Consider the following 54887-nt stretch of genomic DNA (forward strand, 5'->3'; position numbering starts at 1 on the left):
CGTGGAAGGAGAAACTGTTGTACTTGAAGGAGTTCTGCCAGTACTTGATGCCGAGGATCAGGTACTGGTCGGTGTCGAGGGCGTCGGCGGGCGCGTCCGGGCCGAGCGCGTCGCGGACCCGGCCGGTGACGTCGCCGACGAGGAGCCGTTGCAGGGCGTGCCGCTGGACGTCGTAGTGGTGCAGTCCCGGGGTGAGCGGGCCGGAGGGCCCCGACGCCCAGTGGACGGTGACCGGGTAGAGGCCGCCGCCGCCCGCCGTGCCGCGCGACCAGTTGGCGTGCGTGTAGAACGGCAGTCCGGCGAGGTCGGTGTTGGCCTGCACGCCGAGCCGGCGCCCGGTCAGGCCGTAGGAGTCCTTGAGCATCGCCGACAGCAGCGGCAGCCCGAACCCGGCGTCCTGGCCGCCTTGTTGCTCCGGGTGCTCCGGCCCGGTGCCCGGCAGCAGGCCCGGGGCGACCGGGACGTCGGGGAGGTCCTCGGTGCCGGGCAGGGCGAACGCCTCGGCGTCCGGGTAGAACTTGCCCTTGCGCGGGCCGTCGGCCCAGTTCACGACGTGGTCGGTGGGTTCCATCGGGACGCGGCCGCGGTGCAGGACGGCGTGCGCGTACTCATGGGCGTATCCCATGGGCTCCCCCTTTCCTCGGGGCCTCGGTTCCTCGGTGCGGTGGTCCTTCGGCGCGCTCGCGCCGGGTGCGTACGGGCGGCCGGTCACGGGAAGGGGTGCGGGCCGGGGTGGAGACCGGACTCGGTCAGGTCGTCCGGCCGCAGCCCGGCCTCGCGCAGCGCGGTACGGGTGCGGGGCAGGTGCCGGGCGCGCTGCCGGGTCCAGCCGAAGTCGAGCGGGAGCAGCCCCGGCACCAGCACCTTCACGGTGTGCAGGCCGAGGGCGCGCTGCTCGGGCGCGGTCTGGTCGACGACCACCACGTCGAACCCGGCGGACGTCACGGCGCCGACCGCGGCGAGCAGATCGTCGCGTACGTCGGGGCCGGAGCCGTCGGCGTCCGCCCAGCGCAGCTCGGCCACGCTCCTCGTGCCGGGTGGCGACGCGGGCCGGAGCAGGAAGTCGGCGTGGCGGCCCATCTCGGGCACCGCGTAGACCAGCGGGTGGTCGTGCAGGCTGGTGATCTTCTCGTGGTCCTCGGCCATGGCCCGGTAGGCGGCCTCGTCGCGCTCGAAGCGCTGGAGGAGCTGCACCGAGTCGGTGGCGATCTCGCACAGCGCGGCGGCGAGCGCGGCCTCCGGGTCGAGCGCCGCCCCCGCGCCGAAGCACATCCGCCCCGGCCCGCCGTCGAACCGCTCGGCGACCCCGGTGACCACGGGCACGGGGAAGGTGATCCGGGTGTCGAAGAACCGGGCCCGGTACCCGTACAGGGTCATCCGCTCGACCATGATCCGTGTGTGCGGGTCGGCGCTGGTCGCCGGGTCGATCTCCGGCAGCGGCTGCCGGCCGTGCCAGGCGAGCAGGAAGGCGTCCCGCTCCACCACCTCCATCAGCCCGCCGAGCACGGCCTCCTCCAGACTGCCCCCGGAGGCACAGCCGTTGGAGCTCTCCTGCACGAACCGGTGCTCGATGCCGGGCTTGTGGTAGTAGGCGAGGACCTCGGGCACGGGGCGGGGCCGCGCGTCGCGCAGCGACCATCCCCACACCCAGGGCACCGGCCGGTCCGGGGTGAACGGCGGCACCCACGGGTTGGCCCGGTGGAAGGCGTCGGTGTAGAGGCCGGTCTCGCGCGGGTCGACGGCGTCCGGTCCCAGCTCGTCCAGCGTGGCGGTGAGGGTGAGCCGGCGGCCCCGGGCGCGCATCCCGGCGAAGCGCTCCAGCCCCTCCAGGACACCGATCCGGGTGCTGTCGTGGTAGCTGTCGGCGTGCCCGCCCCAGAAGGTCTCCCGCAGGTAGTCGCCGGAGCGGCTGGAGAAGCAGCCGACCGTCGCCGAGGTGGTCGGCGAGGTCACGTCGCACACCACCGACGGGCCGACCGCGCCCCAGTGCGGGTTGGCGAAGGCGTCCACCGGCAGCCCGTACGCGTCCAGCGGCCGGACCCGGCTCACCCCGGGCCGGTACTTGGGCGCGGGGCCGAGGGCGAGGACGGCCGACTCGGCGGTCAACGGCTCCGGGGTGCCGCAGTTGGGACAGTCCGGCTCGGGCACCAGCGGATGATGACGGCTCGTCAGGTCGTCGAGGTCGATCAGCCATACGTCGGGGAAGGGGCCCGGGTCCGTACCGGGCCCGGCGCCGATCCGGGCGATCAGCGCGGCGACGGCCTGCGCGGCGAACGGCACCCCGTAGGGCCAGGGCCCCGACTCCCTCGTACCGCCGCGCAGTTCGAGCCCCTCTCGCAGACCGACCGAGCGCACGCCCTGCCAGCGCCGGCGCAGACAGGTGGCGCAGCCGGGGCGTTCACCGGTCGCCTCCCCGCCGGGCTCCCCGCCGGGCTTCCCGCCGGGCTCTCCGCCGGCTTCCCCAGGGGTCGTCCCGCCGGGCCACGGGCCGACCAGCGCGTGCCGCCCGTACAGGTGCACCGGGAGCGCCGAACGGTCCCCGACCGGGGGCTCGGTGAAGGCGTCCCGGACCCCGAGCGCCGCCACGGTGACCTCGGGCAGCGGGCGGTCCGGATCGCCGGGCAGCTCCGCCAGGGCGCGGCGGAGGTCCCGCGCGAAGCGGTCGCACGCCTCGTCCCGGGGCTCCGCGCCGACGACCGGCGTCTCGACGAGCTCAGCGGTCATCGCCGGCCGCCTCGGTGAGCAGCACCCGTACCGTGTGCAGACCGGCGGCGGGCAGGTCGGCCGCGTGCGTCGGCACCACGAAGGCGTCCCGTCCGGCGCCGGCCAGCCGGGCCAGCACGTCCGCCCAGCCCGTGACCGGCGGCCGTCCACCGGAGGCGTCCTCGGCGGTGAGGGGCGTCGGGGCCGGCGGGGCCTCGGCCGTGACCGGCATCAGGACCGGCGGCGCCTCGGCCGTGACCGGTATCAGGGCCGGGTCGAGGTCGGCCAGGAGCGGGTCGCCGGTGTCGGGGGCGCCCAGTACGCCCTCCGCGGCGAGCTGCACCTCCCCGAGCAGGTCCCGCAGGGCGTCCACGGCCGCCGCCGTCCGGTCCAGCGCGGCGCCCACCGCCCAGTCGCCCCGCCCCTCGGCCGGCCGCGTCCGGGCCAGCACCACGGACACGCCGCTGTGCTCCGCCTCCCCGAGGTCGAGCAGGTCCACGTCGAGTCCCAGGTGCCCGGCGGACCGCAGCAGGAAGGTCGTCTCCGGGTCGTCACCCAGGAGCGCCGGGGGCAGCACCGCCGTCCGCCCCGCCCCGCGTACCGCCCGCAGCAGCGCGTCGTGCGCGAGCGCGGAGAGCAGCCCGGCCGCCGCCGCACCCGGCAGACCCGCGCCCGCGCCCGCCCCGGCCCGGGTCGGCTCGAACCGGCGGTCCGGGTTGTCCGGGCCGAAGGGCCGCACCGCGCCCGCCGGCACCCGCACCCGCTCCTTCGTCAGCAGCGACACCCCCGCCGCCCAGGAGGCGACCGGCCCCTCCCCGGCCCCCGTGGCCGTGGTCAGCGCCTCCGGCTCCACCATGGGCGCCGCGTCCGCACCGGCCGCGGGCACCGCGGGCACCACGTGCTCGGCGTAGACCACGGCGGCGGCCTCCAGCGCCCGCAGCCGGGCACCCGCCGTGTGGTGCACGTCGAAGGCGACCACGGTCCGGGTGCCGGCCGCGCCGAGCGGGACCTCCACGGCACCGGCCTTCAGCGGGGTCTGGGTGACCGGCTCGTCCGCGTACCGGGTGAAGACACCGACCGACGGCCGGACGGCGAGCCCCCGCTCGTCGAGGACGGCGAGGGGACCCTCGGTCGCCCCGTCGTCCGGCGCGGCGGCCACCACCGGCCGGAAGGCGGGCCGCTCGGGGGCCTCGCCCAGGTCCACCGGCTCGACGGCACCGGCCGGGGTCCGGCAGTGCGGGCAGCGCGGATGCGGCAGCAGCCGCTCCGCCAGGACGTCGAAGGACGCCATGTCCTGGAGCAGCACCTGCCCCCGCGTCTCCGCCGGCAGCGCCTCGGTGACCAGCCGGAACACCTCGTACCCGAGCAGGTTGCCGAGCATCGCGGCGAGCGGCCCGCGCGGCACCTGCCCGGGGGAGTCCCCGAGGGCCTGCCCGCTCCACAGCTCCGCCGCGACCGCCGGGTCCCCGCTCGCGCCGAGCCGCAGCGCCGCACAGGCCGGGCAGCCCGCGACGCCGGGCGCGGCGACCGGCCCGACCACCGCCCGGCGGCCGAAGGTCCAGGCGGGCAGCAGGAGACGCCCCCGCGGGACGCCCTCGCCGAGCAGCGCGAGCGTGGTCCCGAACGCGTCACGGCCTCCCGCGGCGACCACCACGCCGTACCCCTCGTACGCGGCCCAGCCGCCCGCCCCGCCGGACGCCGCGCCCGGCAGCACCGCCACCTCGGCCGGGCTGCCCGCCGCTGCCAGCTCCTCCGCCTCCTGCCGTACGGGGGCGAACTCGCCGTCCCCGGCCGGGTGCTGGGCGAGGGCCGGGTCCACGCCGACGTGGGCGCAGCCGTTGCGCAGCAGGGACAGCGCGCACCAGCGGGCGACCGGACCGTCGCCGAGCACCGCCACGCGGGTGGTGCGGAAGGCGGCGAACCGGCGCTCGGCACCGTCGGCGTAGTGGTCGAGGTAGGCGATCTGCGGGCCGAAGCGTGCGGCGACCGCCGGGTCGAGCGCCGCGTCCGGTCCCGGTTCGGCGGGGTCCGGCACCGGCCGGGCGAAGCCGCGGGCGTAGAGCGCCTTGACCAGCCCGCCCACCATCGCCTTCTGCGGCTCCCGGAAGCCCTGGCAGATCTCCGCCACGGTCCGGCTCCCGTCCAGGTGCGGGACGAGCAGCGTGGCGAACCGGTAGGCGGACGGGGAGCTGAGCTGGAAGCCGCCGTCGGCGTTGTGGAAGACCACGCCGGTCGGCGTCTCGGTGTACAGCACGTCGCGGCGCACCCGTGGCCGGGTGTCCGCGGTCTCCTCGTACGGCGTCCTGGGCATGCGGGGTCACACCTCCGGGTCGGGGCCTGGGGGCCACTCGGGTGGTTCGGGGGGAAACGCGGTGGGTACGGGTGCGGGCCGGACCCGCGGGGGTGCGTCGGACGACGGCTCGTCCGGCGGCCGTCAGGTGGCTCCGGACGGCAACGCCCGCCGCTGGGGGACGGGGACGGCCGGCGGGAGCCCGCCGGTCCGGGCGGCCCGGTGCAGCGCGTGCGCGCGGAACAGGGGGTTCATGTGGAGCGCCCCCGGTTGCTCCTCGTCCAGGAGCCCCGCGTCGAGGAGCCGTTCGAGGACTTCCTCGGCCCGGGTCTCCGGGACGTGGAGGGCGCCGGCCGCGCCCGCCGGGGTGATCCGCCCGCCCAGCCGCGCCAGCCGCAGATGGGCTTCGGCCAGCGGGCCGGGCAACCGGTCCAGGGCCCCGTCCAGGGCCAGCGGTACGGACATCCGCGGATCGTCGGGCAGGGCGAGGCGGCCCGGCAGGTCCCGGCGCAGCCACGCCGTGTAGTCCGCCAGGCGCAGCTTCGGCCGGGTCAGCAGCCGGGCGGCGGCGATCCGCAGCGCCAGCGGCACGTGCCCGCAGGTGTCGGTGAGGGCGCGGGCTGCGGCGGCCTCGGCCGCGACCCGCTCGGCGCCCAGCACGGCGGTGAGCAGCGCGTGGGAGTCCCGGGACGGCAGCGCGCCCAGGCGCAGCACCGCCGGTCCGTGCGTGGCGACCAGCGCGGCCAGCCCCAGCCGGCTGGTGACCAGGACGGCACCGCGCCCGGTCAGGTCGAGCAGGCCGCGCACCTGGTCCGGGTGGACCACGTCGTCGAGGATCACCAGACACGGGCCGCGATCGGTGCCGGGGAGCGTGGCGCGCAGGGCCGCCGACGCCTCGTCGGCGCGGCGCGGCCGTCCGTCGGGCCCGGTCAGCGGCAGCAGGACGCCTCCCGCCGGGTACCGATCCGCCGCCAGCCGGGCGGCGTGCAGGGCCAGCGCGGTCTTGCCCATGCCGGGGCCGCCGGAGATCACCGCGAGGACGGGCGCGGCGTCGCGCTGTCCGTCCGCCGGGCCGCCGTCGAGGTGGGCGACGAGGTCGGCACTCTCGCGGGCGCGGCCGGTGAAGCCGGGGACGCGGGGGAGCGGGGGTCTGGGCGGGTGCGCCGGCTCCGGGCCGACGGCGGGGGTGGGCGCGGGCGCGGGCGCGGGCGCGGTGTCGGGCGGGGGCGGGAGGTCGAGCGGGGTGGCGTGGTGGTGGGCGTGGCGGTGGTCGTGGGCGTGTGGCGTGGCGGTGGTCTCGGCGGGGCCGACGGCGGGGGTGTCGTCCGGTGTGCGGGGCCGGGTGAGCGAGGCGGGGCCCTCGGCAGGGCGGTGGGGCTCCTCGCCGCGCAGGATGGCCAGTTCCAGCCCCCGCAGTTCCGCGCCGGGATCGACGCCGAGTTCGTCCCGCAGGTGGGAACGGATGCGCCCGTACTCGGCCAGCGCCTCCCGCTGACGGCCCGCCCGGTAGAGGGCGCGCATCAACTGTGCGGCGAATCCCTCGTGTTGGGGGTGGGTCCGGGTGGCCTCCCAGAGGTCCACCAGGACCTCCCGACATCGTCCCCGGGCCAACTGGATCTCGCAGACCCGCTCCAGGACGCGCAGGCGCTCCTCGACCAGCCGGGGCACCTCGTCCCGGTGCAGCAGCTCCGAGGGCACATTGGCGAGAAGCGGACCCCGCCACAGCCCCAGCGCCGTGCGCAGCAGGGGGAGTTCGGAGTCGCCGGCGCCGGCCGCCTCGGACACCAGACGGCGGAAGTGCAGCAGGTCCAGGGTGTCGCCGTCGGCCGAGAGCCGGTAGCCGCCGGCCACCGCGAGCACCGACCGCTCCTCGACGCCGTACTTCGAGAAGAGCCGGCGCAGCCGCAGCACGCAGCTCTGGAGGGCCGCCTTGGCCGCCGCGGGCTGCGCCTCGCCCCACACCGCCCTGCGCAGGCGGTCCGCCGGGACCACCTCGCCGGGCCGGACCAGCAGCGCCGCCAGCAGCGAGGTGGGCTTGGCCGGCGGGAGGACGGCCACGTCATGCCCGTCGGTGATGCTGAGCGGGCCGAGCAACTGAAAACGCACCGGGTCCCCCGTAGACGTCGAACACCTGCCGGGTCCGGCGCACCACGGCACCCTTCCGGGAAGCCGTGTCCTGCCGCCGAGGCCGCCCCTTGTGGGGGCGGTGGCTCACACAGGACCCCGGTCCTCCCGGTGTACGGGCGCACAGGGGACGGACGGAGCACGTGTGAAGTCGTTCCGCACGAAAACATTCGGTCTTGTGGCAGTGGTGAGTGTCTACCGGCGTAGATCGGGGGTCAAGAGGGGATTGTGAATTGCTTGACCGACGGAATCCAGCCACTGACGAGACGTCAAATGCGCCTGAAGTCAGCATCGTTACAGGTGACGGGCCTGTCGCCCGGCCCAGGCCGGAAGGGTGCGCTCCGAGGGCGGCGCCGGGGGGTGGTACGGCGTTCGCGCAAGGTTGCCGGGGTGTTCACTCGTGGAACGCCGGGACCGGCACGAGGCCGTGTCCGGATCGGTACGGGGTGACGTCCGGCCGTCCGGAGCGGGCACCCGCCGGCTGTTTCCGGGCACGCCGAACGCCCGGTCCGCGCCCGCCTCCTGGAAGGAGGGGGAGCCGGCCGGGCGCCGCGTCACCTCGTCCGGGTCAGGCGGAGCAGGAGGTGGTGCTGCACGTGGAGCTGGAGGTCGAGGTGGAACTGGTGCTGGTGCAGCCGGCCAGCACGACCTCGCTGGCGTCCGAGTAGTCCGAGATCTCGAAGGTCTCGGCCTCCAGTTCGAGGATCTCGTCCGCGAGGGTGCTCAGGTCCTGGTTCATGGTGCCTCCCGTGGGTTCGGGCGGACCGTCGTGGCCGACGGCCGTCGCCGGGGTGGGTACGGCACCCATTCCAGCGCCCTCCGCTCACCGTTCGGCATGCCTGCCGCTGGCATCCCGCTGGCATTCCGCTGACGGGGGGTGCCAGTGGGGGCGGCGGTGCGGGGTGCGGGCCGTGCGGGGGTGCGTCCGGCGTGTCCCCGGCCGGGACCGGGGCATCGGGAGACGATGGGCGCCTCGCCCCGCGACGAAGCGGGCGAACCGGGCGAGCCGGGTGGATCGGGTGAACCGGGTGGAACAGATGAGCCGGGTGAACCGGGCCGGAAGGGAGGGCGCGTGGACCGGCAGGTCACGTCGGAGCGGCGAGTGCCGGGTGCGGTGGACCGTGCGCCGGGTGCGGCGGATCATGCGCCGGGGGCGATGGACCACGCGCCGGGGGCGAGGGACGGCGCGTACGGCGGAACGGATGCCGTCGGCGTGAGCGGACCCGGCACCCCCGACCCCCGCCGCCACATCCCCCGTACCGACCGTCTGCTCGCCGACCCCCGGCTGCGCGAGGCCGTCGCCCGGCTCGGCGCGGTACGGGTGAAGGCGGCCGTCCGCCAGGCGCAGGAGCGGGCCCGCGCGGGCATCCTGCCGCCCGGCGAGGTGGCCGACGCGGCCGTCGCCCTGCTCCCGCGCGCGGCGAGCGGACTGCGCCCCGTCGTCAACGCCACCGGCGTCCTGCTCCACACCAACCTCGGCCGCGCCGCGCTCTCCCCGGCCGCCCGGCGGGCGGTGTGGGACGCCGCCGGCCCCACCGACGTCGAACTCGACCTGCGCACCGGCAGTCGCGCCCGCCGCGGCCGGACCGCGCTCGCCGCGCTCCACGACCGGGTGCCGGCCGCCGGCGCCGTACACGTCGTCAACAACGGGGCCGCCGCGCTCGTCCTGGCCGCCACCGCGCTCGCCGCGGGACGCGAGATCGTCGTCAGCCGGGGCGAGATGGTGGAGATCGGCGACGGATTCCGCCTCCCCGACCTGCTGGCCTCCACCGGCGCCCGGCTGCGCGAGGTCGGTACGACGAACCGCACCACGGCCGCCGACTACGCCGACGCGCTCGGCCCCGACACGGCGTTCCTCCTCAAGGTGCACCCCTCCAACTTCAAGGTCACCGGCTTCACCCGCGCCGCCGACGTGGCGGACCTCGTCCCGCTGGGCGTCCCCGTCGTCGTCGACATCGGCTCCGGGCTGCTCGCCCCCCACCCGCTGCTGCCCGAGGAACCGGACGCGCGGACCCCGCTGCGCGCGGGCGCCGCCCTCGTCACCGCCAGCGGCGACAAACTGCTCGGCGGACCCCAGTGCGGACTCCTCCTCGGCCGCGAGGACACGGTCCGCGCCCTCTCCCGGCACCCCCTCGCCCGCGCCCTGCGCGTCGACAAACTCACCCTGGCCGCGCTGGAGGCCACCCTCACCGGCCCCGCCGGCCCCACCGCCGAGGCGCTGGACGCCGACCCGGCCGCGCTGACCCGCCGCGCCGAACGGCTCGCCGCCGGCCTGGCCGCCGACGGCGTCGACGCGCGGGCCGTCCCCAGCACCGCCACGGTCGGCGGCGGCGGAGCCCCCGGCGTGACCCTGCCCAGCGCGGCGCTCTCCCTGCCCGAGCGGTACGCCGCCGCTCTGCGCACCGGAGCCGACCCCGTGGTGGGCCGGCTGGAGGCGGGCCGCTGCCTGCTCGACCTGCGCTCGGTGCCGGAGCCGGACGACGCCCGGCTCGCCGACGCCGTACGGTCGGTGCCGGGGAGGTAGGGAGGATGCGGGTACTGGCCACCGCCGGGCACGTCGACCACGGCAAGTCCACCCTGGTCCGCGCCCTGACCGGGATGGAACCCGACCGGTACGAGGAGGAGCGCCGCCGGGGCCTCACCCTGGACCTCGGCTTCGTATGGACCCGCCTGGACACCACCGCGGCGACCGGGCCCTCCCCGGCCACCGGACCCTCCCCGGCCACCGGGGCGACCGGGCCCTCCCCGGCCACCGGGGCGACCGGAGCCTCCCCGGCCGCCGGGCCCTCCCCGGCCACCGGGCCCTCCCCGGCCACCGGAGCCACCGGCGAACCCCTCGCCTTCGTCGACGTACCGGGCCACGAACGCTTCGTCGCCACCATGCTCGCCGGGGTCGGCCCCGTCCCGGCCGTGCTCTTCGTGGTCGCCGCCGACCAGGGCTGGCAGCCCCAGTCGCAGGAGCACCTGGAGATCCTGGACGCGCTCGGCGTCCGCCACGCCGTGCTCGCCGTGACCCGCGTCGACCTCGCGGACCCCGGGCCGGTACGCGCCGCCGCCGCGAAGCGGCTGGCCGCCACCTCCCTCGGCGCGGTGCCGTCGGTCGCGGTGAGCGCGGTGACCGGCGCCGGACTCGACCTCCTGCGCGCCGAACTGGCCCGCCTGGCCGCCGCGTTGCCGAGGCCCCCGGCCGACGCGGACGTCCGGCTGTGGCTGGACCGGGCGTTCACCGTACGCGGCCACGGCACCGTCGTCACCGGCACCCTCGCGGCCGGCACGCTGCGCGTCGGCGACCGGCTCACCACCGGTGACGGCACCCTCCTGCGGGTGCGGGGACTGCAATGCCTCCAGGAGGAGCGGACCGAGGTCGGCGGCGTGGCGCGCGTCGCGGTCAACGTCCACGGCGCCGGCAAGGACACCCTCGGCCGGGGCCGGGCGCTGACGACCCCGGACGTCTGGCTGCCGACCGGCGTCGTCGACGCCCGCGTCACCGGGTGCCCGGTCGCGGAGCTGCCCCGCGCCGCGACCCTGCACATCGGCACGGCCGCCGTCCCGGTGACGGTCCGCCCGCTGGGCACGGACACCGCCCGGCTGACCCTCGCCGGGAGGCTGCCGCTGCGCGTCGGCGACCGGGCCGTCCTGCGCGAGCCGGGCGGCGGACACCGGCCGTGCGCCGCCACCGTCCTGGACGTGCGCCCGCCCCGGCTGACCCGGCGCGGAGACGCCCGGCTCCGGGCGGCCGACCTCGCGGAGATGACCGGATGCCCCGACGCCGAGGGGGAGTTGCGCCGCCGGGGCCTCGTCCGCCGCGCCCATCTGACGGCCATGGGCGTCCCCGCCGACGCCCCGGCCGTCGCCGGGGACTGGCTGGCGGACCCGGCCCACTGGACCGGCCTGCGGGAACGCCTCGCCGCCGAGGTGGCACGGCACGCCGAACGCCACCCGCTGGAGCCGGGCCTTCCCACCGAGGCCGCCCGGCACCTGCTCGGCCTGCCCGACCGGAGCCTCGTCGACGCCCTCGCGGACACCCCCGGCACGGTCCGGCTGCGCCGCGAACAGGGCCGGGTGTACGGGCCCGGCGGTGCGGGGCCGACACTGCCGCCTGCGGTGCGGGCGGCCGTCGACGCCGTACGGGCGGAACTGGCGCTGTCCCCGTTCCGCGCCCCCGAGGCCGGGCGCCTGGCCGAACTGGGCCTCACCCGCAGGGCGATGGCCGCAGCGGTCGCCGCCGGCGCCCTCCTCCAGGTCGGCGAGGGCGTCCTGCTCCCGCCCGACGCCGCCGAACGCGCCGCCGCCGTCCTGCGGGAGCTGCCCCAGCCCTTCACCCTGAGCGAGGCCCGCAAGGCCCTGGACACCACCCGCCGCGTGGCCGTCCCCCTCCTGGAACACCTGCACGCCCAGGGCCTCACCACCCGCCCCGCCCCCCAACACCACCGCTGCCCACCAGAGGCCGCCACACCCGCACCGGGGTGAGACGAGCCCGGCGCCGACGCCGACCGTGGCCCGGGGCCACGTCCGCCGACGCCGAAGAGGGCACGTCACCCCGGCGCGACGAACCCGGACTCGTAGGCCACGATGACCGCCTGCGTACGATCCCGGGCCCCCAGTTTCGCCAGTACGGAGCCGACATGGGACTTGACGGTCTCGGTGCCCACCACCAGGCGGGAGGCGATCTCCGCGTTGGACAGTCCGCGCGCCATGAGACGCAGCACCTCTCCCTCCCGCCCGGTCAGTCCGGCACGCTCCACGGCACTCCGGGCGGCGGGGCCGCCGCGGTCACGGCCGTACGAGGCGGCCAACCGCCGTACCGCCGCCGGGAACAACAGGGAGTCCCCCTCCGCCACCAGCCGTACGGCGTGCACGATCTCCGCCGGGCGGGCCCGCTTGAGCAGGAACCCGTCGGCGCCCGCGCGCAGCGCCCCGTACACGTACTCGTCGTTCTCGAAGGTGGTCACCACCACGATCTTCGGAGGAGCGGGCACCGTCCGCAGCACCGCCCGCGTGGCCTCGATACCGTCCATGAGCGGCATGCGGACGTCCATGACGACGACATCGGGGCGCAGTTGCCGCACCAAGGGGATCACGGCGGCACCGTCGGCGGCCTCGCCCACCACCTCGATGTCCGGCTGGGCCCCCAGCACGGCGCACAGCCCCGCCCGTACGAGCGGTTCGTCGTCGACCAGCAGGACGGTGAGGGGCATCCGGTCAGCCTAGGTCAGCGCAGGGCAGGTCGATGAGCAAGAGCCATTCTCCGCCGGCCTGTGCGGTGCGGGCCTCTCCGCCTAGCAGCGCGGCGCGTTCACGGACCCCGCGCAGCCCCGTACCACCGCCCGCGCCGGCCGGCGGTGTCGTCGCGGGCAGCGGGTTGCGTACGTCGATCCGCAGCCACGCGCCCTCCACGGCGACACGGACGCGGATGGGGACGGGCCCCGCGTGGCGCAGCACGTTGGTGAGCCCTTCCTGGAGCATGCGGTAGGCCTCCCGGGTGACCGGCCCGGGAAGATCCTCCAACTGCCCGGTCAGCTCCGCGTCGACCCGCGATCCCGCCGCCCGCGCGGAGTCCAGCAGACGGCCCGCCTGGTCGAGCGCCGGACCGGTGCCCGCGGGCCGGCCGGTCTCCCTCAGTACGAGCAGGACCCGTTCCAGATCCTCCAGCGCGTCCCGTCCCGTCTCCTCGATGGCCTCCAGGGCCCGGTCCGTGAACTCGGGGTCGCCCGCCGTCCGGGCGGCACCCGCCTGCACCACGGCGAGGGTCAGCGCGTGGCCGAGGGTGTCGTGCAACTCCCTTGCGATGTGGTCGCGTTCCAGCAGCCGTTCGGTGTGCTCCTCCAAGGCGGCCAGGCGCTCCTTGACCGACGGCCCGAGAAGCCGGCGTGCGGCACGGGCGACGAGGGCGCCGGCCCCGGCGGCCACGAGGACCAGCACCAGTACGGGCACCGGGGTGAGCAGGACGTAGAGCCGGCCCGCATCGGACATGTGCGGGAGCAGCGGAAGGCCCGGGTCCTCGGCACCGGCCCCGGCGAGCGCCAGCGTGAACGACATCAGGGCGTTGGTCACCAGGGCGAGGGCGAGCCCGGCCTCCAGCCGCAGGACCAGCCAGGCACCGGTCCTGACCCGGTCGTTCCACGTGGTGGACGAGTCGGTGGAGACGCCCGGGTCCTGCTCCCTCCCTCCCCGGGCGTGCGGCCCGGCGAACAGCATCAGCCGCGCCTGAAGCCCCTCCGCCCGGCGGACCGGGGGCACCATGGCCGCGGCCAGGGCCAAGGGGACGGGAAGGACCGCGATCAGCAGCCAGTCGCCCGGTGACGGATCGTTCAGCCCCGGATAGACCAGGGCACAGGCGAACGGCACGACCGCACCCACGAGCACGTGCAGCCAGCGGGTGTAGGTCACCGCACGTGTCAGCGGCCGCAGGAGGCGTGGCATGCCCGTCATCGTGACAGAACGGCCGGGGACCGCGTCTCCCCCGTGCGGGGGAGACGGTCCCCTCCGGCGGGGGAGGACAGCCTGTCGCTCCCGCGCCAGGCTGAGGCCATGACCAGCATCGACCTCGTGGACCTCACCAAGGAGTACCGCGGGACGCGGGCCGTCGACGGCCTGACGTGCGGCATCGGTCCGGGACGCGTCACCGGGTTCCTCGGTCCCAACGGCGCCGGCAAGTCCACCACCATGCGCCTCGTCCTCGGCCTCGACCGCCCCACCTCCGGCACCGCCACGGTCGGCGGCCTTCCGTACGCGGCCCTGCGTGACCCCCTGCGCGAGGTCGGCGCCCTCTTGGACGCGCAGGCGGCGCACGCCTCCCGTACCGCCCGTGACCACCTGCGTTTCCTCGTCGTCAGCAACCGCCTCCCGGCCCGCCGTGTGGACGAGGTCCTGGAGGAAACCGGTCTCGCCGCCGTGGCACGCCGCCGCATCGGAACCTTCTCGCTCGGCATGCGCCAGCGGCTCGGCATCGCCACCGCGCTCCTCGGGGACCCGCACGTCCTCCTGTTGGACGAGCCCACCAACGGTCTCGACCCGGAAGGGATCGTCTGGGTCCGCACCCTGGTGCGCCGGCTCGCCGGCGAAGGCCGTACGGTCCTGGTCTCCAGCCACCTGATGAACGAGACCGCGGCCTTCGCCGACCACCTCGTCGTCCTCGGCCGGGGCCGGCTCCTCGCCGACGTGTCCACAGGGGACTTCATCGAGCGGTACGGCCGCGCACGCGTCCGGGTACGCACGGGTGACCCCGTCCGGTTGCGGGCCGCCCTGCTCGCCCGGGGACACACGGTCGCGGAGGACGACGACGGCCGGTGGGCGGTCGACGGGGCCACCGCCGAGGAGATCGGCGCCGTGGCCGCCCGCGAGGGCGTCACCGTCCTGGAACTCGCCGACGACCGAGGCTCCCTGGAGCAGGCGTACTTCGCCCTCACGACGGCCGAGGCGGAGTTCGCCGCCGCCACTTCGCCGACCGCCCCGCAGGAGGCATGACCGTGTCCGTCATCCCGGTGCTCCACTCCGAGTGGATCAAAATCAGGTCGGTCCGGGCGAGCTTCGGGTCGCTTCTCGCCGTGTTCGCCGCCACCCTGGCCATCACCCTGCTCGTGTTCGCCACCGTCGGCCGGGCGGAGGCGGAGGACGGTGGCGACCCCGTCTTCGGGGCCTTCTACGCGATCAACTTCGCGCAGATCGCCGCGATCGCCTTCGGCGCCACCGCGGTCTCCTCCGAGTACGCGCACGGCGCCCTGCGGACCTCCCTGTCGGCCGTGCCGCACCGCGGGCTGTTCCACACGGCCAAGACCGCGATCGTGGCCGCCGCCGCGCTCGTCGTGGGGCTGGCCACCGGATTCGCCACCTTCTTCGTGGGCCAGGCATTCCTGGGGCCGTACGCCATCGGCCTCGGTGAGCCGGGCGCGCTGCGGGCCTGTGCCGGGGCGGGGATCTACCTCGCTCTGATGGCCCTGCTCGCCGCGGGACTCACCTTTCTGCTGCGCAGCGCCGTCGCGGTGCTCAGCCTGCTGATCCCGTTCATCCTGATCGTGTCGTTCGTGGTCGGAGACGTCGCCGGGGGCGCCGCCGCCTACTTTCCCGACCGCGCCGGACAACAGATCCTGCACCAAAATCCGTCGGGAGCCCTGGGCCCGTGGTCCGGCCTCGCCGTGACAGCCCTGTGGGCGACGGCCGCTCTCCTGACCGGCCGCCTGGCGGTACGCCGACGCGACGCCTGAACCCCGGCCACCCTCAGGTGCTCACCCACCCCGGCGGCCCAGGCCCGTTACACCGCCCTCCGGGCGTGCTTCCCCGGGGACGGAGGAGGGGCACGGTAGAAGGGTGGGGGTGTTCTGGCGGGTGATTCTTCGGCGGGAGGGAGAACGGAGGCGGACGGGAATCGAACCCGCCTGCCCGAGATTCTCGGGCACCTCGGTTTTGAAGACCGGGAGGGCCACCAGGCACCCACACGCCTCCATCGCCCGCCCACCCTAACCGGAACGCCCCGTCCGGCGGCGGCCCGGCACACCCGGACGGCCCGACCAGCCCGAGGAGAAGGACCCGGCATGACCCTCACGCGCGAGACCCCCGTACGCCTCACCCAGTACGCCCACGGCGGCGGCTGCGCCTGCAAGATCCCGCCCGGTGAACTGGAGGAAGTGCTCGGCCACTTGGCCCGGCCCGCGCCCGGCACCGGCCTGCCGCTGCTCGTCGGGCTCGCCACCGGCGACGACGCCGCCGTCGTCGCCCTGCCCGCCGTCGGCGGCGCTCCCGCCCAGGCGATGGTCTCCACCGCCGACTTCTTCACCCCGGTCGTCGACGACCCGTACGACTGGGGCCGCATCGCCGCCGCCAACGCACTGTCGGACGTGTACGCCATGGGCGGCCGGCCCGTCCTCGCCGTCAACCTGCTCGCCTGGCCCCGCGACGTCCTGCCCTTCGACCTCGCCCGCGAGGTGCTGCGCGGCGGGCTCGACATCGCCACGGAGGCCGGCTGCCACGTCGGCGGCGGGCACAGCGTGGACGACCCGGAACCCAAGTACGGCATGGCCGTCACCGGACTCGCCCACCCCGACCGGCTGCTGCGCAACGACGCGGGCCGGCCCGGAGTGCCGCTCTCCCTCACCAAACCCCTCGGCCTGGGCGTCCTCAACAACCGTCACAAGGCCACCGGCGAACGGTTCGAGCAGGCCGTCGCCACCATGGTCGAGCTGAACCGGGACGCCTCCGCCGCCGCCCTCGCCGCGGGCGCGGTCTGCGCCACCGACGTCACCGGCTTCGGCCTCCTCGGCCACCTGCACAAGCTGGCCCGCGCCTCGGGCGTGACCGCCGTGATCGACACCGCCGCCGTGCCCTTCCTGGACGGGGCCCGCGAGGCGGTGCGGGACGGCTACGTCAGCGGCGGCACCCGGCGCAACCTCGACTGGGTGACGCCGACCACCGACTTCGGCACCTCCGACACCGACACGCGCCTCCTGCTCGCCGACGCCCAGACCTCCGGCGGGCTGCTCGTCGCCGGTGAGGTCCCCGGCGCCCCCGTGATCGGCCACCTCGTCCCCCAGGGCGCCCACACCGTCGTCCTGAGGTGAGACTCGTCCGGTCGTACGCCGTCGTCGGGAGGGCGTGCCGCCGGGACGCCATGCGGCCAGGGGCGGACGCGGCCGGGGGCGTACGGCGTCCGCACATCCGGCCGGCCCGTGGGCGCTTCAGCCTGCCTCAGCCCCCGGCCGGGCCGGTACGGGCCTCCAGGCGCAGGCGTTGGGGGATCACCGTGTAGCGGGGGTCCTCGGCGGAGGCGACTCCGGCGTGGAAGATGCCGAAACGCAGGGCCGCCGAGCCGGCCAGCAGCGCCGTCCCCGCCACCGCCGCGGCGCCGCGCCCGCGCCCGCCCGCGCCGGCCGCCAGCGCGGCGCCCCCGGCGGTGAGCAGCTCGGCGGCGCGCAGCAGCCGGCCGGCCCGCCCGGTGCCGAGGGGTTCGGCCGCGAGGCCCATGCGCCGGCGCATCACCGCGAAGGCGCCCAGTTCGAGCGCCGCGCCCAGCAGGGCCGTCCGGCGCGCGGGCCCGGTCTGCGCCACCGGCACGCAGGCCAGGGCGAGTCCGGCCCCCGCCGTGGCCGCCGACCCGGCGAAGACGAAGGGCATCTCCCGGTGGCCCTCGTGCCAGGACGGCACCGCCGTGTCGCAGATCAGCACGGCGGTGTACGTCGCCACCGCCGGGGCGAGGACGGCGGCCGAGGCGGTGGCGGCCACGCCGGCCGGCCGGTACCGGCCCGCGACCTCGGTCGCCGCCGCGACCAGCGTGAGCGGCGCGTACCCGGCCAGCAGCCAGGAGCCGAGGTTCATCGGCGAGGTCGGCTTGAAGACGCGGAGCATGTTGACGAACCGGGCCGGCCGCCCCAGGTCGTGGACGAGCGCGGCCAGCGAGAGGGTGATCGCGCCCGCCGCCCCCAGCTTCGCGGTCCGCGCCAGCGCGGGCCGGCCGGTCGCCTCGCCGCCCGCCGCCAGCAGCGAGGACGCCCCGGCGAGCCCGCCGAGGAAGAGGTAGCCCGCGATGTCGACCGCCTTCCACGTGGGCCTGTGGAGGACGGGCCGGCCGTAGTACGAGGAGAACTCGGCCTCCGGCACCATCGCCCGCTCGCCGCGCCCGCGCCGCCGCCTGCGCCGCCCGGCGTGCGCCCCGGTGAGCGCGTCCCGCCCGGTGGGCTCGCCGGGCGGGGTTCCGGCGCCGTTCACCGGGGCCTCCTGGCGAAACCGGCGACCGCCAGCGCGGCCATCGACACGGCCGCCGCCGCGGCATGACGCCACATGGCGGGCAGGTCGCGGGTGGTGACCACCGGGTCGGGCGGCAGCCCGTACACCTCCGGTTCGTCCAGCAGCAGGAAGAACGCGCCGTCGCCGCCGACGCCGTCCCCCGGGTCCTCCCCGTACAGCCGCGCGTCGGGCACGCCGGCCGCGTGCAGCCGTGCGACACGGGCCGCCGCCCGCTCCCGCAGCTCCTCCAGCTCGCCGAACTGGATCGAGTCGGTGGGGCACGCCTTCGCGCAGGCCGGTTCCATGCCGACGCCGAGCCGGTCGTAGCAGAGGGTGCACTTCCAGGCGCGTCCGTCGTCGGGGCGCTGGTCGATGACGCCGTAGGGGCAGGCGGGGACGCAGTAGCCGCAGCCGTTGCAGACGTCCTGCTGGACGACGACCGTGCCGAACTCCGTGCGGAAGAGCGATCCGGTGGGGCACACGTCCAGGCAGGCGGCGTGGGTGCAGTGCTTGCACACGTCGGAGGACATCAGCCAGCGCAGTTCGGTGCGCCCGTCGGGGGTGAGGGGGGAGACCTCCCCGGCCGGGGCGCCCGGGGGTGCCGCACCGGGGGCGGGGGTGGTCGCGGAGGCGGGGGAGGCGCCGAGGCCGCGGGCGGCGGCGAAGACGTCCACGTGCTCGTGGCCGGTGCCGGGTTCCTGGCCGCCGAGCGGTTTGCGCTGCTCGATGAAGGCCACGTGCCGCCAGGTGTCGGAGCCGAGGCCCTGGGTGTTGTCGTAGGACATGCCGGTGAGTTCGAGGCCGTCCTCCGGGATGGCGTTCCACTCCTTGCACGCCACCTCGCACGCCTTGCAGCCGATGCAGACGGAGGTATCGGTGAAGAAGCCCATCCGGGGCGGGGGATCGATGTGGCCGGCGGCTCTCGCCACGTCGGGCTGGGGGCCGGAGAACAGGTGGGCGCGGATCGCCTCGTCGTCGGCGTCCGCCCGGCGCGCGGTCGTCCCGTCCGTCATCTGCGCTCCTCCTCGCTCCCGTCGAGCCTGCCACGGGTGCCCCGGGCCCGGCCCGCCGAAACAGCGGGCGGGAGGGCCGGTCGGGTGGGAGGGCGCGGTGGGTGCGAGGGCCGACGGGAGGGCCTGACGAGGGCCGGTGGGGCCGGGAGGGGTCGGAGGGGTCGGTGGGCGGGACTCAGACGGCCTGGAGCAGGCAGCCCAGCGCGAGCAGGGCCAGGACCTTCACGATCTCCAGGCCGACGTAGTACAGGTGGGCGCGGGACCGGGACTCGGCAGGGTCCTCGCCCGCCAGCACCGCGTCCGAACGGCGGTTGAGCCGGGGCCGTACGAGGCCCAGTTGCGCGGCGAGGACCACCGCCGCGACGGCGGTGAGCGTGACGACCGCCGCGGAGGGGCCGCCCGTGGCGACCGCGACGACGACACCGACGGCGAGGGCGGCCTCCGCGAGGTTGAGGGCGCGGAAGACCAGCCGTCCGATGCCGAGCCCGACCGGGATCGTCACGCCCGGGGCGCGGAACTTCAGGGGCGCCTCCAGGAAGGAGATCGCCAGCACCATGCCCAGCCAGAGGAAGGTGAGGGCGCCTGCCGTGGCCGCCGATGTCGCGTGCATCGCTGGGTCTCGTCTCTCCGTGAGGGTGGTCGGGATGCCGTGGGGCCGGGGGAGGCGGTCAGGCGAGCGGCCAGGACGCGATGTGGGCCGCGAACTCGGGCGGCGAGGCCACCACCATCAGCGAGACCGGCTCGTCGCCCGGGTTGGTGAGGGCGACCCGCTCCCCGGTGGCGATGTGCGCGGTCGTGCCGGGGGTCAGGGGGTGCTCCTTCCCGCCGTGCCGGAGCAGGGCGGTGCCGGAGAGCGGGACCAGGACGATCTCCGAGGCCCCGTGGTCGTGCTCGGGCAGGCCGCCGCCGGCCGGGAGTTCGAGGTGGACGACGGCGACGCGGTCCGACGTGGTCTCGGCGGTGAGCGGCGTGGCGATGGGACCGGCCGCGAGGGGAGCGCGGTGGCGGGTGGCGGAGGCGGTGTCGGCGATGTGCATGGCGGATCTCCTCGGGCAGACAAGCGTGGGTGCGGGGTGGGTGGTTGAGGGGGTGGGAGGGTCGATGGAGGGTGAACGGACTTGGCCGGTACGGGAGTCGGGGGGTCAGGACGCTTCGGTGAGGGCCAAGTGGGCCAGGCAGGCGTCCGGTTCGGCGAAGGGCTCCAGGCGGGTGGCGGCCAGCGGGGCGTCCAGCTCGGCGAGGGCGCCCTGCATCAGCCCCAGGTGCAGCGGGCAGACGATCTCACCGTGCTCCTCGGCGAGTTCGAGGAACGGGCAGTGCCGCAGCCACACCCGGTCCGGCCGGCCGTCCTCCTCGCCGAGCCGTGGCGCGAAGCCCAGGTCGTCGAGCATGGCCGTCAGCCGCCCGGCCGCCTCACCGGCCGTCGGCGGCCGGGACGGCGGGAACTGCTCGACCAGGTACCGGCCCCAGTCGCGGCCCGCCTCGACGGCCGCCGCCCCGCCACCGGGACCCTCGGCCGCCAGCCGGCCGAGCAGCATCCGCGCCAGCAACTGGTAGCGGCGCGCTCCGCCCCGGTCCATGCCCCGGCGGGCGGCGTAGACGGTGCGCGGGCGGCCGGGGCCCGAGGGACGCTCCGCCGTCCGCTCGACCCTGCCCTGCGACACCAGCGCGTCGAGGTGGAAGCGCACGGTGTTGGGGTGCACGCCGAGCCGGTCGGCGACCTCGGTCACGCCCAGCGGGGCGGGGGACCCGCGCAGCGTGTCGAGGACGGCGCGGCGGCGGGGGGAGAGCGGTTCCCGCTCCTCGGTGGGGGACACGGCGGTCAGCCTTCCTGGGCGTTCGGCGGCAGTGCGGCGACGAGCGGGTGGTCGTGCTCGATGAGCCCGAGCTTGGCGGCCCCGCCCGGCGAGCCGATGCGGTCGAAGAACTCGGCGTTCGCCCGCGTGTACTCGGCCCACGGTGACGGTACGTCGTCCTCGTAGAAGATCGCCTCCACGGGGCAGACCGGTTCGCAGGCGCCGCAGTCGACGCACTCGTCGGGGTGGATGTACAGCGAGCGCCGTCCCTCGTAGATGCAGTCGACCGGGCACTCCTCGACGCACGCCCGGTCCTTCACGTCGACGCACGGCTGGGCGATCACATAGGTCACGACACGCTCCTCACACCACCAGGAGAGGTTTCTCCAAATAGTACCTGTAATAATCGTGGTCCCACTGCGCGGGACGAGAGGAGTACGTCGTGACAGCGTCGTCCGAGGTGTACATCGAGGGGACGGCCACCGATCCGGCCGTCGAGGCACGGGCCGCCGTCGAGGAGGCGCACCGGCGGCTGCGCGCCGGACTGGCCGCGGCGCGCGCCACCGACGCGAGGTCCGGGGGCGAGGGCGCGGCGGCCGGCGACGCCGGGGGCTCGGACACGGCGGCCGGGGGCTTGGACACGGCGCCCGGGGGCGCGGACACGGCGGCCGGGGGCTCGGCGCTGGCCGGGTTCTGTGCCGGCGAGCTGCGCCGCCACCTGTCCGCCGTCGACCGGACGCTGTACGCCGCCGCGTCCGGCGCCGCCGAGACCCGCCTGCTGGTCCGGGCGCTGCGCACGGTGACGGCCGCCCTCGGAGGCCACGTCGACGCGCTGCTCGCCGCCGACGTCCCGGAGGCGGCGGGCGAGGCGGCCACCGCCGTCGAAGCGGTACTGGAAGCGCGGCTCGCCGCCGAGGAGGAGGCCCTGCTGCCCGCGCTCGCGGGGCTGCCCGGCGCCGACCTGCCCGCCCTCGTCGCGGACCTGCTCACCCTGGCCGGGGGCGGCCGGCTCGACGACCCGGCCGTCGTCGACGTCCGCGAGATCCCGCACGGGCGGCGGCACCCGCGGATCTTCACCCGCTTCGCCCGGCTCGCGCCCGGCGAGGACTTCGTCCTGGTCAACAACCACGACCCCAAGCCGCTGCGCCGCGAGTTCGAGGCGACCCACCCGGGCGCGCACACCTGGGAGTACGTGGAGTCCGGCCCGGACGTCTGGCGGGTACGCATCGGCAGGCGGACGGCGCCGGGGGACTGACCGGGGCCGCGGGGCCGCTACGGGTGCGGGGGCCGCTCCCGGGGGTCTACGGGCTCTCGGGGGTCCGCGGGCTCTCCGGGGTCCGCGGGCTCTCGGGGGCCTGTGGGCTTCCGGGCGCCTGTGGGCTTCCCAGACCCCGTGGGTTTCCCGGGGTCCGTGGGCTTCCGGGAGCCGTGGGCCGACGCCAGCGCCGCCAGCGCCTCCGGGGTCCGCGGTGCCGCGTCCGGGTCCGGCAACAGGCCCTGCGCCCGCAGCAGTTCCGCCGCCGCGATCCCCCAGGGCAGCCGCAGCCCGGCCCGTGCCAGCAGGTCGGCGCGGGCCAGTGTCGGGGCGGACGGGCCGGTGTGCACGCCCTGGGGGGTGAGCAGCGCGGCCTCGTCCGACCAGCGCAGGGCGAGGTCGACGTCGTGGGTGGCCATCACCACGGTGGTGCCGCCCGCGCGCAGCCGGCCCAGTGTGTCGAGCAGCCGTTCCTGGCCGTCCGGGTCGAGGCCCGCCGTCGGCTCGTCGAGGATCAGCACCCGGGGCCGCATGGCGACCGCCCCGGCGATCGCGGTCCGCTTGCGCTGACCGTACGACAGCAGGTGCGTGGGCCGGTCGGCGAGCGCGGTGATGTCCAGCGCGGCGAGGGCCTCGTCGACGCGGGAACGGACCTCCGCGTCCGGCAGGCCGAGGTTGAGCGGTCCGAACGACACGTCCTGCGCGACGGAGGCGGCGAAGAGCTGGTCGTCCGGGTCCTGCACCACCAGTTGCACGGTGGTCCGCAGCCGGGTCAGCCCCCGGCGGTCGTACGTCACCGGCTGTCCGCCGACCGTCAACCGCCCGGCGGACGGCCTCAGTCCGCCGCTGAGCAGCCGCATCAGCGTGGTCTTGCCGCTGCCGTTGCGGCCCAGCAGGGCCAGGGCCCGGCCCTCGCGCACGGTGAAGTCCAGGCCGGTGAGCACGGCCGGGCCCTCCTCGTAGGCGAAGGACGCCCCGCTGAGGGCGACCAGTCCGGGTCCCTCGGGAGCGCTCACGACAGGGGTCCTTCCAGGGTGAGGGCCAGGGCGGTCAGCGCCGCCAGCAGCGCGAGGCTCGCCGCGGTGAACGGCACCGAGACCCGGGCCGGCGGCACCAGGACCCGCAGGGTGCCGTCGTAGCCGCGTCCGGCCAGGCCCGTCTGGAGCCGCGCCGCCCGGTCGAAGGCCCGGACGAAGGCGGTGGCGCCGAGCCCGCCGAGCGAACGCCAGGTCGCCGCCCGGGTGGTGTGGCCGAGCCGCGCCGCCTGCGCCTCGCGCACCCGGCGGACCGAGTCCAGCAGCAGGAAGCTCATGCGGTACGTCACCAGCGCGACGTCCACCACCGGCGCGGGCACCCCGGCCCGTACCAGGCGGGGCAGGAGGTCGGACATCGGCGTGGTGAACGCGAACAGCAGCACGCCGAGCGAGGCGGCCGAGGTACGCAGCAGCAGCTCACCGGCGCGGACCGGGCCGTCCGGGGCCGCGGCGAGGAAGCCGTCCGGCCCCCCGACCTGCACCAGCAGCGGCAGGGCGCCGGTCACGCAGAAGCCCAGCGGCACCCGGTAGGCCCGCCACAGCCTGCGGCCCGGCACCCCGGCCGGTCCGAGCAGCACCGTGAGGGCCGCCGCCAGCACCAGGGCCGCGCCGGGCCAGGGCGGCAGGGAGATGGCGAGCACGGTCAGGCCGAGCCCCAGTACGGCCTTGTCCAGCGGGTGGCGGCGGCGCCAGCGACTGCCGTGCGCCGCCGCGTCGATGGGCAGCACTCAGTCGCCTCCGGGGGCGTCCGGGCGAGCCGAGCCGGTCGGTGCCGGGCGGGACCCTTCGGCGCCGGACGCCTCCGCCACGGCCGCGGACGCCTCCGCCCCGGCTCGTTCCGCGCCCTGGCGGCGGCCCTTGCGCAGCCCGAAGTAGTAGGCCAGCACCCCGGCGCCGAGGGCTGCTTGCAGGGCGAAGAGGGCCGACTCGATCTCGCCGGACGGCGGTTCGTAGAGCGGGGAGAACCAGGGCTCGTAATCCGGCCGGATCTCCGTGATCGCGGTCTCCGCCTCGGCGTCGGCGCCCGCGAACGGCTCCTCCTTGTGGTCGCCGAGCCCCAGGACCAGCGGCAGCACGGCGAGGGCGGCCACGACGAGCAGCAGCAGGGCGTTGATCTTCGTGTCGCGCTTCACGGGGCCATCGCCTCCTGCTTCGTGCCCTTGCTCAACAGGACGCCCAGGCGGGTCAGTTCGCCCCGGCTGGACTTCACCAGCAGCCGCATCACCAGCACGGTGAGGAGGCCCTCGCTCACCGCGAGCGGGATCTGCGTGACGGCGAAGATGGACCCGAACTTGCCGAGCGCGCCCAGGAAACCGCTGCCCGGGTCGGGGAAGGCCAGCGCGAGCTGCACACTGGTGACGCAGTAGGTGGACAGGTCGGCGACGAACGCGGCGAAGAACACGGCGACCATCAGCGGCGCCTGGCCCCGGCGCAGCACCCGGTAGACGCCGTACCCGGCCCAGGGGCCGACGATCGCCATCGAGAAGACGTTGGCGCCGAGCGTGGTCAGCCCGCCGTGCGCGAGCAACAGCGCCTGGAAGAGCAGGGTGATGGTGCCCAGCACCGCCATGATCGGCGGCCGGAACAGGATGGCGCCCAGGCCGGTGCCCGTGGGATGGGAACAACTCCCCGTCACGGACGGCAGCTTCAGCGCGGACAGGACGAACGTGAAGGCGCCGGAGGCCCCGAGCAGCAGCGTGCTCTCGGGATGCTCCCGGACCTCCCGGGTGAGTGACCGTACTCCGTGGACGACGAACGGCGCGGACGCGACACCCCAGGCGATCGCGTGCGCCGGAGGCAGGAAGCCCTCGGCTATGTGCATGACTCGGCGGACCCTCTCCAGCACCTCGTGGATGGTTGACGCGCCCTGGCCGGTCTCCTGGCTGACGGGTACCACCGCCCATGCCCCGCCTTCCCGGGTCCGCGAGGACCCAGTGGCTGCCCGTGAGGGCCGGAGCCGGACTTCCCGATCACAGTGGCGAGGGCCGCACCGGTATCACACCGGATTTCCCGTTCACCAAGGCGTGGTGACAGTAGTGCGCCCGGCGGGGTCGTGACAAGAACCTCCCGGGAGCGAAACTCCTGGCAGCGGGCCCGCCCACCGAGCGCGCCGGCCGTGCCCGCCTCCGGCCCCGGTCGCCCGAGGCGGGGTGTACGGCGGGTGTCACTCGCCCCGTTCGCGCTCCGCCCGGCGCTCCAGCACCCCGCGCATCCGCTGGGTCAGCGCGGTCGCGGCGGCGGTGAGGAAGACGAAGCTGTAGAGGATCTGGACCACGGCCACGGTCCGGGAGGTCTGGCCACTGGGGGCGATGTCGCCGTAGCCGACCGTGGCGAGCGTCACGATGGTGAAGTACAGGGCGTCCAGGCGGGTGCGCAGGTCCCCCGCGAACTGTCCGGGCTCCTTGGCGAGGGCGTAGTACGCGGTCGAGAAGACGTGCACAGTGACCAGGATCAGCAGCGTGATCATCGCGCCGGGCCGGGTGTGCGGGCGGTCGACCAGGACGTTGCGGACCTCCCGCAGCAGCAGCCCGGCCACGACGAACAGCGCCCCCATGAACAGCGCCCAGCTCAGCGCCGGGTGCTGCGGCCCGAGCCGGTCGAGCGGGGCGAGGAAGTAGGCCACCACCATGCCCACCCCGGCGGCGGCGCAGAGCGGCCACGCGAGCGACCCGCGCCAGGCCGGCGTACCGGCGTCCGTACCGCCGTCCCTGCCGCCGTCCCTGCCCCTGTCCCCGCCGCCGTCGCTGCCGCTGTCCCTGCCGTCGTCGCTGCCGCTGTCCCTGCCGCCGTCCCTGCCGTCGTCCGGCGGGTCGGCCCGGTGGCGGCCCGTCACGGGGACCCCTCCGTCCGCCCCCGCGGCACCAGTTGGGCGACGACGAAGGAGACGACCGACGCCATGACGATGAGCGGCGTCTGCTGGTGCGCGTCGGAGCCCATCAGCAGCACCGTCAGGACCGCGCTCGCCAGCGGCAGCCCCGTCACCGCCGCCGAGGCCGCCGCGATGCCGAGGGCCAGCGCCGGGGTCACACCGAAGCCGGGCAGCCCCGAGCAGGCCAGGGCCGTCGCCGCGCCGAGCAGCACCGAGGGGAAGATCGGGCCGCCGCGCAGACTGCCCAGGGCGATCCCCCAGGCCAGCCCCTTGCACGCGACCAGCGCCACCAGCGCACCCACCGACCAGGCGTGCGGACGGTCCGCGAGGGCGGCGAGCGTGCTCTGCCCGGACAGCGCCGCCTCCGCCGGGGACCGGCCGGTGATCAGGGCGTAAGCGCTGAGGCAGACGCCGACCGCGCCGGCGCACAGGACGGTGCGCGCCGCCGTGCGGCGGCCGGCCCAGGAGGCGGTACGGCGTCCGAGCCGCCGGGCCAGCGTGATCAGTACCGCGATCAGCGCGGCCGTCGGCAGGCCCCACAGGAAGTCCCCGGCGTCCGGGCCAGTGGACGGCGGGACGACGGGCAGCGCGAGCGCGCCGATCTTCAGCCCGGTCCAGTGGCCGAAGCCGGTGAAGACCAGCGCGCCCGCCGCGCTCGCCAGCAGGCAGGGCAGCAGCAGCGCGACCAGCCGCGTTCCGCCGAGACCCGCGCCCTCGATGAGCAGGACGGCGGCGGCCACCGGGCCGCCGAGGATGGTGGAGATGGCGGCGGTGGACCCGGCGGTGGCGACGACCTTCCCGGCGCGGCTGTCCTCGGGGGTGCCGGTGCGCCGCAGCGCGAGCAGGGCGAGGCCGCTGCCCACGGCCATCAGGGGGGCCTCGGGGCCGAGGACCACGCCGAGCGGCAGGGTGGCCAGCGCGGCCAGTACCGCGCTCGGCAGCGCCCGGGGGCCGACGGGGGCCCCGCCGAGCCCGTCGACCGGCAGATGTCCGCCGGCGCCCGGCATCCGGGTGACGATCGGCGCGAGGATCACCCCGGCCAGGACCAGCGCGGGCAACGGCCACCACCACGGCGGGGTGTGGTAGCCGACGGCCCCGGGCAGCGAGGTCCACACCCAGTGCTGCAACTGGTGCTGGAGCCCGACGAAGAAGAAGCAGGCCAGGGCGACGGGCACGCCGAGCAGCACGCACAGCAGCAACAGCCGGGGGTAGCCGGGACTGACCAGCGTCTCGCGCAGGGTCCGTTCCGCCTGGTCGGGGGCGGCGGGCGCGGGCGCGTCCGCGGGGCCGCCGGGCGCGGTCACCGGGTGCTCCGACGCGGGCCCGGTGCGGGCGCGGGAGACGGGGGCCGACGCGTCACGGGCCCTCCTTCGTCCGCCCCTCGGTTCCGGAGCCGGCGCCCCGGGGGCCACGGGCACCTGGACCCCGGCCGGCCTCAGGGGTCCGCCTGCGCGGTCCAGTTAACGGGAGGGTCCGGGGAGGCGCACGCGGACCCGGACCGGCCCCTTCACCCGTTCGGCGGGTCCGTCTGGCCGGGCGGGCGGTGTGCCCGCAGGCTCGGACTCAGCCGGTCCGGCGCCCGCGGTGCCCCGCGGACCGGGCCCGTACGGGGGACTCGCAGAAAGGACCGTGCTCATGAGCCAGCACACCGCACCTCCTCCCGGTTCGCCCGGCTCCCCCGGTTCTCCCGGTTCTCCCGGTGGCCCCGGCTCGCCCGGTGGCCCCTCCCACGGCTCCGGCGGACCGTACGGCCCCTCGCCGTCGAGCCGCCGCGAGAGCTGGGTGGTGGGAGGCGTCGTCTTCGCCGGTGTCCTGATGCTGCTCAACGGCATCCTCTCGGTCCTCCAGGGCGTCGCCGCCATCTCCGAGAACGACGTCTACGCCCGTGTCGGCACCTACGTCTACGAACTCGACCTGACGGGCTGGGGCGTCATCCACGTCGTCCTCGGCGGCGTCCTGATCCTCACCGGATGGGGGCTGCTGCGGGACATGGCCTGGGCGCGCGTCGCGGGTATCGTCCTCGCCTCGCTGAGCCTCATCGCCGAGTTCCTGTTCCTGCCGTACGCGCCCGTCTGGTCCATCGTCATGATGGCGATCGACGTCTTCGTGATCTGGGCGCTGGCCAGCCGTCACGAGCACCACGCCTGACCGGCGGGGGCCGGGTCCCGCGTCCCGGCTGCCGTCGCGGCCCGTGTCGGTGTTGGGCCGATCGGGTGACTTGGCGTAAGAATTGGCCGGTGCACGCAGTAGAGGCGAGGGAAATCGGGGGGAGCCGGTGAACAGCCACGACGTCACCGATGAACAGTGGGAGGGGCTCGCCCAGGTCGTTCCGTTGCGCGGACGCGACGCTTGGCCGTCCGCCGTCGGCCACCGGGCGCTGCCCGGCGCGCGGACGGAGGCGCGGCGCCGCTTCGTCGTCCTGCGGGTCAGCGTCTTCGCGGACGCCCGCGAGGTCGCCGAGACCCTGATGGGGGGCATTCCCGTCCTGCTCGACCTGACCGGCGCCGAGACCGAGGTGGCCAAGCGGGTCCTGGACTTCAGCACCGGCGTCGTCTTCGGACTCGGCAACGGCATGCACCGCGTCGACCGCAACGTGTTCCTGCTGACACCGGCCGGGACCGAGGTCAACGGCCTGATGGAGGGCGCCGCCGGGGTGTGAGGGGACGGGGCCGTCCGAGGGGGCCGGGGCGCGGGGTGCGGGCCGGGGGTTGGGCGTACGACGGCGCGTGTACGACGGCGCGTGTACGAGAGCCGCGGTCCGGGCGTACGACGGCGCGGGGTACGAGGGCCGCGGTCCGGGCGTACGACGGCGTGGGATGCGAGGGCCGCGGTCCGGGGCGTGTGGCCCGAGGGCCGTGGCCCCTCGGGCGCGACGGCGTCGGGTGTGACGGGGCGGCGCCGGGGGCGCGACGGCGCGAAGCCGGGGGGTGTGAGCACACCGGACGGCGGGCGATGGCGACGCCGGGCCCCGGGGCGGGGAGCGCGCCGCGTCCGCGCTCCGGCGGTGCCGTCCCCCGATCGTAGGAACGTCCCCCGGGTGGAACGGTTCGCCCCCAACCGGAGTCCTACGGTCGGCATATGGCAGCGTCACCTGCGACTACGGCGTCCGCCGTCCTCGCCCCGCCCCGGCCGGACCGGCCCTGCGTCACCGAGCTGCGGCTGTCCGCCTTCGCCGGCCACCGGCGGGCCGCGTTCCCGCTCGGCCCGCTCACCGTGCTCGCCGGACCCAGCGGCTGCGGCAAGACCAGCGCGCTGCGCGCCTACGAGGCCCTGGCCCGGCTCGGCGGCGGCGCCGAACTCGGCACGGTCTTCCCCGACCCGGCCGCCTGTATCCCCGAACGGGCCCGGCCCGACGCCCAGCGCCGCCGGGGCTTTCGCATCGGCTGCACGGCCGACGGGCCGGAGGGCCCGGTCCGGCTCGACGTCGCCGTCCAGGCCGAACCCGAACTGCGGGTGGTGGGCGAGCGGTTGAGCGTGGACGGCCTCGTCCTGCTCCAGACCGCGCTACGCGATCCGGGCCGCCGCGCCGTCCAGGCCGCCTGGTACACGGCCGGCCCCTCGCCGGTGACGCGCGGGCCGCTGCCCGACGACCGGCTCGGCACCGCCCTGATGCCGCTGCGGGTGGCCGGCAAGACCGACGGACAGCGCCGGGTGCTCGCCGCCGCCGAACAGATGCTGGTCGCGCTGCGTTCCGTCTTCGCCTGCGATCCCCGCCCCGGCCGCATGCGCGAACCCGTCCCCACCGGCACCGGGCGGCTCCTCGCCGGCTGCGACAACCTCGCCGACGTGCTCTGGCGCACCCGCGACGCATGCGCCCGGCGGCACGCCCAGTTCGTCGCGGCGGTCCGCGCCGGATGCGCCGGCCCGGTCGTCGACGTGCTGGCCGAGCCCGTCGTCGGCGGTGTGGTCCGCGCCCTGCTGGACCGCGGCGACGGCGTGCGCACGGGACTCGCCCGGCTCGGCTACGGCGAGCTGCGCTACGTCGCCCTCGTCCTGGTCCTGCTCACCGGCTCCGGCGTGCTGGAGACCGACCCGGCCGGGGAGCCGCCCGGCCCGCTCCAGACCCTCACCGTCCTCGCCGACGGCCTCGACCGTGGACTGGACGCGCGCCAGCGCGCCCAACTCCTCGGACTGGCGGCCCGGATGTGCGAGCGGGGACACATCCGGCTGGTCGGCTCCGTCCCGGACGCCTCCTGGACGGCGGGGACCGAGGGCATCACGGTGGTACACCTGGAACCGTGACCGCACACCCCACTCCCGACGCCCCAGACCCCGACGTCCCAGACCCCGATGCCCCGCGCCCCGACGCCCCAGACCCCGACGTCCCGCGCCCCGACGCCCCGCAGTCCGGGACTCCGCGGCCCGACGCCGTGCGCGCCGCCGACCTGCCCGCCCTCCAGCGGCGCCTGGCCGAGTTCGCCGCCGCCCGGAACTGGCAGCCGTACCACACCCCCAAGAACCTGGCCGCCGCGCTCAGCGTGGAGGCCGCCGAACTCGTCGAGATCTTCCAGTGGCTGACCCCCGAGGAGTCCGCGCGCGTCATGGACGACGCCGGCACCGCGCACCGCGTCCGGGACGAGGTCGCCGACGTCCTCGCCTATCTGCTCCAACTGTGCGAGGTGCTCGGCGTCGATCCGCTGGACGCGCTGGCGGCGAAGATCGAGCGCAACGAGCACCGCTTCCCGGTAGGGGGCGCCCGGCGCACACCGGGGGAGTGAAATGCGCCCCCGCCCGGGAGCCTTGCGCTCCGTTATCACTCTCCGGAGTCAACTCTCGCCCGAAATCGATTTTCTGTCCAGAGATTTCCGCCTTCCTCTGGCTTTTCGAACCGCATGCCTTCACTCTGGGTAGTGGACAAGGGAGTTCGGGCGCACGCGCCGTGAGCGCGCTGCGAGAGGGACGGGGGCAGCGCATGGACGCTGTGCGGCTCATCGTGACGAGCGGGCGTGCGCTGGCCGCAGGCCGTGAGGTGCCGGACATCCTCACGGAGGTGTGGCAGGCGCAGGCCCTGGCGCAGGCCATAGGCAGCAGACTCGCGGTCTCCGGACCGCCCGAACTGCGCGGCGAGGCCCTGGGGCTGACCGAGCTGGCGGGCCGGGGCTGCGGGGTGCTGCGCCTGCCGGACCGGGCCCCGGAGGAGCCCCGCGCCGCCCAGTTGACCGAACTGGGCGACGCGCGGCAGGCGTTGATCCGCTTAGGCACCCTCCTGGGCGAGACGGGCATCGCCCTCGTCGGCATCGCCTGCGCGGCGGACGACGAGGCGACCTACTGGAGCTGCCTGGAGGCCATCGACGCGGCCGACGAGTCCCGGGACCGCGTCCTGGAGATGCTCCGCAAACTGGCCGACCGGCAGCAGCCGGACCTCACGGCGCGAGAACGGGAGGCCGGCTGACCCGAGCCCGCCACCCCGCCACCCCGCACCCCGCACCCCACCACCCCGCACCCCGCGACGGTCCCGCGCCTGGGGACGCCGTACCTCCCGGCCCCGCCCCGCCGGTCCCGTACCGTGGCGCCCTGCCCGCCCGCGCCCCCTCGCGCGCCCGCACCCCTGGGCTGCCGCCCCCCTGACCGGCCTAGACCAGCCACTTCCCGTCGCGCATCAGGGTCCGTCCGGCCATCTCGGAAGCCGTCCCCCACGCCTGAAGCACCTGCGGGGTGACCTGGAAGAAGACGTACGAGGGGTGGTCCTCTCGAGGGTCCCAGCCGTCCTTGGCGGCGAAGGCGTCGCCGACCTCGGCCGAGACCTCCTCGCGGGTCAGCACGCGCGCGGTGCCGTGGACCAGGACCACGTCCCGGCTGTGGCCGAAGCTGAGCCGGACCCGGCCCGAGGCGCACAGGTTGCGCCCGGTCGGGTTGGTGTCGCGGGTGGACAGCCACACCGTCTCGCCGTCCCACCAGAAGACCAGCGGCACGAGACACGGCTCGCCGGTGGCGTCGGCCGTGGCGACCCATACGTCCTTGTCGCGCGCGAGCCGTTCAAGCGCCTCGCGCTTGCGCTGCCGGGAGGTACGGGGGCCGCCGGGACGAGAGTCAACTACCGTCATGCGGCGAGGTTATGGCGTGCGGCGCCGGGCCACATCGGGCGGCGGAACTAGGTCGCACGGCGGAGGGCCCCGTCCTTCCGTGGGCCGTGCGCCCCGCCCCCGTCACCCGCCAGGACCACCGGCACGACCCCGCCGGACCGGAGCCTGTCCGGCGCGTACCGGCCGAGCAGGCAGGATGGAGGGCATGGATCTCCGCATCTTCACCGAGCCCCAGCAGGGGGCCACCTACGACACCTTGCTCACCGTGGCGAAGGCCACCGAGGACCTGGGATTCGACGCCTTTTTCCGCTCGGATCATTATCTCAGCATGGGCTCGGCGGACGGCATGCCCGGCCCCACCGACGCCTGGATCACCCTCGCCGGCCTCGCCCGCGAGACCCGGCGCATCCGCCTCGGCACCCTCATGACGGCCGGCACCTTCCGGCTCCCCGGCGTCCTCGCCATCCAGGTCGCCCAGGTCGACCAGATGTCCGGCGGACGCGTCGAACTGGGCCTCGGGGCGGGCTGGTTCGAGGAGGAGCACAAGGCGTACGGCATCCCCTTCCCGAAGGAGAAGTTCGCCCGCCTGGAAGAGCAGCTCGCGATCGTCACCGGCCTGTGGGAGACCGAGGCCGGCCAGACCTTCGACTTCCACGGCACCTACTACGACCTCACCGGCTCGCCCGCGCTGCCCAAGCCCGCGCAGGCCAGGGTGCCGGTGCTCATCGGCGGCCACGGCGCCGTCCGCACGCCCCGGCTGGCGGCCCGGTACGCCGACGAGTTCAACATCCCCTTCGCCTCCCTCGACGACACCCGGCGCCAGTTCGGCCGCGTCCGTGCCGCCGCCGAGGAGGCCGGCCGCCCGGCCGACGCGCTGACGTACTCCAACGCCCTCGTCGTCTGCGTCGGCAAGGACGACGCCGAGGTCGCCCGCCGCGCCGCCGTCATCGGCCGGGAGGTCGACGAGCTGAAGGCCAACGGCCTGGCCGGCTCCCCGTCCGAGGTCGTCGAGAAGATCGGCCGGTACGCGGAGGCGGGCTCGCAGCGGATCTACCTCCAGGTCCTCGACCTGGACGACCTGGACCACCTGGAGCTGATCTCCTCCCAGGTCCAGAGCCAGCTCACGACCTGACGCCCCGTTGGGCGAGGGCGACGACCGAAGGCGTCGCCCGCTGTGCAATTCGCCGGGCTGCGCTGCCAGGCGATTCTCGCCGTACCGCGAGAGCGGGACGCCGCCCACGTCGGGAGCGCACAGAGAAGCCCCGCCGGGCGAGTACCGGCGGGGCGTTCTTATGCCCAGGGAGAGCGACAGCGCCCACACGACGGCCTACCCTCCGGCCGGGGGTGGCGCAGGGGTGCCCACCAGCAGTTCATCACCCGCGCGGAACCGGTCGGTGCCGCCCTCCTCCCAGGCGACGACCACGAACAGCCCACCCATCGACCCGATGTCGGTCTTCGTCGTCTTCACCGTGCGCCACTTGCCCTCGTAGCCGATGTGGTCTCCGGGCCCCAGCAGGGCGGCCACCTTGGTCGGCGTCGTCACGACCCCGCCTTCACGGGCTTGACGCTCTCCAGGGGCACGTCCCACTCGATGCCGCCGCCCGTAGGCCGCAGGAACGCTGTCCGGCTGATGAGCTTCCGGCCCTTCTTGGTGTGCTCTTCGATCACGCCGACGAGTTCGCCCGTCCGGTCGTGCTGCGTGTCCTCGACGAGCGTTCCGTACGGGTAGGGCAGCTCGCCGTGACTCAGCATCGTTGGCGGCTTCTCTACCGCGCCCATCACTCGTTGCCTCCTCGCCGGAGAGCTTCGGCCAGCCGGACGGCCACGTCGGACCGCACCCGCCCCAGCTCCACCAGCCGCAGTCGCGGGGACGCAGCGTCCACCGCCAGCGAGGGCAGGACGATCCCGACTCCGCTCAGCGCTTCTCTCAATGACTCCATAGCCGCGAACGGGTCGCTGTCCGGCTGTTCCTTGGTCTCCATGAACCGGACGCTAGAAGTCGGCAGGTGCCTCCCGATATGCTGCTTTCTCGAATTTGCTCGGTGCGCGACGAAGATTGCTGATGTTTTCTCATGGGCTCCGCCCGACTCCGTAGAACCGAGCTGGGCGCCCGACCATGCTGTTGGATCAACACCCCCTGGAAGGGAAAGCGTTCATGACTCGTCAGCTTCGCTTCACCGGCACAGACAGCAAGGTCGACGGCTGCCCCGCCCTGCACACGGACGAGGGAACCGGCGAGATCATCGTGCAAGGTACGCCCGTCACCGACCCGGAAGACCTCGCGCAGCTCAAGCACTTCGGGCCGGGTGACGCAGCGGTGGCCGTGCCCCGCGAACTGCTCGTGAACTGGGGACCGAAGGAGATGGAGCACGTGCCGGAACTCGTGGACCGGGCCACCTTCCGCCGCCTCTTCGAGACCTTCGAGTACACCGCCTGGCGGCTGGAGACCCGACGCGGTTACGCCTCGGACCGCGAGGACCCCGACTATCAGGCATTCTTGGCGACCGGCTCCGCGCCGTGCGACCCCAACGAGCCCTGGTTCGTCAACATCAAGGCCCAGACCGAGGCAGGCAAGACGGTCGGACGGGTGCGCGTGGCCGATAAGCCGATGACCACCGAGCAGCGGTTCTTGCTCGACTACGCCCGTCACAACGCGGCGGTCGGCGAGGACATCCGCTACCTGTGGCGCGAGGACGCCGGCGACCTGCCCGCCGAAGACTTCTGGATCTTCGACTCTCGGATCGTCGCTGTGCTGCACTTCGATGACGCCGACAACATCACGGACATTGAGCTGATCACCGAACCGGCTGAGGTCGTTCGGTACGCCATCGTCCGTGACGCGGCGATGCACCACGCTGTGCCGTTCGACCAGTTCGCCGCGGCCGAATGACGCGTGACCGGTGAGCACCGACTATCAGCAAGCCAGGGTGGCCCTGGGGGCGCGACTGCGCGAACTCCGGTTCACCTGCCCTGGTGGTCGGCTCACCGGTCAGCAGCTTGCCCAGCGGCTCGGCTGGCCCGGCTCCAAGGTCAGCAAGCTGGAGAACGGCAAGCAGACGGCCACCCCCGAGGATCTGAAGGCGTGGGCCGACGCGACCGAGCAGCCGGGCGTGTACGCCGAACTCGCCGCCCGGCTGGCAGGGTTCGAGTCCCACATCAGGTCATGGCGTCGCGCGCTGGCGAACGGCTTCAAGCCGCTTCACGAGGGCCTGAGCGCCGAGATCGACCGGACCTCGGAAATGTGGATCTGGGAAGAGTCGGTGATCCCGGGTCTGTTGCAGACGCCCGAGTACGCCCGTCACGTCATCCAGCGCTATTCCGAACTGCTTGGCGGAGCCGGCGACGTCGAGGCCGCCGTGCGCTCCCGGGTGCAGCGGCAAGAGTGGCTGTACCGGCCCGGTCGCAAGCTGCACGTCCTGACGTGGGAAGCGGCGTTGCGGTCGCTGATCTGTCCGTCCTCCGTGCTGGCTGCTCAGCTCGACCGCCTTACCGGGATGCTCGGCATGGACACGGTGGAGCTTGGCGTCATCCCGTTCACGGCCTCTGTGAAGATCGTGCCCGCCAATGGCTTCTGGGTCCTTGACGGCCGCCTGGTGGTCGCCGAGGACTGGCACGCCGAGATGTGGTTGGACGACGCCGACAACATCGCCTTGTACTCGAAGGTCTGGCGCATCCTGCGCGAGTCGGCCGTGTACGGGGCAGACGCCCACAACGTCATCAAGGCCGCTCGCCGTGCCCTGAACCCGCGGTGATGACGTGGTGGGCGAGCCAGGGTCACAGCATGCCGAGCGAACTCATGACCAGTGGGCAAAGGGTCGCCGCGCCCCCGAACGCGCCTCCGCCGAAGAGGACGGCCGGTGCCTTTGGGGTCGTGGGCGCGTGCTTGAGCAGGCTCGCCACGATGCCGACGGACGCCCCGGGCGGGGGCTCCAGGCCGCCGGCCTGGAGGCCCTGGACCGGCTCGCCGACGGCGAACCCCTGTGGCGCGTCCACGAGCCCGTCTTCGCCGTCCTCGCCCTCGAATCCGAACCGGTCGACCCCCGCCTCTGACCTCCGGTCCGCGCCGGTGGCCCCCGGGAGCGACGCGCCCCGGGGGCCCCGCGCCCGGCCCCACCGCGGCCCCTGGGGCCGAGCCCCACCCCCCGGGGCGCCCTGGGGGTGGGGCTCCAAGCGCTGGTCAGGTGGGGTCCGGTTCTCCTGACAGGAGTTCGTCCCCGGCGGGGAAGCGGGCCGTGCCGCCCTCCTCCCAGGTGACCAGGACGGCCGGCCCGCCCATCGGGCCTCGGGCGGTGGACGTCTCCTTGACGGTGCGCCACTCGCCCTCGTAGCCGATCACGTCGCCCGGGGTGACGAGGGCCGCGCGCTTCGTCGGGACGCCTAAGGGTTCCCGACGGGGCGGATGTGCTGCAAAGGGACGTCCCATTCCGTGCCACCGCCCTCCGGCCGCAGGAATGCCGTTCGGCTGATGAGCCTGTTGTCCTTTTTGACGCGCTCCTCGATCACGCCGACGAGTTCACCGGTCCGGCCGTGCTGCGTGTCCTCGACGAGCGTTCCGCGCGGGTACGGCAGTTCGCCGTGACTGAGCATCGTCGGGTGCGTCTCCACCGCGCTCACCACTTCCGGCCGCCTCGCCGGAGGGCTTCGGCCAGGCGAGCGGCCACGTTGGCGCGCACACGTCCCAGCTCGACAAGCCGCAGTTGCGGGGAGGCGGCGTCAACTCGCAGGGAGGGCAGGACGATCCCGACCTCGGCCAGTGCTGCTCTGAGAGATTCCATCGCCGCCAACGGGTCGATGTCCGGCTTCTTCGTATCCACCATGAACCGGACGCTAAGGACGAGCAGGCGGGAGGCACCACGGTGTTTTCTCGCTTTTTCTCATGCGCCCGCTCACTTGGCTCGGTTTTTCTCACGAAGGCGGTGGAAATCCATAGTCCGAGACGTGCGGCCTTGTGATGCTGGTGTGATCGGCTTCCGGCGAAGGGACTCTGACATGACTCGACTGCGCTTCAACGGTACGGGCAGCGGCGAGGGAAGTTGCCCCGCGATTCACGAAGACCTGGACACGGGCGAGGTCATCGTGCACGGACCGCGCCTCACCGACCCCGAGGCACTCGCCCAGCTCCAGCACATCGACGAGGACGAGATCCCGATCGTGATGCCCCGCAACACACTGATCGACTTCGGCCCGAAGGACCGCGACACCGAACCGCGCATCTTGACCCCTGAGCAGTTCGCCCGACTCTTCGAGAGCTTCCAGCACAGCGCGTGGCACCTGGAGATGCGCCAGCGCTACGCGGTCGATGAGGCCACGGACACCTACGCTCAGTTTGCCCGGGGCGAGGCACCGACGTGGGACCTCGACACCCCCTGGGGCCAGGGCATCCGGGCCAAGACGGCGGACGGCGTGTACGTCGGCAGGGTGCGCATCGTGGACAATCCGCCGACCGAGGGGCAGCGGTACCTGCTCGCGCACGCCGAGAAGAACGCCGCCCTCGGCGAGGACGTGCGCAACATGTGGCGCGAGGATGCCGAGCGGGTCAACCTGCCGGATGAGGACTTCTGGATCTTCGACTCGCACATTGTCGCCGTGTGCGTCTTCGACGATGATGACAACCTCACGGGTGCCGAGCTGATCACGGAACCCGTACGTGTCAACCAGTACAACCGACTGCGGGACATCGCACAGCACTACGCCGTTCCGTTCGAGAAGTTCGCCGCGGAGCCGGCCGCGAAGGAGGCGTAAAGCAGGTGTGTGCCGGTGAGCACGGACTATCAGCAGGCCCGCGAAGCCCTCGGGGTGCGTCTCCGGGAACTCCGGCTTGCCGCACCTGAGGGCCGACTCACCGGTACTGCCCTGGCCCGCAAACTCGATTGGCCCAACTCCAAAGTTTCGAAGCTGGAGTTGGGCAGGCAGACGGCCACGCCCGAGGATCTCCAGGCGTGGGCCGCCGCATGTGGTCAGCCCGCGTCGTATGAGGAACTGCGGGCCAGGCTGACGGGGTTCGAGTCGCACATACGCTCGTGGCGTCGGCAACTGGTCGGCGGACACAAGCCCGTCCAGGATGTCCACAACGAGGCACAGGCCAACTCGAAGGTGCTGCGCGCCTGGGAATCCTCGTGGATCGTCGGCGTCCTCCAGACTCCAGACTACGCACGTGCCGTGCTCACCCGCTCGGCCGAACTGCACAGGTCTCCCAGGGACATCGAGGCAGCCGTGCGAGCCCGCATAAAGCGTCAAGAGCTTCTGTACGCCGGGGGCCGGAGCTACCACGTCATCTTGTGGGAACCCGTCCTGCGGTCACTGGTCTGCTCGCCCTCGGTGCTGGCGGTCCAGCTCGACCGCCTCGCGGGGGTGATCGGCATGGACACCGTGGAACTCGGCATCGTGCCGCTCACCGCGTCCCTGAAGGTTCCGCCCGGCCTGGGCTTCTGGATCTACGACGATTGCCAGGTGGTCACCGAGGCGTGGCACGCCGAGATGTGGCTTGACGACGCCGACAGTGTTGCCCTGTACCTGCGAACCTGGCACACCTTGCGCGAGTCGGCCGTGTACGGGGCCGACGCTCACAACATCATCAACTCCGCCCGGCTCGCGCTGAACCCGCGTTGACAACTCCGCTTGGGCCGGCCTGACCTCGGTCGAAGAGGGCGAGGAGATGCGGCGGAGCTTCACGCCGGCACCGCCTGCACAACGCCGGGCCCCGCGAGTGGCCGGAGTGCGACCACGGGATGAGGGTCCTGACCTCGCTGCACCGCCGCGGCAACCCGCGCCTGACCCGGCTGGCCAAGCGCGCGGGCATGCCCTTCTGACGCCCCGGCCGCCCGAGAACGGGGCGACCGCCACCGAGCCGAATGGAGTCGACTGTGAGCGCCGCCGGTCTGGTCGTCCGACGCTTTTCGCACCGGGATCTCCCGCAGATCCGCCAGGCACTGATCGACGTGCACGCCGACGCCTATGGCGACGCGATGGACGACGAGTTCAACCAGCGCTTCCCCTGGTTCGTCGACCACTGGGGCGGTCACCCCGAGTTCGCCTGTGTGATCGCCTACGACGGGGACGAGCCGGTGGCCTTCGCCTACGGGGCACCCGCGAACCCGGACCGGGAGTGGTGGCGCGAGCACCTGGAGCCCGCCCCGGAGAAGGACCGGACGTTCTCCTTCTCCGAGCTGGCCGTACGGACGACGTGGCGGAAGACCGGGACGGCGGAGCGGGTGAGCCGGGCGCTGCTGGCGGACCGGGACGAGGACCTGGTGGTCCTGCTCGTCGACCGCGAACACCCGAGGGTCCAGGCACTGTACGAGTCCTGGGGCTTCCGGAAGGTCGGCGACCGCCGGCCCTTCCCGGACTCCCCGGTGTACGCCGTCATGCTGGCCGGGCTGCCGCTCGCCGCCTGATCCGCGGGCCCCGCCGGGAGGGCTCCTCGGGGCGCGGGGAGCCCCCACCCGGGCGCCGGGCCCCCGGCGGGCCGCCACGCGGGTCCCCGGCGAGGGGGTGAAGCGGGGGGAGAGTGGTCAGGATGGAGGCATGGGATTCCATGTCGACTCCGAAGCCGGGCGGCTGCGCCGCGTCATCCTGCACCGGCCGGACCTTGAGCTCAAAAGGCTCACCCCCAGCAACAAGGACGCCCTGCTCTTCGACGACGTGCTGTGGGTGCGGCGGGCGCGGGCCGAGCACGACGGGTTCGCCGACGTGCTGCGCGAGCGCGGCGTCGCCGTACACCTCTTCGGCGACCTGCTCACCGAGACCCTGGCCCTGCCGGAGGCCCGGCGGCTCGTCCTGGACCGGGTCTTCGACGAGAAGGAGTACGGCGTCCTCGCCACCGACCACCTGCGGGCCGCCTTCGAACCACTGCCCGCCCGGGAGCTGGCGGCGTCGCTGGTCGGCGGCATGACCAAGCGGGAGTTCCTGGACGCGCACGCCGAGCCGACCTCCGTGGCCTTCCACGCCATGGAGCTGGACGACTTCCTGCTCCGGCCGCTGCCCAACCACCTCTTCACCCGGGACACCTCCGCCTGGATCTACGACGGCGTCTCCATCAACGCCATGCGCTGGCCCGCCCGCCAGCGCGAGACCGTCCACTTCGAGGCGATCTACCGGCACCACCCCCTCTTCCGCGACGAGACCTTCCACGTCTGGTCCGAGGGGCAGGCCGACTACCCGTCCACCATCGAGGGCGGCGACGTCCTGGTCATCGGCAACGGCGCCGTCCTCATCGGCATGAGCGAGCGCACCACGCCGCAGGCGGTCGAGATGCTCGCGTACAAGCTGTTCGCGGCGGGCTCGGCGCGCACCATCGTGGCCCTGGACATGCCGAAACGGCGGGCCGTGATGCACCTCGACACCGTGATGACGATGATCGACGGCGACACCTTCACCCAGTACGCGGGGCTCGGCATGCTCCGCTCGTACACCATCGAGCCGGGCGTCGGCGAGAAGGAGCTGAAGGTCACCGACCATCCGCCCGAGCACATGCACCGCGCGATCGCCGCCGCGCTCGGGCTGAGCGAGATCCGGGTGCTGACCGCGACCCAGGACGTGCACGCGGCCGAGCGTGAGCAGTGGGACGACGGCTGCAACGTCCTCGCCGTCGAGCCCGGCGTGGTCATCGCCTACGAGCGCAACGCGACCACCAACACCCACCTGCGCAAACAGGGCATCGAGGTGATCGAGATCCCGGGCAGCGAGCTGGGGCGGGGCCGCGGCGGCCCGCGCTGCATGAGCTGCCCGCTGGAGAGGGGGCCGGTCTAGCCGCACGCACCGGACCCGGGGCCGGGTCCCGCCGGGCAGTCCGACCCGGGCCGGGGCCCACCGCCCCGGTCCCGGCCGGTCCGGTCCGGGACCCACCCCGGCCCCGGGCGGTCCGCTCCAGGACCCACCCTGTGTATAAGAATTCTGGGTTTTGTATAGTATTCCAGAGTCCCGTCACGTCCCGCAGCCCTGGAGCGCCCCTCATGGCGACAGTCCCGCCCGGCCTCACCGGCCGCCACTTCCTCAAGGAGACCGACTTCACCGCGGAGGAGTTCCGCGCTCTGGTCGGGCTGGCCGCGGAGCTGAAGGCCGCCAAGAAGGCCGGGACCGAGACACCGTACCTGCGCGGCCGGAACATCGCGCTGATCTTCGAGAAGACCTCGACCCGCACCCGCTGCGCGTTCGAGGTCGCCGCCGCCGACCAGGGCGCCGCCACCACCTACCTCGACCCTGCCGGCTCGCAGATGGGGCACAAGGAGTCCGTCCGGGACACCGCGCGCGTCCTCGGCCGGATGTACGACGGGATCGAGTACCGGGGCGACAGCCAGCACAAGGTCGAGGAGCTGGCCGCCCACGCCGGGGTGCCCGTCTACAACGGGCTCACCGACGAGTGGCACCCCACGCAGATGCTCGCCGACGTGCTCACCATGACCGAGCACGGCAGCGGGCCCCTGTCCGGGACGGCCTTCGCCTACCTCGGCGACGCCCGCTTCAACATGGGCAACTCCTACCTGGTCACCGGCGCCCTGCTCGGCATGGACGTGCGCCTCGTCGCCCCCAAGGCGTACTGGCCCGCCCGCGAGGTCGTCGACCGGGCCCGGGAACTCGCCGAGGCGAGCGGGGCGCGGATCACGCTCACCGAGATCGTCGAGGAGGGCGTACGGGGCGCCGACTTCGTCGCCACCGACGTGTGGGTCTCCATGGGCGAGCCCAAGGAGGTCTGGCGGGAGCGGATCGCCGCCCTGACCCCGTACGCGGTGACCATGGACGTGCTGCGCGCCACCGGCAACCCGGACGTGCGGTTCCTGCACTGCCTGCCCGCCTTCCACGACCTGGGGACCACCGTCGGCCGGGAGATCTTCGAGGAGTACGGACTGGACTCCCTGGAGGTCACCGACGAGGTCTTCGAGTCCGCGCACTCGGTCGTCTTCGACCAGGCGGAGAACCGGCTGCACACCATCAAGGCCGTCCTCGTCGCCACGCTGGCCCGCCCCGTCACCCCGGCCTGACCCACCGCCCGGCCCCCTCCTCCCACTCCGCCCCCCTCACGTACACGCGGGCGGCCCGGACCACCCCTCCCGGGCCGCCGGCCGCGACCACCGTCGCGTCCGCACCACCAGAAACGAGCACCACCCCGTCATGCCCGCCCCCCGCATCAAGTCACCCGCGCTCCTCGTCGCCGAATCCGGCGCCGACCGTGAGGGCCACGGCCTCAGGCGCACGCTGGGCCGCTTCCAACTGGTCTGCTTCGGCATCGGCGCGATCGTCGGCACCGGCATCTTCGTCGGCCTCTCCGACTCGGTCGCCCAGGCCGGACCGGCCGTCGTCGTCTCCTTCGTGCTGGCCGCCGTCACCTGCGTCTTCACCGCCTTCGCCTTCGCCGAACTGGGCGGCGCCATCCCGGTCTCCGGCTCCTCGTACTCCTTCGCCTACGCGGGGCTCGGCGAGACCACGGCCTTCCTCGTCGGCTGGTGCCTGCTCCTGGAGTACGGCGTCTCCGTCTCCGCCGTCGCGGTCGGCTGGAGCCAGTACGTCGACGAACTCCTCCACAGCCTCACCGGCCTGAACCTGCCGCACGCGCTCGCCGCCGGTCCCGGCGACGGCGGCGTGGTCAACCTGCCCGCCGTGATCGTCATCGCCCTCGCCAGTGTCCTGCTGGTCCGGGGCGTGCGGGAGAGCGCCCGCGCCACCGCCGCGATGGCGGTCCTCAAGATCGCCGTACTGGTCGCCTTCTGCGCCATCGGCTTCGTCGCCTTCCAGGACGGCAACCTCAGCCCCTTCTCGCCCGCCGGGCTCGGCGGCATCGGCGCCGGGACCACCGCCGCCTTCTTCTCGTACATCGGCTTCGACGCGATCACCACCGCCGGCGAGGAGGCCCGCGACCCGCGCCGGGACATCCCGTTCGCCATCCTGGTCTGCATCGGCGTGGTCACCCTGCTGTACTGCGCGGTCGCCCTCGCCGCCATCGGCGCCCTCGGCGGCGACGGGGTCGGCGACCGCCCGGCCGCCCTGTCCCACGTCGTCAACGAGGTCACCGGCTCCGCGGTCGGCGGCGGCGTGATCGCCTTCGGCGCGGTCGTCGCCATCGCCTCCGTGGTGCTCGCCGTGATGTACGGCCAGACCCGCATCCTCATGTCCATGTCCCGCGACGGGCTCGTCCCGCGCGTCTTCGAGAAGGTCTCGCCGCGCACGGCCACCCCCGTCGCCGGCACCCTCATCGTCGGCGTGGTCTTCGCCGTACCGGCCGCCTTCGCCTCGCTGGACTCGGTGGTCAACCTCTGCACCATCGGCACGCTGGCCACCATGGTCACCGTCAACATCGCGGTGATCGCCCTGCGCCGCCGCGAACCGGACCTGGCCCGCACCTTCCGGGTGCCGCTCTACCCGGCGACCCCACTGCTCGGCATCGGCTTCTGCCTGTACCTGATCTACGAGACGGGCCCGGCCACCTGGTTCCAGTTCGCCGTCTTCCTCGCCGCCGGACTGCTCCTGTACGCGGGCTACGGGCGCCGCAACAGCCGGCTGGGCCGGGGCGGCGACCAGGGCCTCACGCCCGGCGACGCTGGGCGGGTACGGCAGGAAGCCTGAACCAGACCGCCTTGCCGGAGTGGGTGGGCCGGTGGCCGCAGGAGGCGCTCAGGGCGCGGATCAGCAGCAGACCGCGCCCGTGCTCCTGCCAGGGGTCCGGCGGCTCCCGGTCCGGCCGGGTGAGGTCGGCGGGCGGCGCCGGGTCGGGATCGTGCACCTCGACCTGGCAGCCGCCCGGCAGCAGCTCCACGACCAGCTCGATCGGGGACCCGCCGGAGGTGTGCTCCACCGCGTTGGCGACCAGCTCGGCGGTGAGCAGCTCCGCCGTGTCGCTGTCCGCCGGGTGTTCCAGCTCGGCCAGCGCGGTACGGACCAGGGCACGGGCCACCGGCACGGCCGCGGCGGTGTGCGGCAGCGCGATGCGCCAGGAGGCGGGGGCGGGGAAGGGATCGTGCACGGCGGGGTCCGTTCGTGGAACAGGCGGTCCTGTCCTGCATTCAACTTCCTGCATCGTACGGCGCCGCCCCGCGGAGCCTCCGCCGGGTCCGTTTTTGTCACGTTTGTATGACGATCGCCACCCGGCGTCAGGGCTCGCCCGGTGTCAGGGCTCGCAGGGTGTTCAGGGCTCGCCCGGTGTCACGTAGCGGGCTCCCGCGTCGCGGAGACGCTCGTGCAGGGTGCGGAAGAGCGCCGCCGACCGGGCGCCGGGCCAGTCGGCGGGCAGCAGCCGGGCGGGCAGGCCGGGGTCCGCGTAGGGCAGGCGGCGCCAGGCGTCCAGGGTGAGGAGGTAGTCGCGGTACGCCTCCTCGGGCGGCGTGTCCTCGCGGCCCTCCCAGGCGCGCAGCACGGGCGTGTGGCGGGCGAGGAACGCCTCGTGCCGCGCGGCGAGCGCCGGCAGGTCCCACCAGCGGGCCACCGACTCGCCGGTCGGGGCGAAGCCCAGGTGCTCGCCGCGGAAGAGGTCCACGTAGGCGTCGAGTCCCAGCAGGCACAGCGCGCGCCGGGTCTCCTCGAAGACCCGGGCCGGGGCTATCCACACCCCGGGGGCCGCGGTGCCGAAGCCGAGCCCGGCCAGCCGGGAGCGCAGCACGTGCCGCCGCTGCCGCTCCGACTCCGGCACGGAGAACACGGCGAGGACCCAGCCCTCGTCGTCCCCGCCCCCGTCGCCGTGGACGCGCCGGTGGCTGTCCTCCAGCAACCGCCGTGCCTCGGCGGAGGGTTCGTACCCGGCGGCGCCCCGGTCGGTCCGCGCGGGCAGCAGGAGGCCGCGCCGCTTCAGCCGGGAAACCGACGAGCGGACGGACGGGGCGTCGACACCCACCGCGGCCAGCAGTCGGATCAGCTCGGCGACCGGCACGGGGCCGGGTGCGAACCGGCCGTACGCGCCGTAGAGCGTGACGATGAGGGACCTGGGGGTGTGCTGCGCGTGCTGCTCGGACACGTTGATCATCTTAGGTCGTTGGCATTGCGCCTGGTCACCCCGGTCGCCGTCGGCGGACACCCGGCCCCGGCAGGCCCGCCGCACCCCGCGCGGATCGGGCGCGGGCGCCACCGGGAGCGGGCCGGTCGCCATGGACTCGCCCCGAAGGGGTGACGTTCACGGCACGCGCCCCGGCCGCCGGGTACTGCTGGTAACCCCCACCGACGTCCCCCTCGGGAGGTTCCCCGTGCCCGTACCCCGCCCGCTGCTCGGCGCGGCGCTGCTGCTCCTCGGCCTGGCCGTGGCGGCCCCCGCGGCCCCGGTCTCCGCCGCCCCCGCCCACCCCGGCCCCGCGCGTCCCGCCCCCGCGCGGACCGCGTCCGGGGAGAGCGTCACCGTCGACCCCGTGGGCCGGCTCACCGCCGCGGGCGCCGTCACCCTCACCGGCACCTACCGCTGCGCCGGTGCCTCCGGGCCCGTCTTCGTCAGCGCCTCCGTACGGCAGGACCCCTCCGCCGTCCGCCACGGCGTCGGCGGCACCCGGGCGGTGTGCGACGGGCGGGACCACCGCTGGCAGCACACCGCGCACCTGTCCGCCGACGCCCTGCGGACGGGCGCGGCAGAGGTCCGGGCCACCGTCATGGAGCTGCGGTTCCAGGGCCTGATCCCCCTCCCCGGCTTCCACGCGGCGAGCCGCCAGGCGGTCACCCTGGCGCGGGGCTGAGCGGGCCGGGCGTGCTCAGCGAAGGCCCGCACGGGCGTACGCGGCGTGCGGTGCCGGTGCCGCTTCCGGGGCGGGGGCCGGTTCCGGGGCCGGCCCCCGGCGTGCTGCGGCGGGCCGTCCCGGGGCCGGTCCGCCGGGACGGGGGCGGTGCCGGACGGTCAGCCGCCGAGGGTCGAGGCGCGCGCCTCCAGGGTGGGGCGCAGCCGCCGGGAACGGCCCGGTTTGCCGTCGAGCATGTTGACCAGCGTCGTCGCGGCGACCTCGCCCATCCGGTACATCGGCGAGCGCACCGAGGTCAGGGAGACCGGCAGGGCGGCGGCGAGCGGTACGTCGTTGTAGCCGACCACGCCGACGTCCTGACCGACCGTCAGCCCGGCGTCGCGGACCGCCGCCATCACGCCGACCGCCGCGAAGTCGTTGACCGCGAACACGGCCGTGGGGCGCGGGGTGAGGCCGAGCAGGTGCTCGGCCGCGGCCCGGCCGCCCGGCACGTCGAAGCGGGACGGCACGACATGGCTCTCCGGCACCGGCAGTCCCGCCTCCGCGAACGCGTCCAGGAAGCCCTGGGTGCGCTCCACCCCGGTACTCGCGTAGCGCTCGCCGGCCACCACGGCGACCCGGCGGTGGCCCAGACCGAGCAGGTGCTCCGCCGCCAGCCGCCCGCCGAGTACGTCGTCCGTGGTCACCGAGACCCGGCCGGGCAGCCGGCGCGAGACCAGTACCAGCGGGATGCGTCTGTGGGCCAGCTCGGCCACGAGGTCGCAGTCGGAGCGGGCGTCGCCCAGCACCAGACCGTCGACCCGGCGGGCCAGGAGCGCGTCGGCGCGGCGCCGCTGCAACTCGGGTTCGTCGCCGGTGTTCGCCACCACGGTGTGGTAGCCGGCCGTCGCGGCGGCGGCGTCGATCCCCTCGTAGATCGTCGCCAGCACGATGTCGGTCAGCCGGGGGACCAGCACGCCCAGCATCCGCGAGCGTCCGGTGCGCAGTGCCGCCCCGGCGGGGTCGCGCTGGTACCCCAGCTCCTCGGCGAGCGCGCGGATCTGCGCGGCGGTCTCCGTGGCCACCCCGCCGCGCACCGCCTCGTCGGTGCTGAGCGCCCGGGACACGGTGGAGACGTGCACCCCCGCCTGCCGGGCTATCTGGGCCAGGGTGACCGGAGCACTGCCGGCCCGTGTCCCGGCCGCCGCCCGCGTTGCCTGCCGCTCCACTCCCGCAACCCCTCTTCTCGGACCCTGTGCCGGACCCGGACTCCGTACCGGACCCGGACCCTGTGCCGGACCCGGACCGTTTTTCGGACCCGGACCGCTGTGCGGACCCGGGCTCCGTCACGGACCCCGTTCCGGCCGGTGTGCCGGCTGATCTCGGATTCCCGTGGATTCTGTCGGATTCTGCTCGAAACCCACAGCCGGTGTCATCCGGCGCCCCTGAGCCTCGCACACACCCGAACGGTCGGACCAGGCAAGTGTGCGCCACCCATTGACCCGAGGGCAATCGTTTGCATAACCTCGCCGCAATCGATTGCAAAGAAGCGGAGAGAGGTCCATGCGTCGTATCCAGGTCGTGGCCACCGGCGGAACCATCGCGAGCCGGTCCGGGGCGGAGGGCCGCCGGGCAACCGTGCTCGCGAAGGAGCTGGTCGCGTCCGTGGGCCCGCTCCCCGAGCACGCCGAGGTCGGTACCCGGGACGTGGTCACCCGGGGCAGTTACGCCTTCGACACCGGCGATCTCCTGGCACTCGCCCGCGAGGTGCGCTCCACCCTCGACGACGGTGCCGACGGGGTCGTGATGACCCACGGGACCGACACCATGGAGGAGACGGCCTTCCTGTTCGACCTGCTCTTCGACGACCCGCGGCCGATCGTGCTGACCGGGGCCCAGCGCCCCTTCGACGACCGCGCCGCCGACGGCCCGGCCAACCTGGGCGACGCCCTGGCGGTGGCCGCCGACGACGCGGCCCGCGGCCTCGGCGCGCTGCTGGTCTTCGACGGCTTCGCCTTCCCCGCCCGGGGGGTGCGCAAGAGCGAGACCATGTCGGCCCACGCCTTCGCCGCCCCCGGACGCGGACCGGCGCTGCGGGTGGCCGACGGACGCGTGGTCCCGCTGGCCCGGCCCGCCCCGAGCCCGCGGCTCCCGGTCGACCTGAACCTGCCGCGGCTGCCCCGGGTGGACGTCGTACCGGTCTACCCGGGCGCGGACGGGCTCTTCGTCCGGGCCAGCCTGGAGGCCGGCGCCGCCGGGGTCGTGGTGGCGGCGGCCGGGGCCGGCAACGCCGGGCCCGAGCTGGTCGAGGCGGTCGCCGAGGCGGTCGCCGCGGGCCACCCCGTGCTCATCAGCTCACGCGTCCACTCCGGTCCGGTCGCCCCGCTCTACGCGGGCGGCGGCGCCGAGCTGCGGCGGGTGGGCGCCCTCTTCGCCGACGACCTCAGCCCCTGGCAGGCCCGGCTCCTGCTGGCCGCCGCCAGCGCCGTACCGGACCGCTCGCCGCGGGAACTGGTCCGCGCCTGGCTGGCCGGCCGGGACCCGCTCGCCACCCCCGGCGACTGACCCCGCCCCATCAGACCCCCCGCCTCACCCGATCCACACCGCCCCACCCGATCCACCGCTCGATCCACCGATCCGCCCTCCCCGCCCGGCCCGGCCCCCCGCTGGGCCCCCTGATCCCCCCAGCTCGATCCCCCCGCTTGATCCACCCCCGATCCACCACCCACACCCACGCCATCAGGCAAGGAGACGCTCGATGACCAAGGAAATTCTCGTCGGCTTCGGAGTGGACGTCGACGCCGTCGGCGGCTGGCTCGGCTCCTATGGAGGCGAGGACTCTCCCGACGACATCTCCCGCGGCCTGTTCGCGGGCGAGGTGGGCGTGCCGCGCCTGCTGGAGCTGTTCCGCCGCCGCGGCCTGACCCAGACGTTCTTCTGGCCCGGCCACTCCGTCGAGACCTTCCCCGAGGAGTTCGACGCCTGTGTCGCCGCCGGCCACGAGATCGGGGTGCACGGCTACAGCCACGAGAACCCGATCGCCATGAGCCGCGAGCAGGAGGCCGCCGTCCTCGACCGCTCCATCGAGCTGATCGAGAGCCGCACCGGCCGCCGCCCCACCGGCTACGTGGCCCCCTGGTGGGAGTTCAGCCCCGTCACCAACGAACTCCTGCTGGAACGCGGCATCAAGTACGACCACTCCCTCATGCACCGCGACTTCGAGGCGTACTACGTCCGGGTCGGCGACTCCTGGACGAAGATCGACTACAGCGCGCCCGCCGAGGACTGGATGAAGCCCCTGGTCCGCGGCGAGGAGACCGACCTCATCGAGATCCCGGCCAACTGGTACCTCGACGACCTGCCTCCGATGATGTTCATCAAGGCGAGCCCGAACAGCCACGGCTTCGTCAACCCCCGGGACATCGAGCAGATGTGGCGTGACCAGTTCGACTGGGTCTACCGGGAGATGGACCACGCGGTCTTCACCATGACCATCCACCCCGATGTCGCCGGCCGGCCCCAGGTGCTCCTGATGCTGGAGCGGCTCATCGACCACATCAACTCCCACGAAGGCGTCCGCTGGGTGACCTTCGACCAGATCGCGGACGACTTCGCCGCCCGCAACCCCCGTCAGAAGGGCGACAGCAGATGACCACCGCGCCTACCCCCGAGATAGTCGACGAGACCGAGTGGCCCCGTAACGGCGCCCCCTCGGACGAGGTCCTGTTCAAGGGCCCGCCCACCCTCAGCCGGCGGACCATCATGACCACCACGGTGGTCTGTTTCCTGGCCTGGGTCTTCTCGGTCTACGACTTCGTGCTCTTCGGCACCCTGCTGCCGAAGATCTCCGAGACGTTCGGCTGGACCACCGGTGAGGCCACGGCCATCGCCACCGGCGTCACCGTCGGCACCTTCGTCGTCTCTCTGCTCGTCGGCCCCATGCTGGACCGGTGGGGACGCAAGCCCAGCCTGATCGTCACCACCGCGGGCGCGGCGCTCTCCTCGGGCTTCACCGCCCTGGTCGGCGGTGCCGCCTCGCTCATCGGAGTGCGGGCCATCTCCGGCCTCGGCTACTCCGAAGAGGTCGTCAACAGCGTCTACCTCAACGAGATGTACGGGAAGAGCCGGCGCCGCGGCTTCATGTTCAGCTTCGTGCAGAGCGGCTGGCCGGTCGGTGCCCTCCTGGCGGCGGCCTTCGCGGCCGTGCTGCTGCCCCTGATGGGCTGGCGCTGGATCTTCCTGCTGGCCACCTTCCCCGTCGTGATCATCCTCATCGCCGGGTCCAAGCTCCGTGAGTCGCCCTCCTTCGTCGCGCTGAAGCGGACGCGGGAACTGCGCGCGGCCGGCCGCGAGACCGACGCGTCCCGCCTGGCGGAGCTGTACAACCTGGACATCAGCCGCGACAACGAGTCCGGCCTGCGCCAGCTCTTCGCCCCGGACCTGCGGCGCCACACCCTGTGCCTCTCCGGCGCGTGGCTCTTCAACTGGATGGGCATCCAGGTCTTCTCGGTGCTCGGCACCACCGTCCTCACCGACGGCAAGGGCGTCTCGTTCTCCAGCGCGCTCGTCGTGCTGATCCTGGCCAACCTCGCCGGTTTCCTCGGCTACCTCTTCCACGGGTACCTCGGTGACCGGATCGGCCGGCGGACGACCATCATGGTCGGCTGGACCATCGGCGGCGTCGTGATGACCGCGATGCTCTTCGGACCCAACAACAGCGCCTACGTCATCCCCATGTACGCCCTCGGACTGTTCTTCCTGAACGGCCCCTACTCGGCGATGCTCTTCTACATGGGCGAGTCGTTCCCGGCCCGGGTCCGCGGCATCGGCTCCAACACCGCCCACGTGATGGGCCCGGTCGGCGCGATCATCGGTTCCGCCCTGCTCAGCCTGGTCATCGGCCTCGGCGCCGACGCCACCACCGCCGCGTTCGTCGCGGGCGCCCTCGGAATGTTCCTCTCCGGCGTCCTGATGCTCGGCGCGCGCAAGGTCAGCCAGGACGAGGACGACGCCTCCGTCGCCCCGGCCGCCGCCTGACACCCGCCCCTCCCTCCCGCTTCCCGGTGCGTGGCGGCCCGCACCCGCCACGCACCGGGAACTCCACGAAAGGCAGGACATGTCCTCCCACGAGCACACCGCACCCGCCCGGGACGACGGGCTGGCCGGCAAGGTCGCCGTCATCACCGGCGGCGCCAGCGGCATCGGCCGCGCCCTGGCCGTGGCGTACGCCCGCGCCGGCGCCGACAGCGTCATCGGCTTCTACCCCCAGGACCCGCACAGCGCCGACGAGACGGTCCGGCTGGTCGAGGCCGCCGGCGGTCGCTGCACCGCGGTCGCCGTCGACGTCCGGGACAGCGCGCAGGTCGACGCCCTGGCGCAGGCCGCGATCGACACCTACGGGCGCCTCGACATCGCCGTCGCCGGGGCCGGCGTGCTGCGCCGGGCGGCGCTGGCCGAGCTGGACGACGACGCCTGGAACGACATGCTCTCCGTCGACCTGACGGGTGTGCTGCGCACCTTCCGTTCCGCCGCGGCCGTGATGACCGGCCCCGGCGCCATGGTGGCGATCTCCTCCATCGCCGGTGGCGTGTACGGCTGGGACGACCACGCCCACTACGCCGCCGCCAAGAGCGGGGTGCTGGGTCTGTGCCGGTCGCTGGCGACCGAGCTGGCCCCGCGCGGCATCCGGGTCAACTCGATCATCCCCGGGCTGATCGAGACGCCGCAGTCCCTCGACGAGACCAACTCCCTCGGCCCGGCCGGGCTGGAGCGGGCCGGCCGCACCATCCCGGCCGGACGGGTGGGCAACGCGGACGAGGTCGCCCGCGCCATCCGCTTCCTCACCAGCGACGACTCCGCCTACGTCACGGGCCAGCAGCTCATCGTGGACGGCGGGCTCACGGTGCGCTGGCCGGAGTGACGTACGGCGGTTGACGTACGGCGTTTTACGTGCGGCGTTGAGAACACGTACGGCGGCTGGAACACGTACGGCAACGAAAGCACGTACGGCAGCGAGAACGGTCCCCGGCGAGGGCTGGGGACCGGTGCACGGCAGGGGCCCGGCGACGACCGGGTCCGGCAGGAACACGGCGGCGACGGAGCGGGCCGCGACGGGAAAGGTGAACGGCATGGGAGTCCTCCAGCAGAAGGTCGCGCTGGTGACCGGCGCGGCGAGCGGCATCGGATCGGCGATCGCGGACGCGTACGCGGCCGAGGGGGCACGGCTCTTCCTCGCCGACCGCGACGCCGGCAGGCTGGCCGAACTGGCCGAGCGCTACGCGGCGCGGGGCGTCGAGGTGGCCACGGGCGTCGTGGACGTGGCCGACGCGGAGCAGACCCGCGAGATGGTGGAGAGCTGCGTCGCCGCCCTGGGCGCACCCGACATCCTCGTCAACTCCGCGGGAATCCTCACCGAGGTCCCGCTGGTCGAGATGGACGTCGACACCTGGGACGAGATGATCGCGATCGACCTGCGCAGCGTCTTCCTGTGCTGTCGGTGGGCGGTGCCGCACATGGTCGCCCGGGGCAGCGGACGGGTCATCAACATCGCCAGCCAGCTCGGCATCAAGGGCGGCGAGGGACTGGTGCACTACTCGGCCGCCAAGGCCGGCGTGATCGGCCTGACCAAGGCCCTGGCCCGCGAGGTCGCCCCGAGCGGCGTCCTCGTCAACGCGATCGCCCCCGGGCCGGTGTTCACGCCGCTGGTGGACGGCATCAGCGAGGACTGGAAGCGGGCCAAGCAGGCGGAACTGCCCCTCGGCCGGTTCGGCGTCCCGGCGGAGATCGCGCCCACCGCGGTCCTGCTCGCCAGCGACCCGGGCGGCAACCTCTACGTCGGCCAGACCCTGGGCCCCAACAGCGGCGACGTCATGCCGTAGCGGGCGGTGCCTCGGACGGGTGGGGGCGGGGCGGGCCGGGTGGCCCTCCCGCCCCACCGGCCTGGGCGTCCCGTACGTTCTGATGTCCAGTGACCGTGTTCCGTTGACCGAGAGGGCGGGTGAGCCGGGTCGTGTGTGGAGCCTGCGGCGGAGGGCGTTCCGTACCGCGCTGGGAGGACGTGCTCGCGCCGCCGACCCGTGCGGTGCTCGCCGCCCGCGCGGCGGCGGCCGGCCGCCTGCTGGAACCGGCGTCGGGACTGCGGGTGCGGGCCTGGCTGTCCGCCGGGTACCTGCTCGCCGACCGCGTCGGCCGCACCGTGCACGCCGCCGACCTGGACACCCTGTGGCGGGCGGCGGCGGAACGCGGCGCGCGGCCGGCCGGATGGCGGCCCCTGGGCGCCACGCCGGCCGCGGACTCCGTCGACCTGTCCGGCGACTGGGACCTGGCCGCGGCCGGGGTCTGGTGCGCCGCGGTGGCCCGCGCCGAGCCGGACGCGGAACTGGAGGTCACCCTGCCCGACCCCGCCGGGGACCGCGCCCTGCGCGTCACCATCGCCGCCGGCACCGTCCGGGCCGCGCCGCTGGACACCGCGGACCCTCCGGCGTACGCGCGGATCGCGGGCCCCGGCGCGGGCGAGGCCGCTCGCCACGCGAGGGCCCACCACCGCCTCTGACCCCTACGGCCGGGGAGTGTCGGACCCCCGTGCCATGCTGGGCGCGACGGGCACCACCCGGCGTCGCCGGGGCGGACAGGGCACCTGACGGGGGCACGATGGCGGAGCCGTACTACCGGGCCGACAGCGAGGACGGCGACCGGATCGACGACCCGTCCGAGGACGCGCTGTTCCTGATGATCGGCGACCTCGACCGGCGGGGCAACACCTTCCTCGTCGTCCGGCCCGACGAGGATGACCCGCCCTGGTCCGCGTCGGTGACCCTCCGCCCGGAGGCGGACGGCGGCGGGTACGAGGTCGTGCGCCGGATCGCCGAGGCGTACGAGACCGTCACCACCGCCGACGCCCACGGCATCGCCCATGACCTCACCCGCTGGTCGGCCGCCCGCCCCCACCCCGGACGGCCCGCCGGCACCTGACCCCGCCCCGCCCCTCCGTCCCTACCGCCCCGCCCGTCGGCGGGCGAGGTCGGCGAGGGTGGCCCAGTCGCGTTCCGACCAGCCCGCGGCGAGGGCCTCCAGGAGGGCGTCGCGCACCAGGCTCCCCGTCGGCAGCGGCAGTTCGCGCTCCCGGGCCGCCGACAGCGCCAGGTCGACGTCCTTCAGGCCGAGCCGCGTGGTGAACCCGGCGGGCTCGTAGCGCCGCTCGGCCATCAGGCCGCCGTACCCCCGGTACACCGGCCCGGGGAAGAGGGTGCCGCCGAGCAGCTCGGCGAAGGCCGCCGCGTCCACGCCGTACGACTCCACCAGCGCCGTCGCCTCCGCCGTGGCCTCGATCGCCCCGGCCAGCAGGAAGTTGACCGCGATCTTGACCACGTTGGCGCGGGCCGGGTCCTCACCGAGTTCCCAGATCCGCCCGGCCAGCGGCTCCAGCAGCGGGCGGGCCAGGTCCAGCGCGGACGCCTCGCCCGCCGCGAGGACGTTGAGCTTCCCGGCCGCCGCCACCTCGGCGCGGCCCAGCACCGGGGCGGCGACGTAGCCGATGCCCCGGTCGGCGTGGAGCCGGGCCAGGTCGGCGGCGAAGGCGGCGGAGACCGTCGCCAGGTTCACGTGGACCCGGCAGCGGGCCGCCTCCAGGACCCCGCCGTCCAGGAGGAGCGCGCGCAGGCTCGCGTCGTCGGCCAGCACGCTCATCACCACGGGCCGGTCGAACACCTCCGCGAGGTCCGCGGCGGGCACCGCGCCCTCCGCGGCCAGTTCGTCGACGGCCGGGCGCGATCTGTTCCACACCACCACCCGGTGCCCGGCCGCCAGCAGCCGGCGCACCATCGGGCGGCCCATCGTGCCGAGCCCGACGAAACCGATCTCCTCCATCGCTCCTGTCCTCTCCCGCGCCCCGGCGGCGCCGGGACGGCCCTGGGCCGTCCCGGTCACCACTGGACCGCGATCATGGTGGTCTCGGTGTACTCCAGCAGCCCCTCGTGGCCGCCCTCGCGGCCCAGGCCCGACTCCTTCACCCCGCCGAAGGGCGCGGCCGGGTCGGAGACGACCCCGCGGTTGAGGCCGACCATGCCGACCTCCAGCCGTTCGGCGACCCGCAGGCCCAGCGCGAGGTCACGGGTGTAGACGTATCCCGCCAGACCGGTCTCGCACCGGTTCGCCAGCGCGATCGCCTCGTCGGCGGTGTCGAAGGAGGTGACCGGGGCGATCGGGCCGAAGATCTCCCGGCGCAGTACGGGCGCGTCGGCGGGGACGCCGGCCAGCACCGTCGGCGGGTAGAACCAGCCGGGCCCCGGCGGCACGCTCCCGCCGGTCAGCACCGTGGCACCGGCGGCGACCGCCTCGTCGACGACGTCCTGCATGCCGTCCCGGGCGCCCTCGTCGATCAGCGGTCCGACCTCGGTGCCGGGCTCCAGCCCCGGACCGACGCGCAGCCGCCCCATCGCGTCGGCCA

Annotated in this window: 58 protein-coding genes, 1 tRNA gene, 2 pseudogenes and 1 riboswitch (2 of these 62 running past the window's edge); of the genes and pseudogenes, 29 read left to right on the forward strand and 32 right to left on the reverse strand. The window is 74.5% G+C overall.

From position 1 onward, the window contains the following. The 5 genes from J5Y05_RS01465 to J5Y05_RS01485 all read right to left on the reverse strand — a co-directional run. Window positions 1-625, reverse strand: partial view of a nitroreductase family protein gene (locus J5Y05_RS01465; protein ID WP_210867886.1) — the 5' portion only. 1010 nt of this gene lie to the left of the window's left edge; the window shows 625 of its 1635 coding nt (coding positions 1-625); it begins with the start codon at window positions 623-625; its stop codon lies beyond the left edge, outside the window. Between the two features lie 83 nt (window positions 626-708). Next, window positions 709-2724 carry a TOMM precursor leader peptide-binding protein gene (locus tag J5Y05_RS01470; protein WP_210867887.1) on the reverse strand — a complete coding sequence of 672 codons (2016 nt, stop codon included), beginning with the start codon at window positions 2722-2724 and terminating at the stop codon, window positions 709-711. Then, window positions 2714-5014, reverse strand: coding sequence for a TOMM precursor leader peptide-binding protein (locus J5Y05_RS01475; protein ID WP_210867888.1), 2301 nt, complete (start codon window positions 5012-5014; stop codon window positions 2714-2716). The genes J5Y05_RS01470 and J5Y05_RS01475 overlap by 11 nt, the downstream gene beginning before the upstream one ends. Window positions 5015-5137: 123 nt before the next feature. Next, window positions 5138-7099 carry an AfsR/SARP family transcriptional regulator gene (locus tag J5Y05_RS01480; RefSeq protein ID WP_210867889.1) on the reverse strand — a complete coding sequence of 654 codons (1962 nt, stop codon included), beginning with the start codon at window positions 7097-7099 and terminating at the stop codon, window positions 5138-5140. A gap of 586 nt (window positions 7100-7685) precedes the next feature. Beyond that, entirely contained in the window at window positions 7686-7856 is a 171-nt protein-coding gene (locus J5Y05_RS01485; protein ID WP_030421834.1) for a thiazolylpeptide-type bacteriocin, read from the reverse strand. A 417-nt stretch (window positions 7857-8273) separates the two neighbouring features. Here J5Y05_RS01485 and selA point away from each other — a divergent pair, with 417 nt between their 5' ends. Beyond that, window positions 8274-9641, forward strand: coding sequence for an L-seryl-tRNA(Sec) selenium transferase (gene selA, locus J5Y05_RS01490; protein ID WP_210867890.1), 1368 nt, complete (start codon window positions 8274-8276; stop codon window positions 9639-9641). Window positions 9642-9646: 5 nt separating this feature from the next. Then, window positions 9647-11587, forward strand: a complete 1941-nt coding sequence (locus J5Y05_RS01495) for a selenocysteine-specific translation elongation factor (RefSeq protein ID WP_210867891.1) — start codon at window positions 9647-9649, stop codon at window positions 11585-11587. A 65-nt stretch (window positions 11588-11652) separates the two neighbouring features. On the opposite strand, the gene J5Y05_RS01500 is transcribed toward J5Y05_RS01495, so the two are convergent. Together J5Y05_RS01500 and J5Y05_RS01505 are read right to left on the reverse strand one after the other, a co-directional pair. Further along, window positions 11653-12315 carry a response regulator gene (locus tag J5Y05_RS01500; protein WP_210867892.1) on the reverse strand — a complete coding sequence of 221 codons (663 nt, stop codon included), beginning with the start codon at window positions 12313-12315 and terminating at the stop codon, window positions 11653-11655. Between the two features lie 4 nt (window positions 12316-12319). Continuing rightward, the gene (locus J5Y05_RS01505; RefSeq protein WP_210867893.1) at window positions 12320-13540 is read right to left on the reverse strand and encodes a sensor histidine kinase; all 1221 of its coding nucleotides are present in this window, start codon (window positions 13538-13540) and stop codon (window positions 12320-12322) included. Between the two features lie 108 nt (window positions 13541-13648). Between J5Y05_RS01505 and J5Y05_RS01510 the strand changes: the two genes are divergently transcribed. Beyond that, window positions 13649-14584, forward strand: a complete 936-nt coding sequence (locus J5Y05_RS01510; protein ID WP_210867894.1) for an ABC transporter ATP-binding protein — start codon at window positions 13649-13651, stop codon at window positions 14582-14584. Then, complete coding sequence (locus tag J5Y05_RS01515; protein WP_210867895.1) at window positions 14581-15321, forward strand: ABC transporter permease; 741 nt, start codon at window positions 14581-14583, stop codon at window positions 15319-15321. The genes J5Y05_RS01510 and J5Y05_RS01515 overlap by 4 nt, the downstream gene beginning before the upstream one ends. Window positions 15322-15466: 145 nt before the next feature. On the opposite strand, the gene J5Y05_RS01520 is transcribed toward J5Y05_RS01515, so the two are convergent. Beyond that, a tRNA-Sec gene (locus tag J5Y05_RS01520) sits at window positions 15467-15559 on the reverse strand. Between the two features lie 89 nt (window positions 15560-15648). Here J5Y05_RS01520 and selD point away from each other — a divergent pair. Next, window positions 15649-16671 (forward strand): selenide, water dikinase SelD, encoded by a 1023-nt coding sequence (selD, locus tag J5Y05_RS01525; RefSeq protein WP_210867896.1) that lies wholly within the window; start codon window positions 15649-15651, stop codon window positions 16669-16671. A 127-nt stretch (window positions 16672-16798) separates the two neighbouring features. Here selD and nrfD read toward each other — a convergent pair whose 3' ends face one another. From nrfD to fdxA, 6 genes are all read right to left on the reverse strand, one after another. Continuing rightward, window positions 16799-17710, reverse strand: coding sequence for an NrfD/PsrC family molybdoenzyme membrane anchor subunit (gene nrfD / locus J5Y05_RS01530; RefSeq protein ID WP_210869608.1), 912 nt, complete (start codon window positions 17708-17710; stop codon window positions 16799-16801). Window positions 17711-17811: 101 nt separating this feature from the next. Continuing rightward, a complete protein-coding gene (locus tag J5Y05_RS01535; RefSeq protein WP_372450449.1) occupies window positions 17812-18846 on the reverse strand; it encodes a 4Fe-4S dicluster domain-containing protein in 1035 nt (344 codons plus the stop codon). A gap of 175 nt (window positions 18847-19021) precedes the next feature. Beyond that, a complete protein-coding gene (locus J5Y05_RS01540) occupies window positions 19022-19456 on the reverse strand; it encodes a hypothetical protein (RefSeq protein WP_210867897.1) in 435 nt (144 codons plus the stop codon). Between the two features lie 58 nt (window positions 19457-19514). Beyond that, the gene (locus tag J5Y05_RS01545) at window positions 19515-19883 is read right to left on the reverse strand and encodes a cupin domain-containing protein (RefSeq protein WP_210867898.1); all 369 of its coding nucleotides are present in this window, start codon (window positions 19881-19883) and stop codon (window positions 19515-19517) included. A 105-nt stretch (window positions 19884-19988) separates the two neighbouring features. After that, complete coding sequence (locus J5Y05_RS01550) at window positions 19989-20663, reverse strand: helix-turn-helix transcriptional regulator (RefSeq protein WP_210867899.1); 675 nt, start codon at window positions 20661-20663, stop codon at window positions 19989-19991. 5 nt (window positions 20664-20668) lie between these two features. Next, complete coding sequence (gene fdxA, locus J5Y05_RS01555; protein ID WP_210867900.1) at window positions 20669-20995, reverse strand: ferredoxin; 327 nt, start codon at window positions 20993-20995, stop codon at window positions 20669-20671. A gap of 89 nt (window positions 20996-21084) precedes the next feature. Here fdxA and J5Y05_RS01560 point away from each other — a divergent pair, with 89 nt between their 5' ends. Next, window positions 21085-21897 carry a DUF2249 domain-containing protein gene (locus tag J5Y05_RS01560; protein ID WP_210867901.1) on the forward strand — a complete coding sequence of 271 codons (813 nt, stop codon included), beginning with the start codon at window positions 21085-21087 and terminating at the stop codon, window positions 21895-21897. 179 nt (window positions 21898-22076) lie between these two features. Here the strand turns inward: J5Y05_RS01560 and J5Y05_RS01565 are convergent. From J5Y05_RS01565 to J5Y05_RS01590, 6 genes and pseudogenes are all read right to left on the reverse strand, one after another. Beyond that, window positions 22077-22913, reverse strand: a pseudogene (locus tag J5Y05_RS01565) (energy-coupling factor ABC transporter ATP-binding protein); the annotation flags it as partial. Then, window positions 22910-23659, reverse strand: a complete 750-nt coding sequence (gene cbiQ / locus J5Y05_RS01570; RefSeq protein ID WP_210867902.1) for a cobalt ECF transporter T component CbiQ — start codon at window positions 23657-23659, stop codon at window positions 22910-22912. The pseudogene J5Y05_RS01565 and the gene cbiQ, both read right to left, overlap by 4 nt. Further along, on the reverse strand, window positions 23660-24064 hold the full coding sequence (locus J5Y05_RS01575; RefSeq protein WP_307853640.1) for an energy-coupling factor ABC transporter substrate-binding protein: 405 nt from the start codon (window positions 24062-24064) through the stop codon (window positions 23660-23662). Then, window positions 24061-24753 carry an energy-coupling factor ABC transporter permease gene (locus J5Y05_RS01580; protein ID WP_210869615.1) on the reverse strand — a complete coding sequence of 231 codons (693 nt, stop codon included), beginning with the start codon at window positions 24751-24753 and terminating at the stop codon, window positions 24061-24063. Before J5Y05_RS01580 ends, J5Y05_RS01575 begins: the two co-directional genes overlap by 4 nt. 30 nt (window positions 24754-24783) lie before the next feature. After that, a riboswitch (cobalamin riboswitch) is annotated at window positions 24784-24968 on the reverse strand. 127 nt (window positions 24969-25095) lie between these two features. Next, window positions 25096-25764 carry a potassium channel family protein gene (locus tag J5Y05_RS01585; protein ID WP_307853641.1) on the reverse strand — a complete coding sequence of 223 codons (669 nt, stop codon included), beginning with the start codon at window positions 25762-25764 and terminating at the stop codon, window positions 25096-25098. Next, window positions 25761-27104 carry a chloride channel protein gene (locus J5Y05_RS01590; RefSeq protein WP_210867903.1) on the reverse strand — a complete coding sequence of 448 codons (1344 nt, stop codon included), beginning with the start codon at window positions 27102-27104 and terminating at the stop codon, window positions 25761-25763. Before J5Y05_RS01590 ends, J5Y05_RS01585 begins: the two co-directional genes overlap by 4 nt. 331 nt (window positions 27105-27435) lie before the next feature. Between J5Y05_RS01590 and J5Y05_RS01595 the strand changes: the two genes are divergently transcribed. The 5 genes from J5Y05_RS01595 to J5Y05_RS01615 all read left to right on the forward strand — a co-directional run bounded on the left by J5Y05_RS01595 (window position 27436) and on the right by J5Y05_RS01615 (window position 31192). Continuing rightward, the gene (locus J5Y05_RS01595) at window positions 27436-27948 is read left to right on the forward strand and encodes a DUF7144 family membrane protein (RefSeq protein ID WP_247613991.1); all 513 of its coding nucleotides are present in this window, start codon (window positions 27436-27438) and stop codon (window positions 27946-27948) included. Window positions 27949-28075: 127 nt separating this feature from the next. After that, window positions 28076-28459 (forward strand): cell division protein SepF, encoded by a 384-nt coding sequence (locus J5Y05_RS01600; RefSeq protein WP_210867905.1) that lies wholly within the window; start codon window positions 28076-28078, stop codon window positions 28457-28459. A 419-nt stretch (window positions 28460-28878) separates the two neighbouring features. Next, entirely contained in the window at window positions 28879-30042 is a 1164-nt protein-coding gene (locus tag J5Y05_RS01605; protein ID WP_210867906.1) for an AAA family ATPase, read from the forward strand. A 128-nt stretch (window positions 30043-30170) separates the two neighbouring features. Further along, entirely contained in the window at window positions 30171-30518 is a 348-nt protein-coding gene (locus J5Y05_RS01610; RefSeq protein WP_307853763.1) for a nucleotide pyrophosphohydrolase, read from the forward strand. Between the two features lie 194 nt (window positions 30519-30712). Beyond that, window positions 30713-31192, forward strand: coding sequence for a DUF6099 family protein (locus J5Y05_RS01615; RefSeq protein WP_210867907.1), 480 nt, complete (start codon window positions 30713-30715; stop codon window positions 31190-31192). A gap of 181 nt (window positions 31193-31373) precedes the next feature. On the opposite strand, the gene J5Y05_RS01620 is transcribed toward J5Y05_RS01615, so the two are convergent. Beyond that, the gene (locus J5Y05_RS01620; RefSeq protein WP_210867908.1) at window positions 31374-31844 is read right to left on the reverse strand and encodes a pyridoxamine 5'-phosphate oxidase family protein; all 471 of its coding nucleotides are present in this window, start codon (window positions 31842-31844) and stop codon (window positions 31374-31376) included. Between the two features lie 184 nt (window positions 31845-32028). Between J5Y05_RS01620 and J5Y05_RS01625 the strand changes: the two genes are divergently transcribed. Then, the gene (locus J5Y05_RS01625; RefSeq protein ID WP_210867909.1) at window positions 32029-32955 is read left to right on the forward strand and encodes an LLM class F420-dependent oxidoreductase; all 927 of its coding nucleotides are present in this window, start codon (window positions 32029-32031) and stop codon (window positions 32953-32955) included. 195 nt (window positions 32956-33150) lie between these two features. On the opposite strand, the gene J5Y05_RS01630 is transcribed toward J5Y05_RS01625, so the two are convergent. The 3 genes from J5Y05_RS01630 to J5Y05_RS01640 are packed head-to-tail and all read right to left on the reverse strand — an operon-like array spanning window position 33151 to window position 33805. Next, on the reverse strand, window positions 33151-33366 hold the full coding sequence (locus J5Y05_RS01630) for a hypothetical protein (protein ID WP_210867910.1): 216 nt from the start codon (window positions 33364-33366) through the stop codon (window positions 33151-33153). Beyond that, entirely contained in the window at window positions 33363-33575 is a 213-nt protein-coding gene (locus J5Y05_RS01635; RefSeq protein ID WP_247613993.1) for a hypothetical protein, read from the reverse strand. The genes J5Y05_RS01630 and J5Y05_RS01635 overlap by 4 nt, the downstream gene beginning before the upstream one ends. A gap of 26 nt (window positions 33576-33601) precedes the next feature. Continuing rightward, on the reverse strand, window positions 33602-33805 hold the full coding sequence (locus J5Y05_RS01640; RefSeq protein ID WP_210867912.1) for a hypothetical protein: 204 nt from the start codon (window positions 33803-33805) through the stop codon (window positions 33602-33604). A 173-nt stretch (window positions 33806-33978) separates the two neighbouring features. On the opposite strand from J5Y05_RS01640, the gene J5Y05_RS01645 reads away from it, so the two are divergent. The 3 genes and pseudogenes from J5Y05_RS01645 to J5Y05_RS32370 form a co-directional block, all read left to right on the forward strand. Then, the gene (locus tag J5Y05_RS01645) at window positions 33979-34713 is read left to right on the forward strand and encodes a DUF6879 family protein (RefSeq protein WP_210867913.1); all 735 of its coding nucleotides are present in this window, start codon (window positions 33979-33981) and stop codon (window positions 34711-34713) included. 10 nt (window positions 34714-34723) lie between these two features. Beyond that, window positions 34724-35575, forward strand: a complete 852-nt coding sequence (locus J5Y05_RS01650; protein WP_210867914.1) for a helix-turn-helix domain-containing protein — start codon at window positions 34724-34726, stop codon at window positions 35573-35575. A 181-nt stretch (window positions 35576-35756) separates the two neighbouring features. Continuing rightward, window positions 35757-35873 (forward strand): annotated as a pseudogene (locus J5Y05_RS32370) (hypothetical protein); the annotation flags it as partial. 127 nt (window positions 35874-36000) lie between these two features. Here the strand turns inward: J5Y05_RS32370 and J5Y05_RS31480 are convergent. Genes J5Y05_RS31480 through J5Y05_RS01670 form a run of 3 tightly spaced genes read right to left on the reverse strand, consistent with a single transcriptional unit; the run spans window position 36001 to window position 36640 of the window. Continuing rightward, window positions 36001-36159, reverse strand: coding sequence for a hypothetical protein (locus J5Y05_RS31480; RefSeq protein WP_247613994.1), 159 nt, complete (start codon window positions 36157-36159; stop codon window positions 36001-36003). A 41-nt stretch (window positions 36160-36200) separates the two neighbouring features. Beyond that, the gene (locus J5Y05_RS01665) at window positions 36201-36428 is read right to left on the reverse strand and encodes a hypothetical protein (protein WP_307853644.1); all 228 of its coding nucleotides are present in this window, start codon (window positions 36426-36428) and stop codon (window positions 36201-36203) included. Window positions 36429-36433: 5 nt separating this feature from the next. After that, the gene (locus J5Y05_RS01670; RefSeq protein WP_210867916.1) at window positions 36434-36640 is read right to left on the reverse strand and encodes a hypothetical protein; all 207 of its coding nucleotides are present in this window, start codon (window positions 36638-36640) and stop codon (window positions 36434-36436) included. A gap of 172 nt (window positions 36641-36812) precedes the next feature. Here J5Y05_RS01670 and J5Y05_RS01675 point away from each other — a divergent pair, with 172 nt between their 5' ends. From J5Y05_RS01675 to J5Y05_RS01700, 6 genes are all read left to right on the forward strand, one after another. After that, entirely contained in the window at window positions 36813-37565 is a 753-nt protein-coding gene (locus J5Y05_RS01675; protein WP_210867917.1) for a DUF6879 family protein, read from the forward strand. A 15-nt stretch (window positions 37566-37580) separates the two neighbouring features. After that, a complete protein-coding gene (locus tag J5Y05_RS01680; protein WP_210867918.1) occupies window positions 37581-38432 on the forward strand; it encodes a helix-turn-helix domain-containing protein in 852 nt (283 codons plus the stop codon). Window positions 38433-38674: 242 nt separating this feature from the next. After that, the gene (locus J5Y05_RS01685) at window positions 38675-39217 is read left to right on the forward strand and encodes a GNAT family N-acetyltransferase (RefSeq protein ID WP_210867919.1); all 543 of its coding nucleotides are present in this window, start codon (window positions 38675-38677) and stop codon (window positions 39215-39217) included. 130 nt (window positions 39218-39347) lie between these two features. Continuing rightward, window positions 39348-40571, forward strand: coding sequence for an arginine deiminase (locus J5Y05_RS01690; RefSeq protein WP_210867920.1), 1224 nt, complete (start codon window positions 39348-39350; stop codon window positions 40569-40571). A 203-nt stretch (window positions 40572-40774) separates the two neighbouring features. After that, window positions 40775-41800 (forward strand): ornithine carbamoyltransferase, encoded by a 1026-nt coding sequence (gene argF / locus J5Y05_RS01695; RefSeq protein ID WP_210867921.1) that lies wholly within the window; start codon window positions 40775-40777, stop codon window positions 41798-41800. 130 nt (window positions 41801-41930) lie between these two features. Continuing rightward, entirely contained in the window at window positions 41931-43379 is a 1449-nt protein-coding gene (locus J5Y05_RS01700) for an amino acid permease (protein ID WP_210867922.1), read from the forward strand. Here the strand turns inward: J5Y05_RS01700 and J5Y05_RS01705 are convergent. Both J5Y05_RS01705 and J5Y05_RS01710 read right to left on the reverse strand, forming a co-directional pair. Further along, entirely contained in the window at window positions 43339-43776 is a 438-nt protein-coding gene (locus J5Y05_RS01705) for an ATP-binding protein (protein ID WP_307853646.1), read from the reverse strand. The genes J5Y05_RS01700 and J5Y05_RS01705 overlap by 41 nt on opposite strands. Before the next feature lie 162 nt (window positions 43777-43938). Beyond that, complete coding sequence (locus J5Y05_RS01710; RefSeq protein ID WP_210867924.1) at window positions 43939-44769, reverse strand: PaaX family transcriptional regulator; 831 nt, start codon at window positions 44767-44769, stop codon at window positions 43939-43941. Between the two features lie 217 nt (window positions 44770-44986). Between J5Y05_RS01710 and J5Y05_RS01715 the strand changes: the two genes are divergently transcribed. Beyond that, a complete protein-coding gene (locus J5Y05_RS01715) occupies window positions 44987-45463 on the forward strand; it encodes a DUF6299 family protein (protein ID WP_210867925.1) in 477 nt (158 codons plus the stop codon). Window positions 45464-45621: 158 nt separating this feature from the next. On the opposite strand, the gene J5Y05_RS01720 is transcribed toward J5Y05_RS01715, so the two are convergent. Further along, entirely contained in the window at window positions 45622-46671 is a 1050-nt protein-coding gene (locus tag J5Y05_RS01720) for a LacI family DNA-binding transcriptional regulator (RefSeq protein WP_210867926.1), read from the reverse strand. Window positions 46672-47005: 334 nt separating this feature from the next. Between J5Y05_RS01720 and J5Y05_RS01725 the strand changes: the two genes are divergently transcribed. The 7 genes from J5Y05_RS01725 to J5Y05_RS01755 all read left to right on the forward strand — a co-directional run bounded on the left by J5Y05_RS01725 (window position 47006) and on the right by J5Y05_RS01755 (window position 53413). Next, window positions 47006-48007, forward strand: a complete 1002-nt coding sequence (locus J5Y05_RS01725; RefSeq protein WP_210867927.1) for an asparaginase domain-containing protein — start codon at window positions 47006-47008, stop codon at window positions 48005-48007. 193 nt (window positions 48008-48200) lie between these two features. Then, complete coding sequence (locus tag J5Y05_RS01730; RefSeq protein ID WP_210867928.1) at window positions 48201-49094, forward strand: polysaccharide deacetylase family protein; 894 nt, start codon at window positions 48201-48203, stop codon at window positions 49092-49094. Beyond that, window positions 49091-50479, forward strand: coding sequence for an MFS transporter (locus J5Y05_RS01735; RefSeq protein WP_210867929.1), 1389 nt, complete (start codon window positions 49091-49093; stop codon window positions 50477-50479). The genes J5Y05_RS01730 and J5Y05_RS01735 overlap by 4 nt, the downstream gene beginning before the upstream one ends. Window positions 50480-50558: 79 nt before the next feature. Then, the gene (locus J5Y05_RS01740; RefSeq protein WP_210867930.1) at window positions 50559-51362 is read left to right on the forward strand and encodes an SDR family NAD(P)-dependent oxidoreductase; all 804 of its coding nucleotides are present in this window, start codon (window positions 50559-50561) and stop codon (window positions 51360-51362) included. A gap of 208 nt (window positions 51363-51570) precedes the next feature. Next, window positions 51571-52320, forward strand: coding sequence for an SDR family NAD(P)-dependent oxidoreductase (locus J5Y05_RS01745; protein ID WP_210867931.1), 750 nt, complete (start codon window positions 51571-51573; stop codon window positions 52318-52320). A gap of 179 nt (window positions 52321-52499) precedes the next feature. Beyond that, window positions 52500-52994 carry a hypothetical protein gene (locus J5Y05_RS01750; RefSeq protein WP_210867932.1) on the forward strand — a complete coding sequence of 165 codons (495 nt, stop codon included), beginning with the start codon at window positions 52500-52502 and terminating at the stop codon, window positions 52992-52994. Window positions 52995-53092: 98 nt separating this feature from the next. Then, window positions 53093-53413 carry a hypothetical protein gene (locus J5Y05_RS01755; protein ID WP_210867933.1) on the forward strand — a complete coding sequence of 107 codons (321 nt, stop codon included), beginning with the start codon at window positions 53093-53095 and terminating at the stop codon, window positions 53411-53413. A 21-nt stretch (window positions 53414-53434) separates the two neighbouring features. Here J5Y05_RS01755 and J5Y05_RS01760 read toward each other — a convergent pair whose 3' ends face one another. Both J5Y05_RS01760 and J5Y05_RS01765 read right to left on the reverse strand, forming a co-directional pair. Next, on the reverse strand, window positions 53435-54307 hold the full coding sequence (locus tag J5Y05_RS01760; protein WP_210867934.1) for an NAD(P)-dependent oxidoreductase: 873 nt from the start codon (window positions 54305-54307) through the stop codon (window positions 53435-53437). 56 nt (window positions 54308-54363) lie between these two features. Next, window positions 54364-54887, reverse strand: partial view of an NAD-dependent succinate-semialdehyde dehydrogenase gene (locus J5Y05_RS01765; protein WP_307853648.1) — the 3' end only. It continues 937 nt past the right edge of the window; the window shows 524 of its 1461 coding nt (coding positions 938-1461); its start codon lies beyond the right edge, outside the window — the gene reads right to left on this strand; its stop codon occupies window positions 54364-54366.

It is taken from the genome of Streptomyces tagetis, assembly GCF_018069565.1.
Classification (GTDB): Bacteria; Actinomycetota; Actinomycetes; order Streptomycetales; family Streptomycetaceae; genus Streptomyces; species Streptomyces tagetis.

Coding starts and splice junctions, on each gene's coding strand:
- J5Y05_RS01470 (WP_210867887.1), bottom strand. CDS start 2,724: ATGACCGCTGAGCTCGTCGAGACGCCGGTCGTCGGCGCGGAGCCCCGG.
- J5Y05_RS01475 (WP_210867888.1), bottom strand. CDS start 5,014: ATGCCCAGGACGCCGTACGAGGAGACCGCGGACACCCGGCCACGGGTG.
- J5Y05_RS01485 (WP_030421834.1), bottom strand. CDS start 7,856: ATGAACCAGGACCTGAGCACCCTCGCGGACGAGATCCTCGAACTGGAG.
- selA (WP_210867890.1), top strand. CDS start 8,274: ATGGACCACGCGCCGGGGGCGAGGGACGGCGCGTACGGCGGAACGGAT.
- J5Y05_RS01495 (WP_210867891.1), top strand. CDS start 9,647: ATGCGGGTACTGGCCACCGCCGGGCACGTCGACCACGGCAAGTCCACC.
- J5Y05_RS01500 (WP_210867892.1), bottom strand. CDS start 12,315: ATGCCCCTCACCGTCCTGCTGGTCGACGACGAACCGCTCGTACGGGCG.
- J5Y05_RS01505 (WP_210867893.1), bottom strand. CDS start 13,540: ATGCCACGCCTCCTGCGGCCGCTGACACGTGCGGTGACCTACACCCGC.
- J5Y05_RS01510 (WP_210867894.1), top strand. CDS start 13,649: ATGACCAGCATCGACCTCGTGGACCTCACCAAGGAGTACCGCGGGACG.
- J5Y05_RS01515 (WP_210867895.1), top strand. CDS start 14,581: ATGACCGTGTCCGTCATCCCGGTGCTCCACTCCGAGTGGATCAAAATC.
- selD (WP_210867896.1), top strand. CDS start 15,649: ATGACCCTCACGCGCGAGACCCCCGTACGCCTCACCCAGTACGCCCAC.
- nrfD (WP_210869608.1), bottom strand. CDS start 17,710: ATGGTGCCGGAGGCCGAGTTCTCCTCGTACTACGGCCGGCCCGTCCTC.
- J5Y05_RS01535 (WP_372450449.1), bottom strand. CDS start 18,846: ATGACGGACGGGACGACCGCGCGCCGGGCGGACGCCGACGACGAGGCG.
- J5Y05_RS01540 (WP_210867897.1), bottom strand. CDS start 19,456: ATGCACGCGACATCGGCGGCCACGGCAGGCGCCCTCACCTTCCTCTGG.
- J5Y05_RS01545 (WP_210867898.1), bottom strand. CDS start 19,883: ATGCACATCGCCGACACCGCCTCCGCCACCCGCCACCGCGCTCCCCTC.
- J5Y05_RS01580 (WP_210869615.1), bottom strand. CDS start 24,753: ATGCACATAGCCGAGGGCTTCCTGCCTCCGGCGCACGCGATCGCCTGG.
- J5Y05_RS01595 (WP_247613991.1), top strand. CDS start 27,436: ATGAGCCAGCACACCGCACCTCCTCCCGGTTCGCCCGGCTCCCCCGGT.
- J5Y05_RS01605 (WP_210867906.1), top strand. CDS start 28,879: ATGGCAGCGTCACCTGCGACTACGGCGTCCGCCGTCCTCGCCCCGCCC.
- J5Y05_RS01615 (WP_210867907.1), top strand. CDS start 30,713: ATGGACGCTGTGCGGCTCATCGTGACGAGCGGGCGTGCGCTGGCCGCA.
- J5Y05_RS01620 (WP_210867908.1), bottom strand. CDS start 31,844: ATGACGGTAGTTGACTCTCGTCCCGGCGGCCCCCGTACCTCCCGGCAG.
- J5Y05_RS01625 (WP_210867909.1), top strand. CDS start 32,029: ATGGATCTCCGCATCTTCACCGAGCCCCAGCAGGGGGCCACCTACGAC.
- J5Y05_RS01635 (WP_247613993.1), bottom strand. CDS start 33,575: ATGCTGAGTCACGGCGAGCTGCCCTACCCGTACGGAACGCTCGTCGAG.
- J5Y05_RS01640 (WP_210867912.1), bottom strand. CDS start 33,805: ATGGAGACCAAGGAACAGCCGGACAGCGACCCGTTCGCGGCTATGGAG.
- J5Y05_RS01645 (WP_210867913.1), top strand. CDS start 33,979: ATGACTCGTCAGCTTCGCTTCACCGGCACAGACAGCAAGGTCGACGGC.
- J5Y05_RS01670 (WP_210867916.1), bottom strand. CDS start 36,640: ATGGTGGATACGAAGAAGCCGGACATCGACCCGTTGGCGGCGATGGAA.
- J5Y05_RS01675 (WP_210867917.1), top strand. CDS start 36,813: ATGACTCGACTGCGCTTCAACGGTACGGGCAGCGGCGAGGGAAGTTGC.
- J5Y05_RS01685 (WP_210867919.1), top strand. CDS start 38,675: ATGGAGTCGACTGTGAGCGCCGCCGGTCTGGTCGTCCGACGCTTTTCG.
- J5Y05_RS01690 (WP_210867920.1), top strand. CDS start 39,348: ATGGGATTCCATGTCGACTCCGAAGCCGGGCGGCTGCGCCGCGTCATC.
- argF (WP_210867921.1), top strand. CDS start 40,775: ATGGCGACAGTCCCGCCCGGCCTCACCGGCCGCCACTTCCTCAAGGAG.
- J5Y05_RS01700 (WP_210867922.1), top strand. CDS start 41,931: ATGCCCGCCCCCCGCATCAAGTCACCCGCGCTCCTCGTCGCCGAATCC.
- J5Y05_RS01710 (WP_210867924.1), bottom strand. CDS start 44,769: ATGATCAACGTGTCCGAGCAGCACGCGCAGCACACCCCCAGGTCCCTC.
- J5Y05_RS01725 (WP_210867927.1), top strand. CDS start 47,006: ATGCGTCGTATCCAGGTCGTGGCCACCGGCGGAACCATCGCGAGCCGG.
- J5Y05_RS01730 (WP_210867928.1), top strand. CDS start 48,201: ATGACCAAGGAAATTCTCGTCGGCTTCGGAGTGGACGTCGACGCCGTC.
- J5Y05_RS01735 (WP_210867929.1), top strand. CDS start 49,091: ATGACCACCGCGCCTACCCCCGAGATAGTCGACGAGACCGAGTGGCCC.
- J5Y05_RS01740 (WP_210867930.1), top strand. CDS start 50,559: ATGTCCTCCCACGAGCACACCGCACCCGCCCGGGACGACGGGCTGGCC.
- J5Y05_RS01745 (WP_210867931.1), top strand. CDS start 51,571: ATGGGAGTCCTCCAGCAGAAGGTCGCGCTGGTGACCGGCGCGGCGAGC.
- J5Y05_RS01755 (WP_210867933.1), top strand. CDS start 53,093: ATGGCGGAGCCGTACTACCGGGCCGACAGCGAGGACGGCGACCGGATC.
- J5Y05_RS01760 (WP_210867934.1), bottom strand. CDS start 54,307: ATGGAGGAGATCGGTTTCGTCGGGCTCGGCACGATGGGCCGCCCGATG.